This is a genomic window from Streptacidiphilus melanogenes, from assembly GCF_000787835.1.
GTDB lineage: Bacteria > Actinomycetota > Actinomycetes > Streptomycetales > Streptomycetaceae > Streptacidiphilus > Streptacidiphilus melanogenes.
In genome coordinates, this window is record NZ_BBPP01000007.1 from 26,412 (window position 1) to 79,079 (window position 52,668).

General features: G+C 71.2%; 48 protein-coding genes and 1 pseudogene. 27 read left to right on the forward strand and 22 right to left on the reverse strand.

The features are described from left to right. Positions 1-204: 204 nt before the first annotated feature. Both TR49_RS09975 and TR49_RS09980 read right to left on the reverse strand, forming a co-directional pair. Positions 205-858: a class I SAM-dependent methyltransferase gene (locus tag TR49_RS09975; protein WP_042379713.1), complete on the reverse strand. Its 654-nt coding sequence runs from the start codon at positions 856-858 to the stop codon at positions 205-207. Positions 859-932: 74 nt separating this feature from the next. Then, entirely contained in the window at positions 933-2,180 is a 1,248-nt protein-coding gene (locus TR49_RS09980) for a M48 family metallopeptidase (RefSeq protein WP_160311565.1), read from the reverse strand. 222 nt (positions 2,181-2,402) lie between these two features. Here TR49_RS09980 and TR49_RS09985 point away from each other — a divergent pair, with 222 nt between their 5' ends. The 5 genes from TR49_RS09985 to TR49_RS10005 all read left to right on the forward strand — a co-directional run bounded on the left by TR49_RS09985 (position 2,403) and on the right by TR49_RS10005 (position 9,059). After that, positions 2,403-4,583 (forward strand): acyl-CoA dehydrogenase family protein, encoded by a 2,181-nt coding sequence (locus TR49_RS09985; protein WP_042379716.1) that lies wholly within the window; start codon positions 2,403-2,405, stop codon positions 4,581-4,583. A 19-nt stretch (positions 4,584-4,602) separates the two neighbouring features. Next, positions 4,603-5,796 (forward strand): lipid-transfer protein, encoded by a 1,194-nt coding sequence (locus TR49_RS09990; RefSeq protein ID WP_042379719.1) that lies wholly within the window; start codon positions 4,603-4,605, stop codon positions 5,794-5,796. A gap of 286 nt (positions 5,797-6,082) precedes the next feature. After that, positions 6,083-6,949 (forward strand): enoyl-CoA hydratase ChsH3, encoded by an 867-nt coding sequence (gene chsH3, locus TR49_RS09995; protein ID WP_042379722.1) that lies wholly within the window; start codon positions 6,083-6,085, stop codon positions 6,947-6,949. 80 nt (positions 6,950-7,029) lie between these two features. Next, positions 7,030-8,118: a Zn-dependent alcohol dehydrogenase gene (locus TR49_RS10000; protein WP_042379726.1), complete on the forward strand. Its 1,089-nt coding sequence runs from the start codon at positions 7,030-7,032 to the stop codon at positions 8,116-8,118. Beyond that, on the forward strand, positions 8,115-9,059 hold the full coding sequence (locus tag TR49_RS10005; RefSeq protein WP_042379729.1) for a 3-oxoacyl-ACP reductase: 945 nt from the start codon (positions 8,115-8,117) through the stop codon (positions 9,057-9,059). Before TR49_RS10000 ends, TR49_RS10005 begins: the two co-directional genes overlap by 4 nt. A 42-nt stretch (positions 9,060-9,101) precedes the next feature. Here the strand turns inward: TR49_RS10005 and TR49_RS46355 are convergent, their stop codons facing one another. Together TR49_RS46355 and TR49_RS39805 are read right to left on the reverse strand one after the other, a co-directional pair. Beyond that, positions 9,102-9,236, reverse strand: coding sequence for a hypothetical protein (locus tag TR49_RS46355; RefSeq protein ID WP_268874063.1), 135 nt, complete (start codon positions 9,234-9,236; stop codon positions 9,102-9,104). Positions 9,237-9,324: 88 nt separating this feature from the next. Beyond that, positions 9,325-11,328 (reverse strand): alpha/beta hydrolase family protein, encoded by a 2,004-nt coding sequence (locus TR49_RS39805; RefSeq protein WP_052434160.1) that lies wholly within the window; start codon positions 11,326-11,328, stop codon positions 9,325-9,327. Positions 11,329-11,679: 351 nt separating this feature from the next. On the opposite strand from TR49_RS39805, the gene TR49_RS10020 reads away from it, so the two are divergent. From TR49_RS10020 to TR49_RS10035, 4 genes are all read left to right on the forward strand, one after another. Beyond that, positions 11,680-12,540 (forward strand): Nif3-like dinuclear metal center hexameric protein, encoded by an 861-nt coding sequence (locus TR49_RS10020; protein ID WP_042380136.1) that lies wholly within the window; start codon positions 11,680-11,682, stop codon positions 12,538-12,540. Next, positions 12,537-13,280 (forward strand): zinc ribbon domain-containing protein, encoded by a 744-nt coding sequence (locus TR49_RS44950; protein WP_201776173.1) that lies wholly within the window; start codon positions 12,537-12,539, stop codon positions 13,278-13,280. Before TR49_RS10020 ends, TR49_RS44950 begins: the two co-directional genes overlap by 4 nt. Next, positions 13,277-14,494, forward strand: coding sequence for a bifunctional RNase H/acid phosphatase (locus tag TR49_RS10030; protein WP_042379733.1), 1,218 nt, complete (start codon positions 13,277-13,279; stop codon positions 14,492-14,494). Before TR49_RS44950 ends, TR49_RS10030 begins: the two co-directional genes overlap by 4 nt. 194 nt (positions 14,495-14,688) lie before the next feature. Next, positions 14,689-15,681, forward strand: a complete 993-nt coding sequence (locus TR49_RS10035) for a phospholipase D-like domain-containing protein (RefSeq protein WP_042379737.1) — start codon at positions 14,689-14,691, stop codon at positions 15,679-15,681. A gap of 31 nt (positions 15,682-15,712) precedes the next feature. Here the strand turns inward: TR49_RS10035 and yaaA are convergent, their stop codons facing one another. After that, positions 15,713-16,507 carry a peroxide stress protein YaaA gene (gene yaaA / locus TR49_RS10040; protein WP_042379740.1) on the reverse strand — a complete coding sequence of 265 codons (795 nt, stop codon included), beginning with the start codon at positions 16,505-16,507 and terminating at the stop codon, positions 15,713-15,715. A 220-nt stretch (positions 16,508-16,727) separates the two neighbouring features. Between yaaA and serB the strand changes: the two genes are divergently transcribed. Both serB and TR49_RS10050 read left to right on the forward strand, forming a co-directional pair. Then, positions 16,728-17,978, forward strand: coding sequence for a phosphoserine phosphatase SerB (gene serB / locus TR49_RS10045; protein ID WP_042379743.1), 1,251 nt, complete (start codon positions 16,728-16,730; stop codon positions 17,976-17,978). 36 nt (positions 17,979-18,014) lie between these two features. Next, complete coding sequence (locus tag TR49_RS10050) at positions 18,015-18,716, forward strand: hypothetical protein (protein WP_042379745.1); 702 nt, start codon at positions 18,015-18,017, stop codon at positions 18,714-18,716. 43 nt (positions 18,717-18,759) lie between these two features. On the opposite strand, the gene TR49_RS10055 is transcribed toward TR49_RS10050, so the two are convergent. Then, a complete protein-coding gene (locus tag TR49_RS10055) occupies positions 18,760-20,397 on the reverse strand; it encodes a GMC oxidoreductase (RefSeq protein ID WP_042379747.1) in 1,638 nt (545 codons plus the stop codon). Positions 20,398-20,578: 181 nt separating this feature from the next. Beyond that, complete coding sequence (locus tag TR49_RS10060; protein ID WP_042379749.1) at positions 20,579-21,439, reverse strand: SCO6745 family protein; 861 nt, start codon at positions 21,437-21,439, stop codon at positions 20,579-20,581. A 51-nt stretch (positions 21,440-21,490) separates the two neighbouring features. Here TR49_RS10060 and TR49_RS10065 point away from each other — a divergent pair, with 51 nt between their 5' ends. The 6 genes from TR49_RS10065 (at position 21,491) to TR49_RS10090 (ending at position 25,974) form a co-directional block, all read left to right on the forward strand. Beyond that, positions 21,491-22,054, forward strand: coding sequence for a GNAT family N-acetyltransferase (locus TR49_RS10065; RefSeq protein WP_042379750.1), 564 nt, complete (start codon positions 21,491-21,493; stop codon positions 22,052-22,054). Positions 22,055-22,161: 107 nt separating this feature from the next. Further along, positions 22,162-22,659: a hypothetical protein gene (locus TR49_RS10070; protein WP_042379753.1), complete on the forward strand. Its 498-nt coding sequence runs from the start codon at positions 22,162-22,164 to the stop codon at positions 22,657-22,659. 136 nt (positions 22,660-22,795) lie between these two features. Beyond that, the gene (locus TR49_RS10075; RefSeq protein ID WP_052434161.1) at positions 22,796-23,503 is read left to right on the forward strand and encodes a WXG100-like domain-containing protein; all 708 of its coding nucleotides are present in this window, start codon (positions 22,796-22,798) and stop codon (positions 23,501-23,503) included. After that, complete coding sequence (locus TR49_RS10080; protein ID WP_042379759.1) at positions 23,503-24,597, forward strand: hypothetical protein; 1,095 nt, start codon at positions 23,503-23,505, stop codon at positions 24,595-24,597. Before TR49_RS10075 ends, TR49_RS10080 begins: the two co-directional genes overlap by 1 nt. Continuing rightward, the gene (locus tag TR49_RS10085) at positions 24,590-25,024 is read left to right on the forward strand and encodes a hypothetical protein (RefSeq protein WP_042379762.1); all 435 of its coding nucleotides are present in this window, start codon (positions 24,590-24,592) and stop codon (positions 25,022-25,024) included. Before TR49_RS10080 ends, TR49_RS10085 begins: the two co-directional genes overlap by 8 nt. After that, positions 25,021-25,974, forward strand: a complete 954-nt coding sequence (locus TR49_RS10090; RefSeq protein ID WP_042379765.1) for a hypothetical protein — start codon at positions 25,021-25,023, stop codon at positions 25,972-25,974. Before TR49_RS10085 ends, TR49_RS10090 begins: the two co-directional genes overlap by 4 nt. 78 nt (positions 25,975-26,052) lie before the next feature. On the opposite strand, the gene TR49_RS10095 is transcribed toward TR49_RS10090, so the two are convergent. After that, on the reverse strand, positions 26,053-27,294 hold the full coding sequence (locus TR49_RS10095; protein ID WP_052434162.1) for a glycosyltransferase 87 family protein: 1,242 nt from the start codon (positions 27,292-27,294) through the stop codon (positions 26,053-26,055). A 230-nt stretch (positions 27,295-27,524) separates the two neighbouring features. Between TR49_RS10095 and TR49_RS42600 the strand changes: the two genes are divergently transcribed. Next, the gene (locus TR49_RS42600) at positions 27,525-27,776 is read left to right on the forward strand and encodes a hypothetical protein (protein WP_152627168.1); all 252 of its coding nucleotides are present in this window, start codon (positions 27,525-27,527) and stop codon (positions 27,774-27,776) included. A gap of 499 nt (positions 27,777-28,275) precedes the next feature. Here the strand turns inward: TR49_RS42600 and thpR are convergent, their stop codons facing one another. After that, positions 28,276-28,863 (reverse strand): RNA 2',3'-cyclic phosphodiesterase, encoded by a 588-nt coding sequence (gene thpR, locus TR49_RS10100; RefSeq protein WP_042379768.1) that lies wholly within the window; start codon positions 28,861-28,863, stop codon positions 28,276-28,278. A 369-nt stretch (positions 28,864-29,232) separates the two neighbouring features. Between thpR and TR49_RS46360 the strand changes: the two genes are divergently transcribed. The 5 genes from TR49_RS46360 to TR49_RS10120 all read left to right on the forward strand — a co-directional run bounded on the left by TR49_RS46360 (position 29,233) and on the right by TR49_RS10120 (position 33,732). Then, entirely contained in the window at positions 29,233-29,367 is a 135-nt protein-coding gene (locus tag TR49_RS46360; RefSeq protein ID WP_268874064.1) for a hypothetical protein, read from the forward strand. 550 nt (positions 29,368-29,917) lie between these two features. Next, positions 29,918-31,357 carry a helix-turn-helix domain-containing protein gene (locus tag TR49_RS10105; RefSeq protein WP_236653297.1) on the forward strand — a complete coding sequence of 480 codons (1,440 nt, stop codon included), beginning with the start codon at positions 29,918-29,920 and terminating at the stop codon, positions 31,355-31,357. Next, positions 31,354-31,920 (forward strand): helix-turn-helix domain-containing protein, encoded by a 567-nt coding sequence (locus TR49_RS10110; protein ID WP_236653298.1) that lies wholly within the window; start codon positions 31,354-31,356, stop codon positions 31,918-31,920. Before TR49_RS10105 ends, TR49_RS10110 begins: the two co-directional genes overlap by 4 nt. Before the next feature lie 79 nt (positions 31,921-31,999). Further along, positions 32,000-32,644 carry a P-loop NTPase family protein gene (locus TR49_RS10115; protein ID WP_042379772.1) on the forward strand — a complete coding sequence of 215 codons (645 nt, stop codon included), beginning with the start codon at positions 32,000-32,002 and terminating at the stop codon, positions 32,642-32,644. Between the two features lie 170 nt (positions 32,645-32,814). After that, positions 32,815-33,732, forward strand: coding sequence for a hypothetical protein (locus TR49_RS10120; protein ID WP_160311566.1), 918 nt, complete (start codon positions 32,815-32,817; stop codon positions 33,730-33,732). 762 nt (positions 33,733-34,494) lie between these two features. Here TR49_RS10120 and TR49_RS10130 read toward each other — a convergent pair. The 4 genes and pseudogenes from TR49_RS10130 to TR49_RS47000 all read right to left on the reverse strand — a co-directional run. Further along, positions 34,495-36,171: a hypothetical protein gene (locus TR49_RS10130; protein ID WP_042380150.1), complete on the reverse strand. Its 1,677-nt coding sequence runs from the start codon at positions 36,169-36,171 to the stop codon at positions 34,495-34,497. A gap of 345 nt (positions 36,172-36,516) precedes the next feature. Beyond that, entirely contained in the window at positions 36,517-38,040 is a 1,524-nt protein-coding gene (locus tag TR49_RS10135) for a hypothetical protein (RefSeq protein WP_042379779.1), read from the reverse strand. Further along, positions 38,040-39,806, reverse strand: coding sequence for a DEAD/DEAH box helicase family protein (locus TR49_RS10140; RefSeq protein WP_152627170.1), 1,767 nt, complete (start codon positions 39,804-39,806; stop codon positions 38,040-38,042). Before TR49_RS10140 ends, TR49_RS10135 begins: the two co-directional genes overlap by 1 nt. Before the next feature lie 206 nt (positions 39,807-40,012). Beyond that, a pseudogene (locus TR49_RS47000) lies at positions 40,013-40,182 on the reverse strand (IS982 family transposase); the annotation flags it as partial. 71 nt (positions 40,183-40,253) lie between these two features. Here TR49_RS47000 and TR49_RS42610 point away from each other — a divergent pair. Further along, positions 40,254-40,826 carry a GIY-YIG nuclease family protein gene (locus TR49_RS42610; RefSeq protein WP_152627171.1) on the forward strand — a complete coding sequence of 191 codons (573 nt, stop codon included), beginning with the start codon at positions 40,254-40,256 and terminating at the stop codon, positions 40,824-40,826. A 207-nt stretch (positions 40,827-41,033) separates the two neighbouring features. Here the strand turns inward: TR49_RS42610 and TR49_RS10145 are convergent, their stop codons facing one another. Continuing rightward, complete coding sequence (locus TR49_RS10145; protein WP_268874065.1) at positions 41,034-41,612, reverse strand: TerD family protein; 579 nt, start codon at positions 41,610-41,612, stop codon at positions 41,034-41,036. Positions 41,613-42,357: 745 nt separating this feature from the next. Here TR49_RS10145 and TR49_RS10150 point away from each other — a divergent pair. Then, positions 42,358-43,737, forward strand: a complete 1,380-nt coding sequence (locus TR49_RS10150; RefSeq protein WP_439654094.1) for an MFS transporter — start codon at positions 42,358-42,360, stop codon at positions 43,735-43,737. 227 nt (positions 43,738-43,964) lie between these two features. On the opposite strand, the gene TR49_RS10155 is transcribed toward TR49_RS10150, so the two are convergent. The 6 genes from TR49_RS10155 to TR49_RS39810 form a co-directional block, all read right to left on the reverse strand. Further along, positions 43,965-44,261 (reverse strand): hypothetical protein, encoded by a 297-nt coding sequence (locus TR49_RS10155; protein ID WP_152627172.1) that lies wholly within the window; start codon positions 44,259-44,261, stop codon positions 43,965-43,967. Positions 44,262-44,322: 61 nt separating this feature from the next. Beyond that, the gene (locus TR49_RS10160) at positions 44,323-45,306 is read right to left on the reverse strand and encodes a cytochrome c oxidase assembly protein (RefSeq protein ID WP_042380154.1); all 984 of its coding nucleotides are present in this window, start codon (positions 45,304-45,306) and stop codon (positions 44,323-44,325) included. Between the two features lie 411 nt (positions 45,307-45,717). Beyond that, positions 45,718-46,392 carry a vitamin K epoxide reductase family protein gene (locus TR49_RS10165; RefSeq protein ID WP_042379794.1) on the reverse strand — a complete coding sequence of 225 codons (675 nt, stop codon included), beginning with the start codon at positions 46,390-46,392 and terminating at the stop codon, positions 45,718-45,720. A gap of 11 nt (positions 46,393-46,403) precedes the next feature. Beyond that, positions 46,404-47,252 (reverse strand): DsbA family protein, encoded by an 849-nt coding sequence (locus tag TR49_RS10170; protein WP_052434164.1) that lies wholly within the window; start codon positions 47,250-47,252, stop codon positions 46,404-46,406. Positions 47,253-47,385: 133 nt separating this feature from the next. Continuing rightward, complete coding sequence (locus TR49_RS10175; RefSeq protein WP_052434165.1) at positions 47,386-48,054, reverse strand: hypothetical protein; 669 nt, start codon at positions 48,052-48,054, stop codon at positions 47,386-47,388. 77 nt (positions 48,055-48,131) lie between these two features. After that, complete coding sequence (locus tag TR49_RS39810) at positions 48,132-48,761, reverse strand: class I SAM-dependent methyltransferase (RefSeq protein WP_052434166.1); 630 nt, start codon at positions 48,759-48,761, stop codon at positions 48,132-48,134. 238 nt (positions 48,762-48,999) lie between these two features. Between TR49_RS39810 and TR49_RS10185 the strand changes: the two genes are divergently transcribed. Then, on the forward strand, positions 49,000-49,497 hold the full coding sequence (locus TR49_RS10185; RefSeq protein ID WP_042379797.1) for a nitroreductase family deazaflavin-dependent oxidoreductase: 498 nt from the start codon (positions 49,000-49,002) through the stop codon (positions 49,495-49,497). A gap of 449 nt (positions 49,498-49,946) precedes the next feature. Next, entirely contained in the window at positions 49,947-51,212 is a 1,266-nt protein-coding gene (locus TR49_RS10190) for a polysaccharide deacetylase family protein (protein ID WP_042379800.1), read from the forward strand. Positions 51,213-51,236: 24 nt separating this feature from the next. On the opposite strand, the gene TR49_RS10195 is transcribed toward TR49_RS10190, so the two are convergent. Together TR49_RS10195 and TR49_RS10200 are read right to left on the reverse strand one after the other, a co-directional pair. After that, positions 51,237-51,749, reverse strand: a complete 513-nt coding sequence (locus TR49_RS10195) for a MarR family winged helix-turn-helix transcriptional regulator (RefSeq protein WP_042379803.1) — start codon at positions 51,747-51,749, stop codon at positions 51,237-51,239. Between the two features lie 36 nt (positions 51,750-51,785). Then, positions 51,786-52,668, reverse strand: an 883-nt coding sequence (locus TR49_RS10200; RefSeq protein WP_236653299.1) for a universal stress protein, incomplete at its 5' end; no start/stop codon positions are given.

The following is a 52,668-nucleotide window of genomic DNA, read 5'->3' on the forward strand; positions in this document are numbered from 1 at the left end:
CCTGCGGACCCAGCCGCCGGCGCCGCCGTTGGCCGTCGGATCCCACACTGCGGGGCTCGTGCCGTCCCGATCGCTCATCGCCCACCTCGCCGCGTACCGCAGGTACCCCGAAACCGATGGGCGCCACCGTATCGAACCCCTGCAGCCCGCAGGCGGCTTTGTACGATCAAGAACGCCCGCGTTCAGCCCCGACCGAACAGAGCACTACTGGCGGCGCAGCACCCGCAGCGAGCCGGTGACCGAGACCTCGCGGAAGCCCTCGTCGAGCGCGCGCAGGTAGACCCGGTACGGCGCCTGGCCGCCGTCCGCCGGGTCGGGGAAGACGTCGTGCACGACCAGCAGGCCCTCCGGTGCGAGGTGCGGAACCCAGCCCTCGTAGTCGCCGGTGGCGTGCTCGTCGGTGTGGCCGCCGTCGACGAAGACGAGGCCGACCTGCGTACCCCACAGCGACGCGAGCTGCGGGGAGCGCCCGACGAGTGCGACGACGTGCGGCTCCAGCCCGGCGGCGTGCAGCGTGCGGCGGAAGCGGGGGAGGGTGTCCATCAGGCCGACCTCAGGGTCGACCAGGCTGGTGTCGTGGTACTCCCAGCCGGGCTGCTGCTCCTCCGAGCCCCGGTGGTGGTCGACGGTGATCGCGACGGTGCCGGCCAGCCGGGCCGCCTCGGCGAGCAGGATCGTGGAGCGGCCGCAGTACGTGCCGATCTCCAGCACCGGCAGGCCCGTCCGGGCGGCCGCCTCGGCCGCCGCCGCGTAGAGGGCCAGGCCCTCGTCCACCGGCATGAACCCCGTCGCCGCCTCGAAGGCGGCCAGCACCCGCGCCTGCGGCCGGGCGGGGGTGGTCTCTCGCGTCGCGTCCATAGCGCGTCACCCTACCGGCCGGTCACATGCGCACCGAGGCCGCATGCGTCCGGCCGGTCAGCCGGGCGTGGAGGTCACACCCCGAGCAGGTCGTCGGCGATCGGGCGGGCGAGGAGCCGCAGCTCGGCGTCGATCGCGGCGGAGGCCTCCGGGCTCAGCAGCACCGCCGGCTCTGCCGCCTCGTCGCGGCGGCGCACGAAGGCCAGGCGCAGGTGGGACGGCGGGTGGGTGCCGTCGAAGTCGCTGTGGGTCAGCTCGGCCGCGAGGATGCGCCGGGTGCGCTCGGCGGCCGGGATGCTCCGCACGTACTCCTGGATCTGCGTCCACAGGTCCGTCTTCGGCGCCTCCGCCACCGTTGCGGGCTCGTCGGCCGCCCCGGCTCCCCGCCGCCACCGGCCGGGCACCCGCTGGCCCGCGACCTTGCGCTGGTGGACGACGCTCTCGTAAGCCGTCCCCAGGCGCAGCGCCTCGACCAGCCCGACCGCGCCCTCGGTCCCGGCGAGCCGGGTGGTGAAGGAGTCGGCCAGGTACTCGGCGCGACGGCTGCCCATCCGGGTGAGCCAGTGCAGCAGCCGCGCGTAGAGCAGGACAAGCTGGGCGATGCCGGCGGTCAGCCAGCTGACGACCAGGGCGACGACGGCCTCCATGCCGCGGCGCCGACTGCGCATGCTGGAGTTGGCCCGCAGGCCCTGCACCCACTCCACCAGCGCCTCCAGCGCGGCCCCGAGCCAGATCCCGCGCCGCGCGTCGCCGTTGGCGCCGTGGCCGAACTCGTGGGCCAGCAGCGCCACGCGCTCCTGCTCGCGCAGGGACGCCCACATCGGCATGCCGATGCGCAGCACGACCCGGCGCCGCAGACCGACGCGCGTGTAGCCCGCGTTGTAGCGGCCGTCGATGAGAATGGCGTCGGCACGACGGGTGCCGATCCCGTCGGCGACGGAGTCCGCCAGGTCCCACAGTGCCGGGGCGTTCTGGCGGGTGACCGCGGTGCTGCGCTTGAGGAAACGCCGGTAGGAGCCGAGGCGCGGCCGGCCGGCGTAGGCGACGGCGAAGAGGGCCAGGGCCCCGATCCAGGCGGGCCAGGCCCCGTAGGCGATCAGCAGGCAGCCGGAGACGAGGGCGGCCAGGGTGACGAGGTGCACCGGCAGGGCCAGCGCGACGGCCGCGTAGTGGGCCGCGTCCCGGCGCGGGCCGAGGTCCTTGCCGGAGACGGCCTCGTCGAAGAGCCGCTCCTCCAGGGCCCGGTCCAGTCGCTGGCGCAGGCCGTTCCCCTCTTTCTTCCCCTTCTTCTCCGCAGCCTTGAGCTGCGATTCCGGCAACACGTTCCAATGGCATGAAGGGCACCAGACGGCGAATCTCGGGTCGCTGGTGAGCGAACCGGAGCATTCCGGGCAAACGGCGTTCAGGCTCGTCAGGGAGGTGGTCACGGCCGGAGATCATGCCCGATCCGATTCTCCCGACGGAAGCCGACCGCGGCGCCGGGCTTCCCAATTTCTGTAACGGGTTCTAGTCTGACGCCACGTCAGCTTCAGAAGGGGGCGTCCATGGCGGTCGGCATCAGCGAGGAGCACCGGGAGTTGCGGGGCTCGGTGCGGCGCCTGCTGGAGCGGGAGGTCCCCGGACCGGTGGTCCGGGCGGCGCTGGCGGAGGAGCCGGGTGTCGTGGGGACCGCCCGGCCCTCGTGGTGGAAGGGGCTGGCCGAGCAGGGGCTGCTCGGCCTGCACCTGCCCGAGCGGGCGGGCGGGGGCGGCGGCGGACTGCTGGATCTGGGCGTGGTGGTCGAGGAGACCGGCCGGGCGCTGCTGCCCGGCGGCTACCTGCCGACGGTCCTGGCCGCCGCACTGCTCGCCCGTTCCGACCCCGACGACCCGCGGCTCGCCGCTCTCGCCGACGGCGCACTGACCGCCGCCGTGGCCTGGTGCGGAGCGGTGACGGCGACGCCGGACGGACACCTGGACGGGGTGGCCGGCGTCGTGCCCGGTGCGGCGGAGGCGGAACTGCTCGTGGTCCGGGCCGTCGGTGGGGGCGGCCCGGTCTGGTACGCGGTCCCCGCCTCCGCCGCGCGGATCACCGCGCTGACGGCGCTCGACCCGACCCGTGGCCTCGGCTGTGTCGCGTTCGACGACGCCCCTGCCGAACAACTCGCGGGCCCCGCCTCCGATGCCGCGTCCGATGCCGCGTCCGACGCCGCGTCCGACGCCGACGCCGCCTACGACGCGATCGTGCGGACCCTGCTCGCCGCCGAGGCGTCCGGCATCGCCCGCTGGGCGCTGGAGACCGCCGCCGAACACGCCAGGGTCCGTGAGCAGTTCGGGCGGCCCATCGGCCAGTTCCAGGCCGTCAAGCACCTCTGCGCCGGGCTGCTGGTCCGCGCCGAGAAGGCCGCCGCCGCGACCTGGGCCGCCGCACGTGAGACCACGCCGCTGACCGCCGCCGTCGCCGCGGCCCTCGCCGTCGACGCCGCCTGCGCCAACGCCGAGGACTGCATCCAGATTCTCGGCGGCATCGGCTTCACCTGGGAGCACGACGCCCACCTGCGTCTGCGCCGGGCTCTCTCGCTGCGCCAACTCCTCGGCGGCGAAGGAGCGCTGTGGCGCGCGGTCGCCGAGGCGGCCGCAGTCGCCGAGCCGTGGCGCCCGCAGCTGGAACTGCCGCCCGAGGCCGCGGAGTTCCGCGCCGACGCCCGAGCGGCGGCGGCCTCCGTCGCCGGGCTCGACCCGGCCGAGCAGCGCCGCCGCCTCGCGCCCGACGGCTGGGCCGCGCCGCACCTCCCGCCCCCCTACGGGCTCGGCGCCGGACCGCTGCGTCAGCTCGTCGTCGAGCAGGAGCTGCGCGCTGCAGGGGTGCGGCTGCCGGACCTGACCATCGGCAACTGGGTCGTCCCCTCCCTCGTCGCCCACGGCACCGACGCCCAGCGCGAGAGGTTGCTGATGCCGACCCTGCGCGGCGAACTGACCTGGTGCCAGCTCTTCTCCGAGCCGGAGGCCGGCTCCGACCTCGCCTCGCTGCGCACCCGCGCGGTCCGGCAGGAGGACGGCAGCTGGCGTGTCGACGGCCAGAAGGTGTGGACCTCCAGCGCCCGGACCGCCGACTTCGGCATCCTGCTCGCCCGCACCTCGCCCGAGAAGCCCAAGCACCAGGGCCTCACCTACTTCGTCGTCGACATGCACGGCACCCCCGGCATCGACATCCGCCCGCTGCGCGAACTGACCGGCGACGCGGTCTTCAACGAGGTCTTCCTCGACGACGTGCGGCTGCCCGCCGACGCCGTGGTGGGCGCCGTCGACGACGGCTGGCGGGTGGCCCGGCACACGCTCGGCAACGAGCGCGTCCACATGGCCGACGCCAGCCCCACCGGTCCCGCCGTCCAGCGCCTGCTGCACGCCCCCGGCGGCGACCCGGCCGTCCTAGGCCGCCTCGTCGCCGACGAGCACGTGCTCGCCTGCATCGACCTGCGCACCACGCTCAGCGCCCTCGACGGCCTGGACCCCGGCGCGGGCGGCAGCGTCCGCAAGCTCGTCTCCGCCCCGCACGCGCAGCGCGTCGCCGCGTACGCGCTGGAGCTGTGCGGGGAGACGGGCGCGGTGTACGAGGGCCTCGGCCGCGAGATCGGGCACGCGGTGCTGATGTCGCGCTGCCTGACCATCGCCGGCGGCACCACGCAGGTCCAGCTCAACGTCGTCGCCGAGCGCATCCTCGGCCTCCCGCGCGATCCGCAGCCGTAGCAGCAGAGTCGGAGTAGAGATGACCGAGAAGGTGTTCCTCGTCGGCGTCGGCATGACGAGGTTCGAGAAGCCGGAGACGCGCGACTGGCAGTACTGGGACATGGCGAAGGAGGCGGGCGAGGCCGCCCTCGCCGACGCCGGGATCGCCTACGGCCTCGTCGAGCAGGCCGCCGTCGGCTACTGCCACCAGCAGTCGACCGCCGGGCAGCGCGCCCTCTACACCGTCGGCCTGACCGGCGTCCCGGTCTACAACGTCAACAACAACTGCGCCACCGGCTCGACCGCGCTGATGATGGCACGTCAGTTCGTCGCGGGCGGTCTGAACGACTGCGTGCTGGCGTTGGGCTTCGAGCAGATGAGCAGGGGCGCGCTCGGCGGCGGCGCGGGCGCGGGAGGCTTCGCGGCCAGCCCCGTCGCCCGCCACTACGGCGTGATGGCCGCCCGGCACGGTTTCGAGGCCACCCCGCCGACCGCGCAGATCTTCGGCAACGCCGCCCGCGAGCACATGGAGCGGTACGGCACCACCGCCGAGCAGCTCGCCCTCGTCGGCGTGAAGAACCACCGGCACTCGGCGGCCAACCCGCGCGCCCAGTTCCGCGACGAGTACTCCCTTCAGGAGGTGCTGGCGGCGCGGACCATCCACGCGCCGCTGACCAAGCTCCAGTGCTCGCCCACCTCCGACGGGGCCGCCGCGGCCGTCGTGGCGAGCGAGCGCTTCGTGCGCGAGCACGCGCTGCAGGACCGCGCGGTCGAGATCGTCGCCCAGGCGATGACGACGGACACCGAGGAAAGCTTCGCCTCCGGCTCCTGCATCGACGTCGTCGGCAAGCCGATGTCGCGCGAGGCCGGGCGGGCCGTGTTCGAGCAGTCCGGCCTCGGCATCGAGGACGTCGACGTCGTCGAGCTCCACGACTGCTTCTCCGTCAACGAGCTGCTCACCTACGAGGCGCTCGGGATGTGCCCGGACGGCGCGGGCGGCAAGCTCGTCGCCGAGGGCGCGACCACCTACGGCGGCCGCTGGGTGGTCAACCCCTCCGGCGGGCTGATCTCCAAGGGGCACCCGCTGGGCGCCACCGGCCTCGCGCAGTGCGCCGAGCTCGTCTGGCAGCTGCGCGGCGAGGCGGAGGGCCGCCAGGTGCCGAACGCCCGCGTCGGTCTCGCCCACAACATCGGCCTCGGTGGCGCGGCGGTGGTGACCATGCTGCGCAGGTGACCGCGGGCTCGGACCGCGGACGCCGACCGGGCCCTCAAGCGCCCTGTGCGGCTCTCCGTGACTGACCCGTGTCAGGGCGTTCTCAACTGAAGCGCTTTGCGCTAGAACTTGTTCTAGCTCAGCCCTCAGCCCGCGGGACCGGCCGGACCAGGAGCAGTCGGCACCCGCGTCGAAGCGACCCCGGCGCGGCCGACGGTGCGGACGGCCGCGTCGGGGTCCACCAATGCTGAGACCAGGCCCCCGAGAATCCTGAGTGAGCGAACCCGAAAGACGAGAGAGGCTCTCCATGCCCATCAACCCCGCCGAAGCCCTCGCCGCCCCCGCCCGCATCACCGAACTCGCCTGGGACCACAAGGACGTGATCCTCTACCACCTGGGCATCGGCGCGGGCGCGCAGCGACCGGCCACCGACCCCGACGAACTGCGCTGGACCTACGAGAAGGACCTCCAGGTGCTGCCCAGCTTCGTCACCGTCGCGGGCGGCGGCCTGGCCAAGGCAGGAGCCTTCAACCTGCCCGGCCTCGAGATCAACCTCGCCCAGGTGCTGCACGGAGGCCAGCGCATCGAGCTGCACCGCCCGATCCCCGCCGCCGGCCGCGCCCAGCTGACCAGCTCCCTCGCCGCCGTCCACGACAAGGGCAAGGCCGCCGTCCTCGTCATGCGCAGCGAGGCCGCCGACGCCGACGGCCCCCTCTACACCTGCGACACCGAGATCTTCGTCCGCGGCGAGGGCGGCTTCGGCGGCGAGCGCGGCGAGAGCGTCCGCATCGAAGTGCCCGACCGCGAGCCGGACGCCGTGCGCGAGATCCCGGTCCGTCACGACCAGGCGCTGCTCTATCGCCTCTCCGGGGACTGGAACCCGCTCCACGCCGACCCCGACTTCGCCAAGCTGGCCGGCTTCGACCGCCCGATCCTGCACGGCCTGTGCTCCTACGGCGTCACCCTCAAGGCCGTCGTGGACGCCGTCCTCGGCGGCGACGCCTCCCGGGTGCGCGAGTACCGCACCCGCTTCGCCGGGATCTTCTTCCCCGGCGAGACGCTGCGCGTCCGGATCTGGCGCGACGGCGGGCAGCGGCTGCTCGTCACCGCGACCAGCGTGGAGCGCGACGACGCGCCCGTCCTCGCCGACACCGTCGTCACCCACCAGCCCTGACCCGCCCCCTTCGATCCGCACCCCCCGCACCCCACGTCCGCAACCCACATCCGCACCGCCACGACCGAGGAGCGAAGAAGATGCGCGCAGCGGTTCTGCACGAGACCGGCCAGGAGAAACTGGAGGTCCACGACGGCGTCGAGACCCCGGCGACCGGGCCCGGCCAGGTCCGGATCAGGATGAAGGCCGCCAGCCTCTGCCACTCCGACCTGTCCGCCATGAGCGGTGTGCTGCCGCAGCCCGCCCCGTTCGTCCCCGGCCACGAGGGCGCGGGCGAGGTCGTCGAGGTGGGCGCGGGCGTGACGAGCCTGGCCGTCGGCGACCGCGTCATCGTCTGCTGGATGCCGCCCTGCGGCGCCTGCCCCTCCTGCCTGCGCGGCGAGGGCAACCTGTGCCTGGCCGCGTTCGCCAACATGGGCACGCCCAACTACCGGCACGACGGCAAGGACATCTTCGGCTTCTCCGCCACCGGCACCTTCGCCGAGGAGAGCGTCGTCGCGGCCGGCTGTGCGGTGAAGATCCCCGACGACGTCCCCTACGAGGTCGCCGCCCTGATCGGCTGCGGCGTCACCACCGGCGTCGGCGCGGCCGTCAACACCGCCAAGGTGCTGCCCGGTTCGAAGGTCGCCGTGATCGGCTGCGGCGGCGTCGGCATCGCCGCCATCCAGGGCGCGAAGGTCTGCGGCGCGGCCCAGATCCTCGCGGTCGACCCCGTCGCCGCCCGCCGCGAGTGGGCGCTGCGCTTCGGCGCGACCGAGGCGGTCCACCCCGACGAGCTGAACGACGCCAAGGCCCGGATCACCGGCGGCGAGGGCTTCGACTACGCCTTCGAGGTCGTCGGCCGCTCGGCGACCGTGCGCACCGCCTACGACGCGGTCCGGCGCGGCGGCGCCCTCGTCGTGGTCGGCGCGGGCGCGATGGACGACAACGCGCAGTTCAACATGTTCGAGCTGTTCTTCAACGAGAAGCGCGTCCTGCCCTCCCTCTACGGCGGCGCGGACGTGCCCGCGACCTACCGCAAGGTCATCGAGCTGTGGCGGGCCGGCCGCCTCGACCTCGAGGGCATGGTCACCCACCACGTGCCGCTCGGCCACGTCAACGACGCCATCGAGCAGATGCGCACCGGCGAGGCGCTGCGCACCGTCATCACCATGGGGACGGACGCGTGACCACCACGTCGCTGGCGGGCCTCACCGCGATCGTCACCGGTGCGGGCCGCGGCCTGGGCCGCGCCGAGGCGCTGGAACTCGCCCGCGCGGGCGCGAACGTCGTCGTCAACGACTTCGGTGCGCCGGGCCGCGACGGCAGCGGCGCCGCGTCGGCGGCGCCCGCCGACGAAACGGTCGCCGAGATCGCAGCGGCGGGCGGCCACGCCGTCGCGCACTACGGCGACATCGCCGACATCGGCACCGCCCAGGAACTGGTCGACCTCGCGGTCGCGACCTACGGGCAGCTGGACATCCTGGTCAACAACGCCGGCATCCTGCGCGACCGGATGGTCTTCTCCATGACGGAGGAGGAGTGGGACTCCGTCGTCCGCGTCCACCTGCGCGGCCACTTCGCCACGACCCGTGCGGCCGCCGCGTACTGGCGTGACCGGAGCAAGGCGGCCGGGGCGCCGGTGTACGGGCGGATCGTCAACACCTCGTCCGAGGCGTTCGTCGCGGGCTCCGCCGGACAGCCCAACTACGCGGCCGCGAAGGGCGGCATCGTCGGCCTCACCACCAGCAGCGCGAACGCGCTGGCCCGCTACGGCGTCACCGCCAACGTCATCTGCCCGCGTGCCCGGACGCGCATGACCGAGGACGTCTTCGTCGGATCCATGAGCGCACCGGAGACAGGCATCGACCCGCTCGCCCCCGAGCACGTCTCCCCGCTCGTCGCCTACCTGGCCTCTCCGGCGGCGGCCTCGGTGAACGGCCAGTGCTTCGTCGTCCACGGCGGTATGGTCGCGATCCTCGGCGCCCCGCCGGTCCTGGCCAAGTTCGACACGGCGAAGGAGGTCTTCACGCCGGGTGAGCTGGACGAGCTGATGACCCCGTTCTACGCCGAACGCAAGCCGGGCGACGGCTTCGCCAACATGTCGGTTCTCGGCCTGAAGCACGGATGAGCTGCCACACCTGGGGGCGCGGTTCCCCGCGCCCCCAGGGTGCTACTCCGCGCGGCGGTGGCGACCGTGGGGGTTCGCCTCCTGCGCCTCCTCCTCGGCGATGTGGCCGCGGTGGCGGCCGTGCGGGTCCTCCTCCGCGGCGTTCTCAGTGGTGATGTCGGTGAGGGCATCAGACATGAGAGTCGTCTTCTCCGTGTTTGTTCTGTCTTCCGGCATTCGTGCTGGTGGTCCACCCTAGTGGCCTCGTAGGGACCTTCCCACCCGTTCACACCGTTCGCACACTTCTCAAAAAGCTCGCCAACAACTCCTGCAGAAGAGGCGCACCCTCCTCCGCGAGCACCTCGTGGCCCGCACGCGCGGCCTCCACGTACTGGAAGTCGACCCCCTCGACCCGGCCGATCCGCAGCAACTCCTGGCGCAGCAGCCGGGATTGCGTGACGGGCACGATCTCGTCCCGATCGCCGTGGACGACCAGCACCTCCGCCGTCAGCCGGTGGCACAGCAGCAGGACGTCCCGCGGGCCGTCCGGCAGGTCCGTCGCCGCGCCCATCCGCTCCGTGAGACCCCGAACGGCCGGACCCGCCTCGGCGGCCAGGCGCGCGCCGGAGAGGAACGGGGAGACCGCCGCCACCCGGGCGACCAGATCAGGGGCGGTGCCCGCCGCCAGCAGCGCGAGGAACGCGCCGTAGCTGACGCCGAACAGGGCCACCCGGCCCAGGCCCAGCGACTCGCGCTGGCCGCCGATGCTGTGCAGCAGCGCCAGCACGTCCTCCAGATCCGGGCCGCCCCAGGCGTGCTGGACGGCCTGTGCGTGCTCGACGCCGTAGCCCGTGCTGCCGCGCTGGTTCGGGGCGACGACGGCCATGCCCTCCGCCGCCAGGCGCTGCAGGGTCGGCTCGAACTCCAGATGCCAGGCGTCGGCGGGCCCGCCGTGCAGGGCCATCACCAGGTGCTCGGCGCTGAGCCACGCGTCGCCCCCGTAGACGACGCCCTCCACCGGACCCGTGGCTCCCGGCAGGGTGACCGTCTGCGCGCTCTCCCAGGGGCGGCCGTCGCCGCGCCGGGTGCTGCCGTCCAGCCGCCAGCCGGTCTCCACGGGCTGGGGTATCACCTGCACCACGCTCGCCAGGCCCGCGCGCCCGCCCTGGACCGGCGCCAGCCGGGGCCGCTCCGGCTGCGGCAGCGGCCGCGTCTCGCCGCTCAACAGCAGGTCGACGTCGATCGAGGCCATCGCTGCCGGGTGGTCCGGCGCCGAGTAGGGCATCCGCAGGCCTGCCGCCGACCAGTGCGCCACCCCGCCGAACCGGCCGGGCGGGATGGGCAGCGGGTCCAGCCGCGTGGCGCCCGGCTCCCACAGCGCCAGCGTCGTACCGGCGCCCCAGTCCGCCTGGACGGCCACCCGGCCGCGGCCCGGCTCGATCGCGACGGGGCGCAGGAAGTGCTGCCCGCCGCGCAGGCACTCAGGGAAGTGCAGCGGCTCGCCGGAGCCGAGGCGGCCCCAGCCGAGACGGTCCTCGCCCGGCGCGTCGCTGCGCACCAGGATCAGACCGCTGCCCGGATCACAGGCCGCGAGGCGGTCGTTGCTGTGCTCGGTGAGCTCCAGCAGCGGCGAGAGCCTGACGGAGACGAGGTCCAGCACGACCGTCTTGACCCGGCCCGTGCCGTCGGCCAGGCGCTGCAACCGGTCCAGGCCGAGCATCCGCCCGCCCCGGTCCAGCCAGACGCCGCCGCCGTACAGACCGGGCAGCTCGGCGACCTGCTGCGGGGCGGAGACGCCGTCCGCGCTGACCAGCCAGACCGAGGTGGACGTCTCGCCGTCCGTGCCCAGCGCCAGCGCGACCGGCGCGCCCGCCGCCGGGGCGGGCAGCGGCAGCAGCCGCAGGCCGGCCTGATGGAGCCGGCCCGCGGCCAGGTCCGCCTGCCCGTCCGTGCCGCGCACGATCAGCTGCTGCTGCGTGCCCTCGTGACGGCAGATCAGCACACGGCCGTCGGTCAGCGCGACGAGCTGCGCGTGCACGTCCTCCGAGCGCCGCTCGCGTGCGCCCGCGCCGGGGCGCAGCGGCTGCGGCGCGCAGACCTCGCCCGGCTCCGCGCCCAGCAGCCAGCTCTCGACGAACCAGCGGCCGTCGGCCTCCGCCGCCAGGCAGGCGGCGTGCGAGCCGTCGGAGGCGAAGCTGAAGCTGACCCGCCGCAGCGCGGCGGAGACCGGCGCCCCCGGCCCAGAGGCGGAGCCGGAGCGCGGAGGGACGGTGAGGGGGATCGTGGTCATGGAGGCACCACCGCAGCTCGGTCGGGACGACACACGTCGCCGGAACGGAAGGGAGAGGAAGCAATGATGTGCAAGAAAGACGTGCAAGAAAGACGTGCGAGAAGGTGCGCAGCGTTCGGAAGAGCTCACGAGAGCCGCTCGCGTCGTTCGGGCTCGCCTTGTTCTTCGAGCTCACCGTGTTCAGGGCGGGCCCTCCGCGGTGGGGCCCGTCCGCACCACCGAAGCTACTGACGGACGTGCGCCGCTCGCACGGGATCGCGGACACATCACTCGTAAGGGTGGAGCTCCTTCCTGGCCCGTAACCTTGCGCGCTGTCCGACGCGGCCACCGCGCCGCGATACCCTCGGACACGTGCCGAAACTCTCCGACGTCCGCCGCGCGCTCGACGAGCTCTACCCGCCCGCGTGGGCCGAGTCCTGGGACGCCGTCGGTCTGGTCTGCGGCGACCCGGAGGACGAGGTCAGCCGGGTGCTGTTCGCCGTCGACCCGCTGCAGGCCGTCGTCGACGAGGCCGTCGCCTTCGGCGCGCAGCTCGTCGTCACGCACCACCCGCTCTACCTGCGCGGCACCACGACCGTCGCGGCCGACACCTTCAAGGGCAAGGTCGTGCACACCCTGGTCCGCCACGGCATCGGGCTGATGGTCGCGCACACCAACGCCGACGTCGCCGACCCCGGCGTCTCCGACGCCCTCGCCGAGGCCGTCGGCCTGCGCGTGACCGGACCGTTGGTCCCGGACCCGACCGACCCGACGGGACGCCGCGGCACCGGCCGCATCGGCGAGCTCCCGGCGCCCGAGCCGCTGGCCGCCTTCGCCGCCCGCGTCGCCGCCGGACTGCCGGCCACCGCCCAGGGCGTGCGCGCCGCGGGCGACCCGGACCGTCCTGTCCGCCGTGTCGCCGTCTGCGGCGGCTCCGGCGACAGCTTCTTCGCGGAGGTCCGCGCGGCCGGCGTCGACGCCTACGTCACGGCCGACCTGCGCCACCACCCGGCCTCGGAGGCCCGCGAGAACGCGGACATCGCCCTGGTCGACGCCGCCCACTGGGCCACCGAGTGGCCCTGGCTGCGCAGCGCGGAGAGCGCGCTGCTCGCCGTCTCCGAAAAGCACGGCTGGGGCCTCGGGACGCGGGTGTCCACCCACGTCACCGACCCCTGGACCGCGCACGCCCCGATGACTTTCGCACCGACCACCGCCTCAAGGAGCTCCAACTGAACGCCGCGCCCGCCGACCAGATCCGCCTGCTGGACCTGCAGGCACTCGACTCCCGCCTCGACCAGCTCGCCCACCGTCGGCGCACGCTGCCCGAGCACGCCGAGATCGAGCAGCGTTCCACCGACCTCGCCCAGCTGCGCTCGCTCACCGTCGCCGCCGAGACCCAGCTGAGCGACACCCAGCGTGAGCTCACCAAGGCCGAGCAGGACGTCGACCAGGTGCGCCAGCGCGCCGCCCGCAACCAGAAGCTGCTCGACTCCGGTTCGGTCGGCTCCGCCAAGGACCTCACCAACCTCCAGCACGAGGTCGGCTCGCTGGCCAAGCGCCAGAGCGACCTGGAGGACGTGGTCCTGGAGATCATGGAGCGGCTCGAGTCGGGTCAGACCCGCGTCAGCGAGATGACGGCCCGCCGCGACGAGGCCGAGCGCTCCGTCAAGGAGGCCGAGGAGCGCCGCGACACCTCCTACGGCTCGATCGACGCCGAGGTGGAGAAGGTCACCCGCGACCGCGAGACCCTGTCCGCCGCCATCCCGGCCGACCTGATGAAGCTCTACACCCGCCTGCGCACCCAGAACGCCGGCATCGGCGCGGCGCGCCTCTTCCAGCGCCGCTGCGAGGGCTGCCGGGTGGAGCTGTCCATCACCGACCTCGGCGCCGTGCGCGCCGCCGCCGCGGACGAGGTCGTGCGCTGCGAGAACTGCGGACGGATTCTGGTCCGCACCTCGGAGTCCGGTCTGTGACGGAAGGCGGGCAAGCTCGCCGGTTCGTCGTCGAGGCCGACGGCGGGTCGCGGGGCAACCCCGGGCCCGCCGGATACGGCGCGGTCGTGCGCGACGGCGACACCGGCGAGGTGCTGGCGGAGGCGGCCGAGTACCTCGGCCGCGTCACCAACAACGTGGCCGAGTACCGGGGTCTGATCGCGGGCCTGCGCGCCGCCGCCGCGATCGACCCGGCCGCCGCGGTCGAGGTGCGGATGGACTCCAAGCTCGTCGTGGAGCAGATGTCCGGCCGCTGGCAGGTCAAGCACCCGGACATGAAGCCGCTCGCGGCCGAGGCCCGTACGGCCTTCCCGGCCGGGCGGGTCCAGTACCGCTGGGTGCCGCGCAAGGAGAACAAGAACGCGGACCGGCTCGCCAACGAGGCGATGGACGCGGGCCAGGCGGGCCGTGCGTGGGAGCCGAAGCTGCCGCCGCAGCCGACGCCGGTCACCGCCGCGCCGGTCTCCGACGCCACCGCCGAACCGATCGCCCGGCGGATCGCCCAGCCCGTCGCCGATCAGGGCGGCGAGCCGAAGGTCACCGCCCCGGCGGGCTGGGCCGCGCCCGCGGACATGGGCAAGCCCACCACCTTCGTGATGCTGCGCCACGGCGAGACCGCGCTGACGCCGCAGAAGCGGTTCTCCGGCAGCGGCGGCGGCGACCCGGCGCTCTCCGAGCGAGGCCGCTGGCAGGCCGAGCGCGCCGCCGCGGCCTTCGCCGCGCGCGGCACCATCGAGGCGATCGTCAGCTCGCCGCTGCGGCGCTGCCGGGAGACCGCACAGGCCGTCGCCGACGTGCTGGGCCTGGACGTCCGCGTCGAGGAGGCCCTGCGCGAGGCTGACTTCGGCTCCTTCGAGGGGCTCACCTTCGCCGAGGTGAAGGAGCGTCAGCCGGAGGCGCTGGACGCCTGGTTGGCCTCGCCGAGGACGGCCCCGCCGGACGGCGAGAGCTTCGTCGCCGTCGGCCGCCGGGTGGCCGCCGCCCGGGACCGCCTGCTGGCCCGCTATGCCGGGCGCACCGTCCTGGTCGTCTCGCACGTGACGCCGATCAAGACGCTCGTCCGGCTCGCCCTGGGTGCTCCGACGGAGGCGCTGTACCGCATGGAACTGAGTGCGGCGGCCGTCTCCGCCGTCCAGTTCTACGCGGACGGCAACGCGTCGCTCAGGCTTTTCAACGACACCTCACATCTACGCTGACCAGCGGGGTTTCTGAAGCGTGCGGACAGGGAGGCCCTGCACAGGGCCTCCCTGTCCGCGTTGGATGCTGGTCATGCACATTTAACCGCGGACAGCTTTCTGTCCTGTCTACGCGCGTGGTGTCCTGATGGACGGTCGGCCGACCACTCCGGGCAAGGTCACTGGCTCTCCGTCAACTCCCCCTAGGAGCACGCATGTCCCGCAAGGGCAGAAGCCGCGCCACCGCCACCGCCACCGTCGCGCTCGCCGCCGGTGCCGCGCTGTTCGCCACCGCCCTCCCGGCCCACGCCGCGAGCTACACGGCGTTCACCTTCACCCTCGGCAGCAGCGAGCCGACCATCTACAACTTCATCAACTCGGCCACCAAGACGCTCGACATGACGATGTACGAGCTCAGCGACACCACGGCCGTGAACGACCTGATCGCCCGCAAGAAGGCCGGCGTCACCGTCCGGGTCATCCTCGACGAGAAGGAGACCTCGACCAACAGCTCGGCCTACAGCGCCCTCAAGAACGCCGGCGTGGGCGTCGTGTACTCGTCCACCTCCTATGTGTACACGCACCAGAAGACCATCACGGTCGACGGCGCCACCTCGCTGGTCCTCACCGGCAACCTCACCTCGAAGTACTACTCGACCAGCCGCGACTACGGCGTCTTCGACAACGACGCCAACGACGTCGCCGCGATCGAGAAGGTCTTCAACGCGGACTACGCCCACACCTCGGTCACCCCCGGCGACGGCGACAACCTGCTCTGGTCGCCCACCGACGCGCAGACCCGGCTGCTGAGCGTCATCAACGGCGCGACCAAAACCCTGGACGTCGAGGAGGAGGAGTTCAGCGACTCGGCCGTCGTGAACGCCATCGCCGCCCGCGCCAAGGCGGGCGTGAAGGTGCGGGTGGTCCTGGAGACCCCCGGCAGCTACTCCAGCGAGGTCTCCCAGATCAAGAGCGCGGGCGGCACGGTGGTGGGCTACTCCTCCAGCACCGGCTTCTACATCCACGCCAAGGCGATCGTCGCCGACTACGGCCTGTCGACCCAGAAGGTCGAGGCCGGGTCGATGAACATCACGTCCAACTCCCTGGGCAACAACCGCGAGCTGGGCATCATCCTGACCGACAGCGGTGTGGCGGGCACGATCGAGACCGCCTTCAACAGCGACTACGCGGGCGGCACCCCCGCGTAGTCCCCCGCGCGGCCCCCGCGTGGACCGGGGTTCAGAGCTCGGCGACGACCACGTCCAGCGCCCACGGCCTGCCGGCCGTGGGCGGCTGCGCCTCCACGGTGAACTTCGCCTCGCGCAGTGCGTCCACCAGCTCCGCCGGGGTGGCCGGCTCCGCACCCGACTCCAGCAGCTGCCGCAGCAGGCGGCCCTTGGTCGCCTTGTTGAAGTGGCTGACGACGGAGCGCCTGGTGACGCCGCCCACGACCCGCTCGTGCAGCACGCGCACCGTGGCCGTGCGCGCGGCGACCTCGCCGGTCGGCTTCCACAGCGCGGCGTAGGCGGACGAGCGCAGGTCCAGCACCAGCCCGTCCCCGGCGAGCTCCGGCATCGCGGCGGCCATCGGCTTGCGCCAGTGCGCGCCGAGACCGCCGAGCGGCGGCAGCTTCGTCCCCCCGGAGCAGCGGTACGGCGGGATCCGGTCGGTGATCCGCACGACGCCCCACAGGCCCGAGAACACCACGAGGCCCTCCTCGGCACGGGCACGCGCCTCGGGCGCGAGGTCGGCCAGGCCGAGGTTGTCGTAGAGCACGCCGGTGTACAGCTCACCCGCGGGCAGCGCGGCCGCCGTGCGGAGGTCGGCGTTACGGGCGAGCTCGCCGCGCAGGCCCTCGCCGATGCCGAGCACCTCCAGGGCGGTCCCCTCGTCCCCCCGGCAGATCGCGACCAGCGCGTCCAGCACGGCCTCCCGCGTCCCGGTCAGACCGGGCAGCACGAGCGACCCGAGCTCGAGCGGCGCCCCCTCCCCGGTCGCGGCCTTGCCCTCCGACGGCGGCAACAGCACCAGCACTGCACGACTCCTCAAGACACGGTCTTCCCGCCGACCACTCTAGGGGGTCCGCGACGGCCGCCCTGCGGCCCCGGCCTGCGGTGGGCGCACGGGGGCGGAGCGCCGACCCGGCGGCGCTCCGCGCTCCTGGAGGGTGCGTCGAGAGACGGTGCAGTCACCTGTCCGGGTGGCGGGACGGGCGTTCGGGTGCGAGGGCGCACTGGGTAGCCTTGGAGGCACCATGAACGCTAAGACTGCCGCCACCGCAGCCAGCCTCGATCCGGACACGCCGACCCTTCTCGTCAAGGTGTTCGGTAAGGACCGCCCCGGCCTGACGTCCGGGCTCTTCGCCACGCTCGCCGACTACGGCGTCGACGTCGTCGACTTCGAGCAGGTCGTGACCCGGGGGCGGATAGTCCTCTGCGCGCTCGTGACGGCACCGCCCAACGACGGCGAGCTGCGGGCCCAGGTCCACCAGTGGGCCGAGGGCAGCCACCTCGACGCCGAGGTGATCTCCGGCCGGGGCGACAACCGGCCCCGCGGCGAGGGGCGTTCCCACGTCACGATCCTCGGCAACCCGCTTCCGGCGAGCGCCATCGCCGCGCTCAGCACGCACATCACCGAGACCGGCGGCAACATCGACCGCGTGTTCCGTCTCGCGAAGTACCCGGTGACCGCCGTCGAGCTGGCCGTGTCCGGCGTGCCGACGGAGATCCTGCGGGCGGCGCTCGCGCCGGAGGCGGCCGCACAGCGCGTGGACGTGGCCGTGGTGGCGTCCGGGCTGCAGCGCAAGGCCAAGCGGCTGGTGGTCATGGACGTCGACTCGACGCTGATCCAGGACGAGGTGATCGAGCTCTTCGCCGCACACGCCGGCTGCGAGGAGAAGGTCGCCGAGGTCACCGCCGCCGCGATGCGCGGCGAGCTGGACTTCGCCGAGTCGCTGCGCGCCCGCGTGGCCCTGCTCGCCGGGCTGGACGCGAACGTCGTGGACAAGGTCCGCTCCGAGGTCCGGCTGACGCCGGGGGCGCGCACGCTGATCCGGACGCTGAAGCGCCTCGGTTACCAGGTCGGCATCGTGTCCGGCGGGTTCACCCAGGTCACTGACGACCTGGCCGACCGCCTCGGGTTGGACTTCGCTGCCGCGAACACCCTCGAGGTCGAGGACGGCTGCTTCACCGGCCGCGTCGTCGGCGACATCGTGGACCGGGCCGGCAAGGCCGCCATGCTGCGCCGCTTCGCCGCCGAGGCGGGCGTGCCGCTGGAGCAGACCGTCGCGATCGGCGACGGCGCCAACGATCTCGACATGCTGAACACGGCCGGGCTCGGGGTCGCGTTCAACGCCAAGCCGGTCGTCCGCGAGGCCGCGCACACCGCGGTGAACGTCCCGTTCCTCGACACCGTGCTCTACCTGCTCGGCATCTCCCGCGAGGAGGTCGAGGAGGTGGCGGAGAACGCCGAGGAGACCGAGTTCGACGAGGTCGGCGCGCCGTAGCCGACCCGGCCGGGGGCGTCCGGTCACCATCGAGGGATGCAACTGCCGCTGCATTTCGGAACCGGACGCACCGCCCTGCTCTTCATGCTGGTGGCCTTCGTCGCCACCTTCACGCTCACCCGCCTGATCGTGCGCATGATCCGCTCCGGTCGCGGACCCTTCGGGAACGTCGCGGTCGGCGAGGTCCACGTCCATCACCTGGTGCCTGGGATCTTCCTGCTGCTGCTCTCCGGGGTGGTGGTGTTCCTCGCCGTCCCGCACGGCCTCTTCCGCGACTGCGTGGCGGCCGCCTTCGGCGTGGGCGCGGCACTGACCCTGGACGAGTACGCGCTGTGGCTGCACCTGTCCGACGTCTACTGGGCAGACGAGGGCCGCAAGTCCGTCGACACCGTCGTCGGCGTCGCCGCCCTCGGCGGGATCGGGCTGCTGGTCTCCAACCCGTTCTCGCGGCAGCCGGGGGAGGGGACCTGGTTCTTCGTCACCTTCATCCTGATCAACTGCGCTCTGTCGGTGATCTCCGTCCTCAAGGGGCGGTTCTTCCTGGGCGTCGCTGGTGTGCTGTTCCCCTTCCTCGCGCTGTGGGGGGCGCTGCGGCTCGGCTACCCGGGCTCGCCGTGGGGCCGGCGCTTCTACCGCGAGGGCGGGAACAAGCGCGCCCGCGCCGAGCGCCGCGCCTCCAAGCGGCGGCTCTCGGAACGGCTGAAGGCCTTGGTCAGCGGCCTGCCCGAGCGTCGCTGAGCCGTACCCGTGCTCCGGCCCGCACCTGTGCCTGTGCCCGTTCTCAGCCGAAGTCGTTGCCGATCACGTTCTCGATGTTCCGCTCCGCCAGTGCGGTGATCGTCACGAACGGGTTCACGCCGGTGCTGCCGGGGATCAGCGAACCGTCGGTGACGTAGAGGCCGGGGTAGCCGTGCAGCCGCCCGTACAGGTCGGTGGCCTGGCCCAGGACGCAGCCGCCGAGCGGGTGGTAGACGAAGTCGTCGCCCCAGGTCTTGTAGACGCCGAAGAGATCGGTGCGGTAGATCGTCCCCTCGGCCCTGTTGATCCGGTCGAAGACGTTCGCGGCGGCCGTGATCGACGGCTGCGTCCACGAGGCCTGCCAGCTCAGGTCCACGCCGCCGGTCCCGGGGTTGTAGGTGAACGTGGCCCGGTTCGGGTTCTTGGTGATCGCCAGGTAGAGGCTGATCCACAGCTCGGTGCCGGCCGGGAACGGGGAGATCTCCGCGAAGCAGGGGTAGGTCGGGTCGTCCCAGTTGTCGATGCCGCGCACCGGCATGCACGCCTGCAGCGAACCGGTCGGCGCCCACAGGTAGTTGGCGCGGCCCACCATCACGTTTCCGTTGTTGCCCCAGCCCTGGCCGACCGCGGCGGGCAGGTCCGGCAGCAGACCGGTGTCGCGCAGGGCGACCAGCAGCTTGCTGGTGCCCACACTGCCGGCGCCGAAGAAGACCTTGTCGGCGGTGACCGTCTTGACCGCCACCACGTTGCCGCCGGTGTCCAGCTGCTGCATCGACACCGTGTAGCCGGAGCCCACGGCGGCGGGGGAGACCGAGGTGACCTTGTGCAGCGGACTGATCGACAGCCGCCCGGTCGCGGCGGCCGCCGCGAGGTAGGTCTTGTCGAGCGACTGCTTGCCGTAGTTGTTCCCGTAGATGACCTCGCTCGCCAGCGCCGAGCGCGGCGCGCTCCCGGCCAGCTCCCGCTGCATGTAGGGGAAGCTGTAGACGTTCGGGACGAACACGGTGCTGAAGCCGGCGTCGCCCGCCTGGCTGGAGCCGACGCGCGCGTACTGGTAGCAGCTCGCCGAGGAGTACCAGGACGGGTCGACGCTGTTGGCCCCCAACCCGGCGTTCGCGCGCGGGTAGTAGACGTCGTACATCGCGTCCGGGTCGACCTGCGGCAGGATCTCCTCGAAGTACCAGCGCTTGGGCACCACGGCCATGCCGCCGTTGACCAGCGACCCGCCGCCCACCCCGCGGCCCTGGTACACACGGGTGTTGGCGAAGTGCTCGGAGTCGAGCACGCCGGTGTAGCTGGGGATGGACTTGTTGTACGGCGCCCCGAGGAAGTAGCTCACCGGCTGGTCCGTCTGGGTGCGCAGCCAGTACGCGCGTCCGTCCGGGTTGAGCATGTTGCAGAAGATCTTCCCGTCGCTGCCGGGGGTGGTCCAGCTCCGGCCCATCTCCACCATCGCGACGGGGATCCCGGCCTGGGTCAGCCGCAGCGCGGTGACGGACCCGCCGTACCCCGTGCCGATCACCAGCACCGGTACGTGGTCCCCGTTGCCCAGCGCCCTGGCGGGCGTGGCCGCGGCGGCCGTGAGCAGGGCCGGCGCCGCCAGCGTCCCGGCCGTCACCGCCGCTCGGGACAGGAACTGACGTCTCGACAGGTCTCTTCTGCTGTGAACCCTTTCAGGCATGACTCGACCACCACCGATCGTCGACGGAACCCGGCTGAGCTGACCCATGGCGCGGACACGCCGCCCGGATCAACGGAGGTGGTGCTCGGTCCGGTCACGCAGCGGCGGGATCTGGAATCTCGCCCCGGGAGGTGGAGAAGTCAAGAGCGAACGCCGGTTCGGCGCCGTCGGCCCGGGTGGGTCAGTCCTGCCGGGGCGGCAGCCCGATCGGGTTCGCCCGCGGCGGGACCCCGGCGGCGCGCAACCGCGCCACCGGCTCGGCGAGCCCGTCGAGCAGTCGGTCCGTCGCCTCGGCGGTCACCGGACGAAGCAGCCGTGCGGCCAGGCGGTCCGTCGCGTCCTCTACGGCCTGTCGCAGCTCACGCCCACCGACCGTGGCCTGGGCGTCGGCGTCCACCAGGCCGCGTGCGCGCAGCCGTTCGGCGGCCGCGGCCCACTCGTCCTCGGTCCAGCCACGGTCCGTGCGCATCGTCTCGGCCGGCACCCGACCCGTCGCGGCGGCGAGCACCAGTGACTCCAGACCGTCCAGCTCCCGGTCGGCGAGCGCGGCAAGGTGCGCGTCGCCGCGGAACTCCCGCAGACCGGTGGTCAGTTGCCACAGCCGCTCGACCGGGTCCGCGATCCGCTCGGCGAGCGGCTGGTTGGCGGCGAACAGCGGCCGGGCCAAGGTGGGCGCGTCCGCGACCATGGCCGCCATCGGCGCCGCCAACTCCCCGGCCAGCGCGTCGATCCCCGGCACCGCACGGCGGAGCGCCGCGGCGGCTCCCCGGGCCCGCTCCGCCAGAGCCCGTTCCGGTGTCACCGCCTCCCAGGCCGCCGGCAGCGACCGTTCGACGCTGCGTGGCGCGAACGCCCCGAGCACCGATCCGGCGATCGCCGCGCCGACCGGACCCAACGGGCCGACCCGCATCGCGAAGTAGCCCATCCAGAAGCCCTTGAGGCCCATCGCCCGGCCGAGGCCCCGGCACTCGGGGTCGAAGTAGACGACGGCGTGCAGGGGTTCGGTCCGCAGCCACAGTGCGCGTGCGAGGGTCGAGGTCATGCGCACGACGCTACCCGGCCCGAACCCCGCCGGGTGGGCGAAGATCGACGCATGACCGAGCTCACACCTGCCTACCGGGTCCGCCGCATCGAGCCGGGGGAGTGGCGCGAGCTGCGCGCCCTGCGCCTGGAGGCGCTCCGGGACGCGCCGACGGCGTTCAGCATCACCTACGCCGCCAGTGAGGCGCTGCCGGACGACGCCTGGCGCGCCCAGGCCGCCGAGGCGGCCACCGGCGCGTCCACGGCCCTCTTCGTCGCGGTCGGCCCCGACGGCTCCTGGCTCGGCACGGCCGGAGCCGCGCCCATCCCGGACGTCCCGGACCACGCGCACGTCCACGGCGTCTACGTCACCCCCGCCCACCGGGGCCGCTCCGGACCGGCGGCCGACCTGGTGGCGGCAGCCGTCGCGTTCGCCCGCACCCACATCGACGTCGGCCACCTCACGCTGGGCGTCCACGAGTCCAACGCCCGCGCGCAGGCCTTCTACCTCCGCGTCGGGTTCGTCCCGACCGGTCTGGAGGTCCCCTACCCGCTCGACCCGGCCGAGCGCCTGCGCATCCTCGGCTATCCGGGCTTCCGTGACCGGGCGGCGGCTAGGCCCACCGACACTAGTTGACAGAGGACTAGTCTCAATGCAACTATAGAGCCATCGAAAGGAACGGCCCCGCACCGACGGAGCACCGAACAACCACAGTCCTCGCACGCACGGAAGGGTCCACTGACATGGCCGAGTACACGTTCACCCCGACCAGGCACGTCGAGCGCTTCAACGTCGACCACACGGTCGTCAAGCGGCTGGGCCACTGGACCACCGCCGACTCCTTCGAGATCCGCGCCCGCGGCGGCGCCGTGGTCCTCGACCTCCGCTCGCCCGAGCTGCCCGCCGACCTCGAGATCCACGTCGACCTGCGCCGCGCCTCGGTCAAGCTGCTGCTGCCGGAGGAGACCGAGGTGGACCACTGGGACGTGCAGTGGACCGGCCGCGGCAAGGTGAAGGACGCCGAGAAGGGCACCGCACTCCCCGCCACCCGCCGGGTCCGCCTCGTCGGCGCCGCCGACAACAGCGAGATCCGCGTGCTGCGGGCCGGCGTCGCCGCCGTCGCCGCGATCTTCACCCGGGAGTGGCTCGACGATGCCCGCCGCGCCCGCAAGGAGGGCCGCCTCCCCACCCTCGACGACCCGACCCGCAACCCCTACGGTGACCCGCACCGCGCGGCCTGAGACCCGCGACCGATCGAAGCCCGAGCGGGGCGACCGGACACCGGCCGCCCCGCTCGGGCTTTCTGCCTTCCCTCGGACCTCTCGATAGGATGCGTGCCGCCACGTTCCGTGACCAGCATGGGGGATTGCCTTGGCGGTGGACGACCTGCCGGGTCCGGTGGTGACCTTCCTCAACGTGATCGGCGTCCCCTGGCCTTACCTCAACGAGGACGACGTCCGTCAGTTCGCGACGATGGTCCGCGAGTTCGGACAGGCCGTCGAGCAGACCCACCAGGACGCGACCGCGGCGATCGCCGGCTTCGCCCAGGCCTACCAGGGCGCGGCCACCCAGCGGATGCAGTCGGGCTGGGCACAGCTCTCCGAGCGGCACGTCCACGAGCTGGTCGAGGGCTGCGGCATCCTTGCGGACGCGTTGGACCTCGGCGCGGAGGTGATCGTCGCGCAGAAGGTCGAGGCGATCGCTGAACTGGTCGCCATGGCGGCCGCGTTCGTCGCCGACCAGGCGGCCGCCGTGGCCACCGCAGGGCTCGCCGAGGCGGCGGTCCCGGTGATCGTCGAGGCGGGCAGGAAGCTGCTGGAGACCCTCAAGCAGCAGATCATCCAGTACGTCACCGGCGAGATCGTCGAGGCCGCGGCCAAGCCGCTGTTCGCGAGGATCGAGGCCGCCGTGTCCGGTCTCGACTGGTCGCAGACCTCCACCGCCACCGACGGCGGCGCCGTCGAGGGCTTCTCGATCGACCACGAGGCCGCCCGCGCCCACCTGGACGTCCTGCGCGGACACGCGGAGACCTTCCGCGGCCACGCGCAAAGGCTGCACGGCGGTCTCGAGGGGCTGGCCTTCTGATGGCCGCGGGCGGCGAGGAGAAGGCTGTCTTCCACGCACTGAGGCGCGACGCCCAGGACGCACTGCCGAAGATCGCCGAGAGGAACGCGCACGTCGTCGACTCGGCGGTGGAGAAGGGCTCGAAGAACCTCGCCGACCACGCGGAGAACGAGGCGCGGACCGCGGAGGACTTCCGGTCCAGGCTGCCGAAGGACAAGCCGCCGCTGCCGTCCCCGCGGACGACTTCCTCCGGGGCCTCGGCGGACGCCCCGGGACCGGTCCCCGAAGTCCCGGTCCACGCCAACAGGATCGAGCAGGCCCTCGTCCAGGACGACGGCACGGCCGCCGCCGACCTCTCCCGGCCGCGGTTCGGCAACGACGCACTGCGCGACTCGCCGAACTTCGACGACGAGATCGACAAGGCCCTGGAGGGCACCGGCCTCGGCCGCGAGGAGTACGACCGGCTGCGCCTGCGCCCCACAAGCGACCTGACGCCGGAACAGATCCGCCAGGTGGGCGAGGTCCGCAACCGGATCCGGATCGGCGACGGGCAGATCGTCACCAAGGTCGTCAACAGGAGGCTGGTCGACGGCTACCTGGACAACGACCACGACCTGTTCGGCCCCGACACGTTCGACCCGACCACCTTCGGGAACTCCATCGCCCGCGGCACCGACACGGCCGACCTGACCACCCCGGCCCACCTGCGCGACGGCCTCGCCCTGGACGACAAGGGCCAGGGCTGGACACCTGTCCCGGAGGGCGCCCCCGAGGCCTACCAACTGCGATTCCCGGCCCCCAAGGGCCTCGGCGACCGCGCCGCGCCCAGCTACGGCGCGGTCGGCGACCCGAAGACCGACCCCAAAACCGACCCCTCGCCACAGCAACGGGCGAATGCGGTCGCCACGATCGCCTCCGGGCACGACGCGACCGGCTCGGTGATGGAGGATCCCTTCACCGGCACCGGCTACACCGCGGGCGGCGTTCCGGAGTGGCTGGCCCCGAGAGGGACGAACTTCGGTGCGCGCGCGGAGATCTGGAGGATGACCCCGGACGGCGGGGAGTCGATGGTGGGCTACTACTACAAGGGCGTCTGGAACAGGGTCGATGGCTGAGAGACGGCGGTACCGGGCCGGGGAGTTCGCGGTCCACCAGGGGAACCTCTACGCCGTCTTCGGCGACGGCGACTCCTCCCGGGTCTCCCTCGCACTCATCGAGGAGGGCGATCCCGTCCCGGCGGATCTCACGCCGGATCCGAACGCCCCCACCCGGGTCTTCTTCGCCGCGCCCGAGCAGCTCGAGGCCTGGTATCGCACCCGGTGGACCTTCCGGTGGCACGGCCAGCCGTTCGACGCCGTGGGCTCCGCGGGGGGACAGATCACGGGCTGGTACGCGGGGCAGGAACTGTGGCGGGTCGCGGACCACCTGCGCCGTATCGAAGCCGACGCGTACCTGGGTACCTTCCCCCTCGACGAGATCAGAGGCCTCACCGAGCACCGGACGGACCTGCTGGCGGAATGGAAGGAAGAGCACCACCGATGACCACCACCCCGGGCCTCACCCCGCGGACGATCATGCAGCTGCCGATCACCCGCGCCCTCGCGCGGCAGTACGTCGGCAACGCGGTCGTACCGGGGCTGTTCGAGCCCTTCCGGATGTGGGGGCTGTGCTCCCGGATGGTCGACGTGGCGCGCGTCGACTCCGGCGCGCAGGCGCGCGCGGTCCACGGCCTGACCGAGGCGGGTGCCGACTTCCCGGCGGGCGACGGGCTGTTCGTGATCCGGTTCCTGGCGGGCTGGCCCGGCCTCTTCCGCGCGTCCTTCGGCGGGCGGACGACCGAGAGTGCGGCCCGGCTGGGCTCCACCCTCGTCCTCCCGGACCCGTTCCTCGGCACGGGGTACACCAGGTACGCCCCGGCGGCCGTGCCCGAGTACTGGATGGAACTCGCGGAGGCGCCGATCGGCGCCGAGATCTGGCACATGGCCGAGGAGGGCGGCGAGGGTTACGAGGTCGGCCTGGCCGCCTACGCGGGCCGCTACGCCGGCTGGCGCTCCTACCCCGCCGCCGAGCGGCGCGGCCTCACCCCCGGCGGCGCCGCACAGGTGCCCGCCGGCAGCGTGGACCGCGGCCTGACCGCTGTCCACCAGGGCGCCCCGTACCCGTCCGACTTCGGGCCGGACGCGGGCGAGCTGACCTCCTACCGCACCGCGGACGACGGCTCGGTGATGTCCCGCCGCCTCGCCGAGGGCCAGTGCGACGAGGTCCTCTACCGGCGCCTGCTCACCATCTGGCGCGAGGCCCCCTTCGAGGTCCTGGCCCTCGACGCGGACACCGCCACGCTCGCGCTCACCACCGGCAACGCGGAACAGGCCGCCGACCTGGGCCTCACCCCGGCAGGCCGCCACGCCTGGCGAACCCGGGCCCCGAGGTCGGAACTGGGCGAGCTGACCGAGGAAACCCGCCGGATCGGCGTCCAGCCACAGCTCGGCTGAGCCGGAGACGTCAGCGCAGAGCCGTCAGCGCAAAGCCGTCCGGTCGGCCGTCTGGCGTCTTCCGTCACCGGTCACCGGTCAGCCGGCGGCTTCGGCCGGGACGCCGATCGCCGGGGAGCTGAGCTTCCGTGCTCGACGCTGCCGCAGCGCGTGGAGGGCGAGCACGCCGAGGAAGGCGACGCCGACGAGGGTGTACAGCTCCCCCTGCAGGATCTGCGACCCGTGCCAGCCGAACTCGGCGTGGTTGTCGTAGGGGACCCACCAGATGATGCCCGAGGGCAGGGTGCCCGCCTGGGCGCCCTGGTAGCGGGGCCAGGCCGCGAAGAGCAGCAGCGCCGTGAGCGGCACGAGCCACCGAGGGTTCAGGACGCCACGGGCGCTCCGCGCGGCCCAGTCGGCGGCGACGATCAGCGCGGGCAGGATCCACACCCAGTGGTGGGACCAGGAGATGGGCGAGGCCAGCAGCCCGACGACGCCGGTGACCAGGATCGCGGGCATCTCCTCGCCGCGCCGGTGCAGGCGTGCGGCGAGCAGGAGCCCGACCACGGCGACCGTGCCGGCGACCACGAACCACACCGCCTGGACGGCCGCGCCGCCGTGCAGAGCCCGGTCGATCATGCCGTGGAGCGACTGGTTGCCGACGTACTCGACCCCACCCATCCGCGCGGAGTCGAAGAACAGCCCGCCCCAGTACTGCCGCGCCTCCGTGGGGAACAGCGCGAACGAACCGACGACGGTCAGCACGAACGTCCCGGTCGCGACCGCGGCGGCCCGCCAGCGGCGGGTGAGCAACAGGTAGGGGATGAAGACCGCCGGGACGAGCTTGAAGCCCGCCGCCAGACCGACGCCGACGCCCTTGCCGCGGAACCGGTCGGGCAGGCACAGGTCGGCGACCACGACCACCATGAGCCAGGCGTTGACCTGCCCGAAGGACAGCGTCTGCTGCACCGGCTCGGTCCCCAGCGCGATCCCACCCGCCAGCAGCGTCGCGCCGACGCGCCCCAGTGAGGCCCGGTGGCCCAGGCGCCCCAGGCACAGCCAGGCCGTCGTGAACAGCGCGAGGACCGTGCCGGCGGCCATCAGGACCTGGACGTGGACGAACTTGAGGAAGGAGGCGGCGGCGAACACCATCGCCGAGAACGGGGGATAGGTGAAGGGCAGCCGCACCCACGTGTAGCTGCCGGTGTACAGGTGGTCGCTGCTGCGCAGCGCCTTGCCGCCGTCGTAGTACACCTGCAGGTCCAGCGTGGACCCCATGCCGCTCCGGTGGCTGTCCATCCACGCCAGCCAGGCCCACAGCGCCGCGGTGGCGACGACCACACCGGGGACGATCAGCCAGGAGGGCAGGCCCCTCCGCCCGCTCTGTACACGAACGCGTTCCCGACTGACTGGCGGCTCTATGCCGGCCTCGGCGGCCATGGTCCATCCTCCTGCGTAACCGGCACCGCGCGGGGCCGTCGGCGTTCACCGGGCACTGCCGCGCCCTTGGCAGCCGCTACTGCGGGCATGTCGAAAACCGGTAGGGCTTCGGGAGGCTACCACGCCCAGTTGTGACCACCGGGTGGTTCGAATGCAACCCGGAACGGGCGAATTGCGATAAGACCGAGCGGGTTGCACACCTGGACCTTTGTCGTCCGCTTCCGCGCCGACTACTGGCATGGATCAGCGACCAGGTGCCGGTCGCGGCCCGACGGTCGGTGTTCGGGTTCGGCGACGTCATGGGAGCGATGCTCCTGCGCGGCGGCCAGGGCGACCCACCGGCGCCCACCATCGACGTTCCGCTGTTCGACCTCGACGGTTAGCCGCATCGAAGCCCGGCCCCGGCGGTCCGGGACCGGCGTCGCCGACGCGTAGTGGGCGACTTTCGGAACACTCGACCGGATCTCCGCTCAACGTCGAGGTTGGCTCGCTTGGCAGTTTGTCGTCGGCCGGTACGGCGAAGAGCACGGCCCCAGATCGACGGGGCAGTCCTGAGGGGAAACTCGCGCTTGCACCAGTCGCAGGAGAGTTGGGCTCGCACGCCGACAGCGTTGAGGCGCCTTGCTGCGGCTGTTGCCCGCTCGAACCAGGTCACCTCCAGGATCGTGGTTGGCGCGGAGCCGAGCAGTTGCTTGCTCCGCCACGCGCTCAGGCCGGTCACCGCCCGAACCGCTTGAACGGCGTCCAGCTCCTGGGGTCCGTCCTCGCCGAGCCCGACGCGGAACCCGGGATCTTCCACTGCATCCTCCAAGGATGATCTCCGGAGACCGCCACCAGGCAGTCCGGGGCCAGGCCGCGCGGACCGGGGGCGGCCAGGGATGGTCAGGATTCGCCGGCGAACCGCCAGGCCTCGATGTCGCGGTAGCGAATCACACCGGGGCCGCGGCCTATGTTGCTGCCGACCAGGTGGAGGCGTGCGGCCTGCCACCTGCGGCCGGTGAAGTCGGCGAGGCCCGCGGATGCGGACAGGATGCCGGCCTCCTGGCCGCGCTTGGCCCGGGCCAACGTCAGGTGTGGGCGCAGCGGGCGCTCCTGGAAGGAGATGCCGCAGGCTCGCACCGAGTCGCGAACTTCATCAGCGAGGCTGTGGAGGCCGTCGAGCTCCCCCTCGATCCCGGCCCACAACAGCCGTTCGTCGAAGTGGCCGCCGCCGTTCAGACGCAGGGCCAGGGAGGGGCGATCGGCGGCCAGCTGAGCGAGGGCCGGTCGCAGGAGCGGGACGGTCGTGACTGAGAGCTCGCCGAGGAACGCCAGCGTGATGTGCCAGTCCTCGATCCGGTTCCACCGGAGGTGGGAGTACTTCTCGTAGGCGGGCTGCAGGGCGGCCGCCAGCTCTTCCTTGGCGTCGTCGGGCGGGGCCAGGGCAACGAACAGGCGCACGGTCGAGGACTGGTGGGGATGATCGGTCACCAGGGCTTTCTAGCATCCCTGCTGTTCCCGCCCCGCCTGCGCCTGCGGGTCGGTCCGGGGGCGGGACGACCGATCCGGCCGTCCGACCGGTGTGCGCGCGTCGCTGCCTGGCGGAGCGGATGCCGTGCAGGACACGGTCGGCCCTGTGCAGGGGCCGCAAGACCACGGCCGACACCCCGCTGCGATTGTGGGACTGGGGCGGACCGTGGCTGGTAGGCGTGCCCGGCCTGCTTTAGCCCTGATGGAACGTCGTGACCAGCCGGTAGCGGTCGCCGCTGTGCCGGACGGTCGACAGGACGCTGGGCCATCGGCCGCGTCGGCGGCGTAGCTGGATCCACGTGGCCTTCGACAGCATGCTTGAATCGGCGGGTGATCGACTGGTCGACTCTGCAGGACGTCTACGGCGTGGCGGCTGAGATTCCCGAACTGCTGGAACGGGCGGCCGATGGTGATCAGGACGGGCGTGATGTTGGGTATTCCGCCGTTTTCGTGCACCTTACGTGACGCCCGGGGCCGCTCTCAGAGATCGCTTTCAGCGCGCGATCCGTACACGGTCGCGAGGGATGTCCAGGGAAGTCGCCGCGGGAGAGACCGCAGGCCGGCGGCATGAACAGCGGACGAGTCGGCCTGTACGCCGGGTTCTTCCGCCCCACCTTTCCGACCTGCACCGACGGGGTAGCGAACCGGTCGTGACCTGCGGGAATGGCAGTCAGAGGCAGTCAGAGGGCGTCACAGGCAGTCATGCTGCTTGGCCCCCGATTGGCCCCGCTGGCCCCCGCTTGGCCCCGGGCTGATGCTGCGAGCGCAGGCCTGCCTCCGAGCAGTGCCGGACGTACGAATGCCCCCAGGAGTGGAGTCCTGGAGGCTTCGCTGGCACCGATTGGAGGTCGGTTCCGGGCACCACCCGCGGTTTTGACGGGCCTCGGTGGTGGTGTCCACGTCCTTGCGAGACACGACCAGGATGCCATCTCCTGTCTTCCCTCGGCAGCGGTCCGAGGAAGCGGTTTCGACCCAACCCGGCGCGGGACGCCCGGGTAGCTCCGCGGCACTCGGTTTGGCGGGTCTGCCGCACGCGGCAGCGGATCTAATCCTGCTGGGTGATCTCGGTGGCCGGTACGCGACCGGCGCCTACTCCCGGCTCGCTGGCGACGGGGCGGTCCGGCCGCGGGAGCGGCGGCAGGCGGAGTCCGAGCACGGCCACCGGATCACCGCGGCGATCGCCTGCCACGTGGCCCGCGCCGGCGGGACGGTCGAGCAGCTGACCCGGCTGCTGTTGCACCCGGAACACGAGGGCGGCCGCCACGCGCAGGTGATCGCGCTGCGGTCCGGGCACGCCCGCGCCCAGGGATATGTCGAGCGCGTCTGGTCCAGCGCCACCGCCCTGGTCGAGAGCACCACGGACGTCGCATCCCGCGAGGGAGTGCACGAGGACCTGGCGCGGCTGCGGGAGTGCATCGAGACCACCGCGTGGCGCGGTGAGCGGGGCCGGACCGCGCTGCGGGTGCTGCGAGCGCACCTGAACTTCGCCCAGGCCGCCGGGGGCCGCCTGCACTTCGCGAGTGAGCGGCAGGCGGCGGAGGAGGCCGGGATCTCCCGGCAGACCCTGCGGCAGGCTTACGAGCTGGTCCTCAAGCCGGGCGGCTGGCTGCGTCGGCTTCGCGTCGGCTACGGCACCGAGGGCTCGACCTGGTACCTCGCCGACGGCCCCGCCGACCCTCAACCCGCCGCTGTGTCTCATGATCAGCCCAGTCAGTGCCCCCCCGACGGGGAGCTTGGGGAGTGGACCACCCCTGAGACGGACACCGGGGCTGACGTCGATTCCCGGGTCATCGGCCTGCTCATGGGGCACGACGCGTTCGCCCACAACGCGCTGGGTTCCTCTGCGTTGATGGTCATCGGCGCTCTGCATGCTCGCCCCGGCCAGACTCCCGGCGAGCTCACGGTCTCCGCGTCGCTGTCGCGGGCGACCGCCTACCGCACCATCGCCCGCTTGGAAGGCCACGGCCTGGTCCAGCGGTCCGGCGAGGGCTGGTCACTCACCACCCAGGCGCTGCGGGGGATCGGTAACAGCGTCCCCGAGGCTGTTACCGCCCTTGCGGTCGAGCCCGAGCCCGCCGTTGTCGGGTGGGACGTCCTCGCGGCCGCCTGCGGCACCGCCGGCATCGGGGCTGCCCGGCACGCTCTGCACGCGGCGGAACGTGCTGCCTACCGCGCCACCCTCGCGGCCCTGGAGGAGCGGCGCAGCCCCGCACGGACGGCCGTGGTCGACGGCCGAACCGTGTTGGTGCCCGGTCCTCGCGCTGACGAGATCCCCACCGGCTGGCGTGGCCCCGGCGGCACCGTTTTGGACCCGATCACCGGGCGGCCCGTGTCGGGCTGGCAGGTCGCCACCGACGGACGCCTGATCCTCCTCAGCCCTGGCGACGACCGCAGCTACGACGAACTCGTCGCCGCCCACACCACCGCCCTGCACGAATGGGAGACCGCAGCATGACCACACCCGCCCGCCCCTCCGGCTGGGGTCCTGCCCGCCAGCGACAGGCACTCGACATGGCCGCCCGCTACCGCCACGGGGCAACTGTGCGCGAGCTCGCCACCGCCACCGGCCTGTCCCCGTCCACAGTCCTGAACCGGTTGCGGATGGTCGACACCCCCATGCGCACCCAGCAGCAGACCCTAGCACTTCGCCAGGGCCCCGACCGCGCCCGCCTAGCCAACCGGCTGCGCACCACCTACCAGGGCGGCGCCACGGTCACGGCCCTCGCCGAACGGCACGGCCTGTCGGCGCGGACGGTGCGCCGGCTGCTTCGCGAGGCCGGAACCGTCCTGCGCTCCAGCGCCGAGACCCGAACACTGAACCGCGCAGGGCACGAGGCCGAGCGCCAGCAGCAGATGGATGAGCTGCGGCGCTGGTACGAGGCGGGGGTCAGCGTGCCCGCGCTGGCCGCCGTGCACGAGTGCTCACCGTCGACCGTCTACCGGCTGCTGCACCGCGCAGGCACCGTCCTGCGCCCCCACGGCCGAACCATCACCGGCCCCGCCACAGCACCACCGTGACGGGGAGTCCGATGCGGCCAATGAGCGCCGCACGCCGAACCCGCCGACAACTTCTCGCACTCAACGGAAGGACCACACCATGATCATTGCTCACATCAGCCCGCGCACCGGCGGGAAGACCACCTCCGTCGGCTGGCACAGCCACGCGCTGCAGGAGCGCGGCTACCCGGTGGCGGCGTTCGAGGCCGACTACAGCCGTCAGCTCGCCGAGTGGGATGCCTGCGCTGGCGGGTTCCCCTTCCCGGTGCTGCAGCTGGCCTCACCGCTGTTCTACAAGAACGCTCCGCAGGCCCTGCGCCCTGGTCAGATCGGCGTCGTGGACTGCGGCCACGCCGAGGACCACCGGACCATCGTCCAGTCCGTCCTGCGCATCGCCGACCTGGCCATCCTCAACACCGCGCCCACCATCGCCGACATCGACCGCATCGAGCGCTTGCCGATGGACCAACTCATCGACGACGTCGCCGTCCTACGGCCCGACGGGAAGCCGCCCGCGACGTGGGTGCTGCTCAACCGCACCGTCGCCGGGGCCAAGGCCACCAACGACCACCGCACCTACCTTCGCGACCGCGGCTGGAACGTGTTCACCACCACCATCCCCAACGCCCAGCTCTACGCCCAGTCCATGCTGCGGCCCGTCACCGCGCGCGGCTCCGCCTACGACGAACTCGTCACCGAGATGACCACCCTCGGCCTGCTGCCCCCGATCGGAGACCAGTTGTGACCCCCACCGACCGCAGCGCACCCCTGCGCGCCCGCACTACCGACGCGGCCGTCGCCGGCCAGAGCACGGCGCTGCCGATGGCGGCCACGGCCCGGCCGGCGGACCTGGTGATCACCGGCGAACTGATCCCCGCACCGGGTGACGGGCAGGGGAGCGGACCGCTCAGCGAGGTGGAACTCCACGACCTGGGCACGTGCGAGCGGGCCGTGGAGAACCTGGCCACCGCGACCTGGCTGGCGGGTAAGGCCCTGCAGACCATCCGCGATGGCAAGCTCTACCGGCAGACCCACCGCACGTTTGAGGAGTACGTCACCGAGCGCTGGGAGATCGGCGAGCGCACTGCGTACCAGATGATCGAGGAATGGCCCCTGGCCGAACGCCTCAACCAGGCCTACGGCAAGCCCGTCACTGCCTCCCACATCCGCGCCCTGCTCCCCGTCACCACCCGCTTCGGCCTGGACGACGCCGTCGAGCTCTACCAGCAACTCCGAGCCCGCGCCCAAGCGGACGGCGTGCGGCTGACAGCACAGATCACCGGCCAGATCGCCAAGGCGGTCCTCAAGCGCGCCGGCCAGCAAGCCGGAGGGATCGAATTCACACATGCAGCCCGGCAGCTGATCACCGCTCAGCCATCGCTGGCCGAAGCGGGAGCGGCGCGATCGCGGTCAGCCGTGCCGCGTGATCGGCCGGTCGTGGCACCCGCCGAACCGGACCTGCGAAATTTCGCAGGAAATCACGGGGAGGTAACGGCACTGGCGAAGGGAGGGCAGCCGGGGCCCTTGACCGTGGACGGGATCGCGACCGTTCCAGTCAGGGCGGAGACGGGGAGCCCGGTGGCGATGGATGTCGGCATGTGGACCGCAGAGCTCGGTGAAGCGCAAGGAGGGGTGCTGAGCTCGGGGATGGCCAGGACTGCGGTCGGGCTCTACCGGGACATCGTCAGCCACATCCAGGCCATCGAGCGGCTTGCAAGCTCGCCGTGTCTCGTGCCGAACGGACCGGACGAGGAGGCCGAGTTCGACCACCTCCACGTGCAGATCACCAACCGGCTCACCCAGATCCTGGACTCGCTCACCGCCGAGGGCTGAGCTCACGTTGCCGTGGTCCGCCAATCTGCGGACCACGGCGACCTTCGTTCACCAGCCTGCATCTACTCGGAGCAAGGTCATGTCGAACAAGCCCGCACTGCCAACGTCGCCCCCGGTCGGCACGAGGGCTGAGCAGTTGTCTCTGCTCTGCCCCAGGGACCCCGGCCCCGGGGCAGTTGGCGCTGTCCAACTCTCGTTGCTGGGGCAGCCAGCCGCTGTCCGGCTGCCTGCGGAGCTCTGGCGGTCCTGGCTCGACAGTCCCATCGTGGTCGCACGCTTTGAGGCCAAGCGCTACGTCCGTCGGGACAGCCGCTGCTGGCCGTGGCTCGGCGCGGTCAGCGACACCGGACACGGAAGCTTCAGAGCGGCGAGTCTCCCGGGAGTGTCCCGGCGTGGAACCGTCCCGGCGCACCTCTTCGCCTACCAACTGATCCATGGCGTCATACCGCGACTGGGCTGGTCGGAATCGGAGGACCCGGTCGTGTGCCACCGCTGCGACTCCCACGGCTGCGTCAACCCGCACCACCTACGCCTCGGCACCGCCGCCGAGAACCGAGCCGAGTGGGCACGCCGCCACCGCGACCCGTCCGGGCCACTGGCGGACGTGCGCGGCCCAGTTGGCCGAACTCGCGCCATCGCCCAAGTGGTGAGGACCGGTCTCTCGCTCGGGGAGAGCCCGGCGCTCATCGACGCGCGAATCCTGACCGTCGAACGTGAAGGTCTCCCACTCACGTTGTGGTGACCATGCGTCCATTCGGTTCCTTACGTGGAACCGGGCGAGCTGTTTCCTTCGGGCTGTCCCTGGCTCTCGGCAAGTTCCGCCAGCCCGTTTAGGGCAGCCGCGGTGAGGTCGAGAATCTGGATGAACTGCTGGTCCGGCCGGAGGTTTTCGAGGCCGGCACGGACCAGGGTGGCGTTCCAGTTCTTGCCACGCGCGTGAGCCGATCCGGTTGACCGCAGTCCTTGGAGGAGCCGCAGCGGTCCGATGAGGTTCTCGTTGTCCGAGCTGCTGGCGGTCACCCAGGCGTCCAGGCAGTTGATGCTCGCAGCCTTGGGATCCGACACGCCGGGTAGTTGCCGCAGGGCCTTGACATCGAGGTAGTCGACCACGCCCTTCGTAAGGCGCAGGATGAGGTTGTCGGCCTCACCTTGTTCGCTGGTGGTGGGCACGTGCAGGCCCTCGAAGGCGATCTGGTCCTCGGGGTTCCAGGAGTTATAGACGGGTTTGCCCAGCAGGCTGGTCATGGATGTACTGAAGCGCTCTCGGGCGGCGAAGAGTTCACGCAGCGGGTCGGGTGGGCCGTCGAACCACTCGCCGAGAATGTCGCGGCGGTACCGGACATCGTCGCGTCCTCCGCCGGGCGGGGCGTTGAAGCTGACCCAGTGGTCACGCTCTTCCGTCGGCAGGTCACGGCCGAGGTCTCCGAGATACACCTCGACCATCCCTTCAGGGTTGGTGCCGATCGCGATGCTCCAGAACCCGAGGCAGGAGAGCCGATCGTCGCTGATGCGGTACCGGGACGGCTGGGAGGTGTAGCGGTTCAGGACGGTGCGTCGGAAGTACACCCGAGTCAGGTAGTGCGGGGTTCCGCGATCAGTGAAATAGTCGCTCAGCTGGTCGGGGTCGCAGGTCGACGTGATCGGCTGACCGGAGCCCGGGTCGACTCCGATCGTGAACTCAGGGAACCGTTGCACTGACGGATGCGGGCGCGTGAGGGTCTCGGGCGCCGCGTCCAGGGGGAGGACGACTTGCTTGCCGAGAAGTCTGACGAAGCCGGGCCGGTCGGCTGAGTGGATGTCTCCGCTGTGGAAGGAGAAGTGTCGCAAGTCGGTGTGCTCGGTGGCCTCGATCTTAGGGGAGGGGACCCGGTCGAGCCGGGTGATGCGGTTCAGCTGCACCACGAGCAGCCGCTGCCGGGCGGCAAGGTAGCGGCGCAGGGGAAGAGACGCGATGTCGATCCGCAGCTCTCCGGCAGTCCGGCGTACTCGTACGAGCTCGTGATCCCGGCCAGCATCGTCGAGGTAGTACCAGGACCCGTCGCTGCGGGGGATCGCGTCGAAGTACCACAGGAACGACGGTCGGAATTCCGTCGTGGGCTCCGCCCGGCCGTGGTGATGGCGACGCTGAACGAAGAACTCCGCCCGGCTGTCGGAGTCTTCCAGTCCTTCTTCGAAGATTGCCCGCTGCTCGGGATAGGTGATGCTGATTCCGGCACTGCCGCCTGCACCGAATACGCCGGAGTAGTCCGCAAGTGCGCGCTGCCTCGCTGCGGGGGGAATCAGATAGCTGGCGATTCCCCAGTCGAGCCCCTCGGCGAGGGCTGCACCCAAGACGGTGACCCACTCGGTGGGCGTCGGGATGAGCGTCGCCAGCTCGGAGTCAGGCTTTGCTTCGTCAGGCAGTCCATCGCTGCTGCCACTGCTGTAGTTCAGCGCCACGTCCAAAGTGTAGGGAATCAAGGAAGTTCCACTTCGGCCTGTTCGGGATCACCACGTGCGCACCGCTGTGATTCCACGGGTGCGTCGACCCCGACCACCGACGTCTCGGCACCGGCGAGACCGAGCAGATCGGTCCCGCTGCCGCCGCGACGGTACTGGCCCCTTGGAGGCGCGAGCCCGCGCGAACTTCGGTGCCGACGGGACCGGCACGGGGTTCGGCGCATCGTCACTCACCTACACCGATCGAGTCTGGCCGTGCGGCCCAACTCGAAGGCCTGGCAACCACGTTGCGCGGAGTCCCATCCGGGTGAGGGCATATGGCTGTCGGCCGAAGGGCGGCCTCGGTCACGCAGGCGACCCGCCGAACATCGTGCCGCGCCGCTTCGCGAGGACCTGCTCACACTGGCTGCAGAGATCTTGAAGGGCGTTGCGCCAGAGAATCGTCCTGGTTACGAGGGAGCTGGCCCGTTGCTGCCAGTCCCCGTCGTCTGCCCACCCTCCAGGTGCACGCCAGAGGACCGGTCGTACATCCCTTTCCAACTGGCAGCCGTCCGGTGAGGCGATCTCCTCAAAGGTCACGCGCCGGGCCGTGACGTAGTCGGTGACGTCAACCTGGTTGTACATGGAAGTGAAGGCACGCACCGTTGACTGGCGTTTGACGATCTCGAACTCCAGTCGCACGAGCGGGAAGGGGTCACTGTCCGGCCAGAGGCGGTACTCGGCGGTCAGGGGCAGGACCATGGTGCTGCCCGTGTGCTCGTTGGGCTTCCAACCCAGAGCCTCCAAGGGCTCAAGTTGATCGGCGATTCTGCGAAGGGCGAGTTCCTGGTCAGCCTTCTGCGACATCTTCGCGGCGACGCGCTTCTGCGCGCGTTGTGCCGAGCCAGCGGGGACGGGCGCCGAATGCGTCGGGCCCGGTTCGTGAGGCGTCGATGCGAGGAGTGCCCGTCGAAGGGTTGGATTCCCGACGAGATCCCAGATGCCGATCTTGAGGTCGTAGCGTGCCTGGAGAAGGGAGCGGGCGGCTTCCAGGTCGGACGGGTCGCTCCATTGGCCGTCCCGGATGAGACCGGTGACGCCGAACCGTGCCTCGATCGGTACTGGACACGTGTAGCGGATCGGGTCAGGAGGTGCGGCGGGATCCCAGGGCAGTGCAGGTGTGGGCATTTCCGTGGTGTCAGGGCGGCCGGCGCGCAGCCATGCCAGATAGCCGCGGAGCAGGGATTCCGTGTGGTGGGTGTGCGGCATCACGAGGACGGTGTCTGGGGAGTAGAGGCGTCGCTCCTCGAAGGCCGTGAACACGGCGGAGGAGAGGCGGTCGCTGCCGGTGACGGTCTCGCTCGTGTCGATGACGACCGAGGCACCGATGACCTTCCCCGCTGCGGAGAGGTAGAACTCGTTGCCCTTCAGGAAGCGCCATCGGCTGCCCGGGTCACCGGGCTTGAAGCCGATAGTGCCCATGACCTCGTTGTTCCAGTTCTGGAGCCTGTGGGCGAAGGTGTACCCGTCCGGTAGAGCCTCATCCATGGAGGTGCGGATCAGCTCCAGTTCGGATGAGCCGCCTTGCAGCACCGAACGAAGCCCCGTCCTGCGCAGCGTGTCATCGGGTTGGAGCTCAACCACAGTGCGGTTGCCGAGCAGAAGGGCGAAGGCGTTGTCCCCGGCGGAGTCGAGGAGGCGACCGACTAGCGAGGACGCCGTGAGCCACCACAGTTGGGAGGTCGCGAGACTGGAGTGGGTCACGTGGGAGGCGGGATCCCCGGTCACGGGCTGGCGGGAGTCCAGAGAGGATCCGTCGTCGACGGTCATCGGGCCGCCGACCAAGATGATCGTCGGGGTGATTACGGCCGACGCCTGGTGATCGTTCATCAGCCCTCCTCGCGAAGCGAGAGGAGAGCTTCGAGCAACTCCGGTGCGTCGCCCGCCGCCAGTGCCAGGGATTCAGGGTCAGTGCCCGTCAAGCCCTCGCGTTCGATGAAGAGGCGGGCACAGGCGATCAGGACGGCGTGCGCTTCACGGCCCTGGGTGTCGAACGCGCCGCCCTGCTTGCCGACGGTACCGAGTGTTTCGAAGGAGCCCCTCGCTTCCCCGCTCCCGTCCTCGCCGCCGATCCGCAGGGCGCGTTCGCCGTCGGTGATGATGACCATCGGAGGTGGAAGCAGGTCTGCGTTCTCGGTGATGCGCCGGGCCATGTCGAGCAGGCTGGGGTCCGCCGGGATGTAGACGCGTCCGTGGTCGTCGACGTTGGCGGGGTCGGTGCGGACCACGCGGCCGACGATCTGGCGGAACGAGAGCAGGGTCAGGCGGTTGGTCAGGTAGATGACGGCGCGCAGCCGGGGGATGTCCACGCCTTCGGAGACCATGTTCACCGCCACGATCCACGGATCGTGCGCGGCGCGAAAGAGCCGGATCGCGTTCGCCGGGTCGGGGTCGTTCTCGTCGAAGAGCCTGGAGCAGGCGACGACCGGCCGGAACCCCAAGACGCGGGAGGCCATGTGGTCGGCGACGCGGGCAGCGTGGTCGCAGTCGATGCAAACGACCAGTCCGGCCGCGTCCGTGTCACCGCGGGCGCGCAGGCCGAGAAGGTACTGGTTCGCATCCTGCAGCATCTGTTCAGCGATGGATCCCTCGCCGATCCACTCGATCGCTGCGCGCAGCCGCCCCCGCTCTCGGGTCTGGGGGACCTCGGTGTCGTCGAACGTGACCGAGTGGACCTCGTTGTCGGCGGTCCGGAATGTCGTCTCGCCGCGGGCTTCAACGAACTGGACCGGTCGGCAGGCGCTGTCGGTGATGGCCCGGTCGTAGGAGTAGCGGTAGTGCGGGCGGGCGTTCCCGTGCTCGGAGGGGACGAAGGCGATGGGGTCACGGCCGGTCCGAAAGGGCGTTCCCGAGAGCGACAGGATTCCCCACGCGCCGGCAGCGAAGGCCTCCTGCGCGGATATGCCCCAGGCTGCGTTGGCTCCGGCGTGGTGGACCTCGTCGAAGATGACGAGCGTGCGGTGGCCGGGATCGGTCGCATGGGCCAGGAACATCTCCGTCACTGCGAACAGCGACTGGTAGGTGATGATTGCGCCCAGCCAGTCGTCTCCAATGGGATCCACGGGCCGCCACTCGCGCTGGGTTCGCAGAGGCAGGGTCGGCGAACTCGGCGTCGCCGACGACGCGGACCGCGACCAGCCGTCCGCAATCGCCAGCGACGGGACGACCACCAAGACGCGTGACACCTCGCCGCGGGCCACCAACTGGTAGGCCACCTCCAGGCCGAACCGCGTCTTACCCGCACCGGGACACGCTTCGACCAGGACCGGCTCGTGCCCCAGGTGGGACATCACGATCGGCATGGCCTCCGCCTGCCAAGGCCGCAACCCCGCGATCGTCGGATGGATCCGGTCAATGGCGAAGCGTGCGCTGGTGACCTGCTGCGGCGTGCTGCCCTTCCGTAGATTGCATGACCCACAGATCGCCTGAAGGTTCTCAACGCTCGTGCGCCCGCCCCGGCTCCACGGAATGATGTGGTCGCCCTGCATCAGGTCGAACGGAATCGCGCGCCGACAGATATTGCAGACGTATCCCTGCAACTGCCATGTACGCCAAGTCTCTTGACGTGTGAACGTCCTGCGCAGGTCGAGAGTCACGAACGAAGGGTAACGGGAATTTCAGCGGCGCTCGCACAGCTCCGGCCCAGACTTGTCTCGGCTCCCCGTGAACAGCCAACAGATGAACTCGGGCGCACAACGGGACCAGCCGCCCGGCTCCTCACGCCGTGGATGACCCGAAGCATCCCAGCACACACTGCTGACCAAGATCAGGGCTTCGGGGATGCCGGCCCGGAACTCCCGGACTTTAGCCAGCGGGCCTCGGAGTGGTGGCCGAGGAGTGCCTGCGCGACCGCGAGGCAGACGAGTCCGGACTCGCTGAGCAGGGGCGGGCAGCCCATCCATCGCGTCCCCCGATCTCGTCGTGGATCTTCACGTAGAGTGCGATCAAGAGGGTGTTCAGGTCGGTCGTCACAAACTGATCTTGGACACCCTCGACCCTTTCCCAGGGCGTAACTTCGGATCTACTCGTCTAGGCTCCTCACCATGGACAAGGCCGTGGTGTGTGCCGCTCTCGCTGCCTTGGCCGACGGCCCACGTCACACAGCGAAGGAAGCCCTTGAGGTGGTGCCGAACGAGGCAGGCCTCTATGCGGTCTATGGTGACCTGCTGGCGGTCGGGGAACTCGCAGCAGGAACGGTTGGCCATCCCCTCTACGTGGGTAAGGCAGAGCGCAGCTTGGTAGGACGCGACCTGCACACGCACTTTGCAACGGGCAAGACGGGCTCCTCTACCCTTCGTCGGACGCTCGCGGCGCTCCTGCGGGAGCCGCTCGAACTACGAGCAGTACCCCGCAACCTTGCTCTGCCTGACGGCAGCGCCAACTATTCCCTGGAGAACAGCGGCGACGAGCGGCTGACGGATTGGATGCACGCGAGGTTGCGGCTCGCGGTGTGGGTAAGGCCTGGGGGTATGGCCCTCGATGAGGTTGAGACTGCCGTGCTCAATGCGCTACGGCCACCCCTCAACTTGGCGAAGATGGGTGGCCTGGGTGACCGCCGAGTCAAGGCGGCTCGCGCAACGATGGCAGCGGAAGCACGGGCCTGGCGAGAGGCGTGACGGGCTGATTGGCCGGACCCGAGTTCGGCGTGGATGGTATCGAGGGATGCAGTGATCATGGGCTGGAAGACACCAGATGGCATGGATCACTCCCCGGCACAGTCTTGGAGTGCGTGGAGGCCACCGATAGCCATTCGAGCTCTGGCGCGTTCTCCGGGCACATGGCGCGGAACGTGCCGGGAGCAAGCACGGGCTGGTGGTCGGGGGTCAGGGCTGCCCGATACCGCCCATCTCCGCCGCGAATGCCACGGGATTGCTGTCGAACCCCCGGATCATCTCGTGCAGCTCCCACCCGCCGGAATCATCCCGGGTGAACTCCGCCACTGTCGCGGCGGTGGATCCAGCGACTGTCGTGAAATCGTCCGTCAGCAACTCCCTGGACTTCTCAGCGATCACCACGCCGGTATTGGGGATGTCACGGAAGACGAGAGGGCCGTCAGCTTGATGGATGGCCACTCCCACGACCACTCGCGCGTAGGAGGGGGCCAGGCGGTCGAGCTCCAGGACCATCACCTCGTCGAAGCCGAGCCCCTGGCCGGTCTTGCTGTGCCGGTTCATGTTGATGGTGCCGTCTGGCGACCGACTGTCGTAGTGAGCGACGTACACCGGCCGACCGTGGGAGGCAGTCACCGAGTAGGTCGCGGCGATGATGTCCAGATGGTGGGGAGGCTCACCCCAGGGTGCAGGGTCCCAACGGAGCTTTACTTCGACCTTCGTGAGTTCCTTGTGGACACTGCTCATCGAACCCTGTCTCCCCGAATCAGGCGAGTGCGGGAATCTCCGCATGCTCAAGTATGGTCGCTTAACAGCCTGTTGATCCCTTCATAGCGTGCTTGATCACTGTGGTGCAAGCCATGGGGTAGGCGGCCCCAGCGGCGGTCATCGCAGGTCAGCTGCTCGGCTCGGGCGGTCTCGGCCAGGTTGGAGCCCTTCCGATCTCGACAGCGGTCATGTGGGATGTGTCGCGCGGCGACGCCTTCCGCGAACGCCGACGACGGTTCGCCCGTACACGGCAACTCGTCCGCACTACTGAGGCGTCCCTGCGGCCGCGCCGGAGCCCGGCTGGGCTGGACACAAGGGAGGTGCAGCATGCCCTTCCCCTGCACTGGGCAACGTCAGGTGCCGCCGGCCAGGTTGATGGCGTGCCGGGAGTGCGACAGCACCAGCGTGACGAGGGTCGTCAGCACGAACCCGGCGACCAGGCCGGTGATCGGGCGCCCGGTCGGATTCAGGCGCCCCTCCCAGGTGGTGTCCGCGCCGGAACGGGCGCGACAACGACGAGGTGTACGTGCTGCCGGGCGACAATAGCCAGATCGCCGGCCCGGAGCTCTCCTTGGCCCGTCCGCGTGCCGACGGGTCGCGTTGGTCCATGGGCAATCGTCACCTTCACAGAGCTCTGTTCGTGGCGTCAGGAGCTGGTTACAGGAACGGGCCGCGACTTCGTCGTCCGGGGTAACACGTCCTCCCTAGCTTGCGGTCACCGGTCGGCGTCGGGCTGCCGGGTGGAGGGAGGACCCCCATGGCGACAGAGATCACCGCGGCCACGCCGGGACCGGCGGCGCTACAGGCATCCGAGGACGAGCTTCTGCAGCGTCGGCCGCACCGGTGGATCGACCGGTGGCAGCCGGAGGACGAGCAGTTCTGGGAGACCGTCGGCGCCCGGACCGCGCGCCGCAACCTGGTCTTCTCGATCCTGTCCGAGCACATCGGATTCTCGGTGTGGACCATCTGGTCGGTCCTGGTGCTCTTCATGCCCGCAACCAAGTACGGATTCAGCGTCAGCGACAAGTTCCTGCTCACCACCACGCCGGCGGCGCTGGGCTCGCTGGTGCGCGTGCCCTACACCTTCGCAATCGCGAAGTTCGGGGGCCGCAACTGGACTGTGATCTCGGCGCTGCTCCTGCTGATCCCCTCCGTGCTGGCGCTGGTCGTGCTGAAGCCCGGGGTGTCGCTGAGCACCCTGCTCGTGGTCACCGGGCTCGCGGGCGTCGGCGGCGGCAACTTCGCCTCCTCGATGGCCAACATCAACAACTTCTACCCGCAGCGACTCAAGGGGCGCGCCCTGGGGTTGAACGCGGGAGGCGGCAACATCGGCGTCGCCACCGTGCAGATCGTGGGCGCGGTGATCATCGCGGCCTTCGGCGCGGCGACCGATCCGCGCGTGCTGCTGGCCATCTACATCCCGCTGGTCGTCGTGGTCGCGGCGACGGCCTGGACCCGCATGGACAACCTCACCGAGGCGACCAACGACTCCGGCGCGCTGCGCGAGGTCGCCCGCTACCGGCACACCTGGATCATCTCCTTCCTCTACATCGGTACCTTCGGGTCGTTCATCGGGTTCGGGTTCGCGTTCGGCCAGGTGCTGGCGGCCTCCCATGTCGCGCACCCGGTCTACGTGGTGTGGTTGGGCGCCTTCGTGGGCTCGCTGATCCGCCCGCTCGGCGGCATGCTGGCCGACCGCTTCCGCGGCTCGACGGTGAGCCTGTGGAACTTCGTCGCCATGACGCTGACGTCCGGCGTCGTGCTGGCGGCCTCGCACTCGGGTTCGGTGGCTCTGTACGTGGCCGCGTTCACCGTTCTGTTCGCGCTGACGGGTGTGGGGAACGGGTCGGTGTACAAGATGATCCCGGCGATCTTCCACGCCCGCAGTGCCGTACGGATCGCGGCGGGCGCGGATCTGGAGCAGGAGGCCTTCCAGGCCCGCAGGCTCTCCAGCGCCCTGGTCGGCCTCGCCGGAGCCGTCGGCGCGTTCGGCGGCGTGCTGGTGCAGATCGCGTTCCGCCAGTCGTTCCTGACCCTGGGCAATGGCGACGCTGCCTACCTGGCCTTCATCGCCTTCTACGCCCTGTGCGCCGCGGTGACCTGGGCCGTGTACGTCCGCCCGTCTCGGCGTGGTCTTGACGGAGTCTGAGCAGCAGCCGAGAGGCCGCGGCCGATCGGTGAGGTCAGCATTGCCGGGCTCGACGGGCAGAGAGGTGCGAGCGGGATTCGCTCGCAGGTCCACGAATTGACGGCGGCGCGTTCGGCGGCCCGTGGTGCGCTGCACCGCGTGCCGCCTCACGTCGTACCCCCGGTGGATGCCTGGGATGGGAGTGGGCCTTCCGCCCGCCGCGGGAACCCCGGCACCCGGGCCGCGGCTCAGGCTGTGGCCGCCGACGGGGTTGCCGCGCCGGGCGGCGGAGCCGACGGGGACTCGGCAAAGCGCCTGCGGGCGAGCCGGCCCGCGGTCCGCGTGCCGCATTGTGGGCACTCGACCGCGCCTTCGGCGCTGAACGGTGGCAGGGCTGGCAGGTCGTTCCACCAGTAGTAGTCGCGGGTGTCCCCGTCGGGTTCCTCGCAGTACCTCACCCCATACTCGCGGAACCAGCGGGCGGAGCAGCTTGGGCAGATGAATTCCACCAGGTCAGAGCCGGTTTTGATGTTCATCACCGTCACGCCTTTCTCCACCCCTTCCACCATTATTGCACTGGGCAAAGGTTTCGGTCGATGGTGGATTTCAACCGCCGCCCCGGTGGGCGAGGCGCGCGAGGTAGGCGTTGTAGGCGGTGAGTTCGGCGTCGTTGTCCCGGTCGGCCTGGCGGTCTTTGCGGGCCGCGGTGCGCCGGTCGGAGGCGGACCACTGCGCGAGCAGGGCGAGGAGCACGAGCACGGTGGGGATCTCGCTGAAGCCCCAAGCGATGCTGCCCGCCGTGCTCTGGTCGCCGAGCGCGGTCAGGTGCCAGTTGGCGGGCGGGTCGGCGAAGTAGCGGACGATGAGGCCGTGGGACATCATCACGGCGATGCCGAAGAAGGCGTGGAAAGGCATGCCGATGAAGAGCTCCAGCATCCGCAGGACGTGGGAGGGGCGGCGCGGGGCGGGGTCGACGCCCATGATGGGCCAGAAGAAGAGCAGGCCGACGCCGAGGAAGTGCGCGAGCATCCATTCGTGGCCGAGCCAGGAGCCCATGGCGAGGTCGAACAGGGGGGTGAAGTAGAGCGCGTAAAGGCTCGCGATGAACAGCGGGAGTGTGTAGAACGGCGAGGAGACGATGCGGGTGAAGCGGCTGTGGAGCAGCCAGGTGAGCAGTTCCCGCGGTCCGGTCCTGCCGCGGGCGGCGGTGGGCAGGGCGCGGAGGGCCAGGGTGATCGGGGCGCCGAGCAGCAGCAGGATCGGCGAGAGCATGGACAGCACCATGTGCTGGACCATGTGGACGCTGAGCAGCTCCATGCCGTAGCCGCCGATGCCGGTGCAGGTGACCAGGGCAACGGTGGCGACGCCGGTGGTGAACGCGACCACGCGATGCCAGGGCCAGCCGTCGCCGCGGCGGTGCAGCCGCCACACGGCGCCCCAGTACAGTGCGAGGACGAGCAGGCAGGCGAGCGGTTCGACGGGCAGTGGCTGGGGGTGCCAGTCAAGTAGTCGGGCCAGGCTGGGCGGGTCGATGGGCGTCCACATGGGGCCGCTCATGGCGGGATGCGTGCCGTGGCCCATGCCTGGCATGCCCGGCATGGCGTTCATAGCGAGCATCGAGGGCGTCGGGATGGTGGGAGTGAGGGCGGTCAAGGTGCGGATTTCCTCTTGAGGGGGAGCGGGGTGGGTGGTCGGCTCTCCGGGCCCGTCCGGCGCGTTCCTCTTGGGCGGCTGCCAGGGAACGAGAAACCGGATGCCGGGCTCACGGGGCGGTGCTCGGGTCGGCCCCGCGGGCGTTGAGGAGCCGTCCGTTGTTCTGGCTGCCGTCGCGATCAAGGATCCGGCGGTGCCACATCGCGCTGCCTGGCGCGGGTTGGTTCCGGCGCATGCTCCGGCCTGCGCAGTCGTGGCCCGGATGGCGTGTCTTGCGTCGGGGCAGATGGCGAGGGAGAGGGCATGTCGGTGCGGGCCCTCGTTGGCCCGCACCGACATGACGGCCAGTCAGAGCAGGGTGCTCCAGTAGTACCAGAAGCGGTTGAGGACCAGGAGCGCGATGGTCAGGTAGCAGGCGAAGGGGACGAGCCAGTACCAGCCCGCCACCGCTTCCAGGCGGTCCCGCGCGTGTTCGGGGAGCGGGATGGCGCGCGTGCGCAGGTTGTGCACGGTGGTGTACCAGAACAGCAGGATCGTGGTGGCCCACACGACCATGCACCAGGGGCAGACCGCGCCTATGCGGTACAGGGTCTGGTCGATCAGCCAGGAGATCATTCCGACCCCGAACAGGGTGCCGGTGTTCAGGCCGAGCCAGAACCAGCGCGGGAGGCGCGCTCCGGTCAGGGTGATCACGCCGACCGTGACGACGACGGCGAAGGCAGCGAGTCCGATGAGCGGGTTCGGGAAGCCGAACGCGGAAGCCTGCCAACTGTGCATGACCGAGCCGCAGCTGATGACGGGGTTGATGTTGCAGCTCGGGACGTAGTTCGGGTTCTCCAGGATCTTGATCTTGTCCAGGGTGAGCTGGATCGCGGCGCCCAAGGCGATCGCGCCGGCGATCACGAGCAGCCAGGCGTAGCCCCGGCCCGCTCCCACACGGGAGTCCGGCTCGGCCGAGGGCGCCCCGGCGGCGCGGGCCTTGGCTGCGAGGTCGGTGGTCGTCGAGGGATTGGTTCCGTCCATGAGGGCGCGGCTCACTTTCCTGCGACGGTCTGCTGGACCAGGGCGGCGTACTGGGTGGGCGTGATGGCGTTGCCCTGCGCGTCGAAGACGTTCAGCTGCGTGCCGTCGAGTTTGAGTGTCGGGGTGCCCTGGATGCCGCTGGCGTTGAAGGCGTCGGAGACCTTGCCCGCCCAGGGGGCGTAGACGCGGTCCTGCACGTCCTTGGTGAACTTCGGGGTGACCAGGCCGGGCACCTTCTTCGCCAGGTCGAGCAGGGTGTTCAGGTTGCCGAAGCCGTCGGTCTGCTCGGAGGGCTGGTTGGCGTACAGGACGTCGTGGAACGCCTTGAACTTGGCCGTGCCGCCGTCTGCCAGCGCGGCGCCGGCGACCTGCAGGGCGTCCATGGAGCCGGTGCCGCCCAGGTTCCGGTCAAGGAAGGTCGCCAGGTGGTACTGGATCTTGTAGGTGCCGCTGTCGGCGAGCTGCTGGATGGTGGGGCCGTCGGCCTTCTCCAGCTTGTCGCAGATCGGGCAGCGGAAGTCCTCCCACACGTCCAGGGTGTGCTTGGCGTTCGGGTTCCCGTACACGATGACCGTGCCGTTGGTGCCGCTCGCGTTCGCCGGGACGACCAGCGGTCCGCTCGCCGCGCCCGGGGTGCTCGTGCTCGCGGTGCCGATCGCCACGGCTATGCCCGCCGTGACGGCGAGGACCGCGGCGACGGCCGCGCCGATCTTCGCTGTGCGGCGTCGCGCCTGGATCTGCTTCTGGCGGGCGCGCTGCTGGGCGAGCCGCTCACGCGCCGAGGCGCGGGCTTCCCGCTTCGTGGGCCGGGCGGACGTGCCGGCGCTGTTAGCGGCGCCCGGGATGGTGTTCTTGCTCAAGGCTGTCCTCACGGAGGTGAAAAGAGGCAGGAAGGTGAGGAGAAGAGCCCGCGAACGGCATGCCTGCACGCCTTGCGGCGCACGGGAGTACCCCGCAGCCAGGCGTGATCAGGAAGAAGGAGGGTGCTGCCGGTCAGCGGGCCCCGGCGAGAACCGGAGGGCCGCGGCGCGAAACGGCGTCCAGCAGCGCATCCTGTGGGCCGCGAAGCGGCTCGGGCGCCGCGGGCGGTGCCCACGAAGGCGCGACCGGGAGCGCGACCGGGGTCATAAGCCACACCAGCAGCACGCTCACACCCGGCCACGAGACCACGGCGGCGATGCGCAGCACCGCGAACAAGGCCGCCTCGCCGCGCCGCAGCCACCAGGCCGCGACGAGCGCCAGCGCGAGGTGCACGGCGAGGAGCAGCAGCGCCGCGCCGCCCGTCAGCGAGACCAGCGCATGCGGCGCCCGCTCGGTCAGCCCCAACAGCCCGGGGCGGATCGAGCCCCCGCCACAGGCCAGCACGCTCCACCCCGACACGGCACCCGCCCCGCCGGAGCCGGTCGGGCAACTGTTCTGGCCCACGTTGAACAACGCGTTGAGCGCCACCTGGAGCGGGACCATCACGGCCACGATCGCCCAGTACCGGCGCTCCGCAGCGAAAAGGATCAAAGCGACGCCGAGGCTGAAACCAAAGGCCAGACCCGCGATGTCCAGCGGCACCGGCTGTCCTGTCACCACCAAACGGGCGCTGGTGGACAGCAGGACGGACAGCGCGGCGAACACCGCCGCGCGCACGAGCCGTATGCCCAAGCCGTCCATCGCCCGGAGTATCGCAGGCGCGCCAGAGGGGTCGGCAGGGGCCGAAGGTCCCCGACCGGGCTGGTTCTCGGGGCGGCTCATGCGGTAGCCGTGATCAGCTCGACATCGGCGAGCAGGGAGGCCGCAGGCAGCGGTTCGACGCTGCCGACGCGCAGCCCGCAATGGCCGAGCGCCCCCAGCAATGGATCTTTGTCTGCTGATCGCCGCTGCCATCGGGCCTCGGCGATCAGCAGCACCGCGCCAGGCGCCGCGACGCGTGCGATCTCGGTCGCCGCGCGCGCAGGGTCGCTCCAGTGGTGGGCCGACAGCGTGCTGAGGACGAGGTCGAAGGCCCCGTTGTGGAAGGGCAGTTGCTCCGCACAGCTCACCGCGACGAAGGCGGGCGCCGCAGATCCGCGCGGCGTCGGCAGTGCTTCGCGGGTCCACACCGCCATGGAGAAGGAGGGATCGACGCCGACAAGGCCCGCATGGGGCAAGACCGTGGCGATCTGGCGGAGCAACAGCCCGGTTCCGCAGCCGATGTCGAGGACCCAGCGGGCGTGCGGGGCCACACGGCGGGCCTGCCGCACCACCGCGGCGTGCGCCGGACGGTAGAGCACGTCCTGGAGCTGGCTGCGGTCGTAGAACGCGGCCCAGCGATCGAACACGCCCCTTGCGGCATCGGACGGCGCCGGCTGCCAGGCGAGGTGGTGCCGGTGGGAAGCCACGGGTTCCTCCTCCTTCCGGCAGCTGGGCCTGTTCAGGACTTCGGGCGCGGCAGGCCCGTCCGCGAAGCGTTGCGCACGGCAGTGCCACGACACCAAGGTATTGCACCATGCAAAGATTGCATAGTCTCGATAGTGCGGGCTGCTGATGACCGCCGGTGGAGCTGGTGGTTTACAGTCTGGATTGCATCCTGCAAAGATTGCACTGTCTCAAGAGTTCGACGATGCGTGCGGAGGGTGGATGGCCAGCAGGGTCCGTCCGTCGGCGGGGCCGACGGGGTGGCGGCGTGCGCTGTTCCGGGCACCGGTGAAGCTGTACCGGTGGCACCTGGGCTGGCTGCTCGGGTCCCGGTTCTGCCTGCTCACGCACACCGGCCGCAGCAGCGGGCTGCCACGACAGACGGTGCTGGAGGTGGCCGGGCGCGATCCGGAGACGGGGGCGATCCTCGTCGCCTCGGGATTCGGGCAGGCGTCACAGTGGTACCGCAACATCTGCCACGACGCCCGCGTCCACGTGCGGGTCGGCCGCCGCAGCAGTGAGGCCCTGGCCCGGCCGTTCACGCCGGACGAGTCGGGGCGGGCGATGGCCCTGTACGCGTCGCGCCACCCGCGCGCCGCGCTGCAGCTGCTGCGCTTGTGCGGCCTGGAGGCACAGGCGACCGCGGAGGAGTTCTATCAGGTCGGCCACGACTTCATCCCCTTCGTGGCGCTGACGCCGACTGGATCGTCGCTGGTATGAGACGGCGGCGGCCTGCGGGCCGCCGCGCAAGTGAGCCGCCTGCGGCGGTGCGGCGGCTCGCGGCCGCGCGTGGTTCGGCCGTCCACCCGAAAGGCGGCCGGCCACCCGCGGCCCGGGGCCGCGCGGGCCATCCCGACCTGCGCGGCCCCGCGCTGTTCCCGGGACGCTCTGGCCCCATCGCTCGGGCACGGGAATCGTCCAGGGTGATCGCGACCCCGCATGCGAAGACCGCCCTCGGCGTGAAGTGGCGCCGTCGCGACACGCCGCCCGCTCGGCGGTTCGCCACCATGCGGGGCCGGGAGCTGGGGTGATGCCCAGTCGGCGGAATTCACCCTGCCAAATTCATTGCACCGTGCAAACCTTGCATGAGGATGGCGTTGTGTGGCAGCGCGGGCGGACCGGCCGACGGCGTGTCATGCCCGAACGCCGGTATCGAAGTCAGGAGCATCATGGCCCATTTCTCCCGCCGGGGCGTGGTGGCCGCAGCTGCTGCCGCAGCCTCGGCCCTGGTCTCCGGATGTGGTGGCACGACTGTGACGCCCCCTCCGGTGCGGCGCGGTACCCCCGGCGTCGACGCTCAAGGCAGGAGGCCCGCCCGACCGCTGACGTTGATCGGTGACGGTTCGATGGCGGACACGGGTCCCCAGCCGTTCCAGCCGGTGCCGCAGAGGCTGGAGCCGGGCCGGCGGCCGCCGCAGTTCGTGGTCTTCTCCTGGGACGGGGCCGGCGAGGACAGCAAGAAGCTGTTCTCGCACTTCCGCGCCGTCGCACAGGAGGTCAAGGCGACGATGTCGTTCTTCCTCTCCGGCATCTACGTCCTGCCCGAGGGCAAGAAGGACCTCTATCTGCCGCCGGGCCACCGACCGGGCGCCTCGGACATCGGCTACCTCGCCGACGACCATGTGCGGGCGACGCTGGAGCAGGTGCGCCTGGCCTGGCTGGAGGGCCACGAGATCGGCACGCACTTCAACGGCCACTTCTGCAGCCCCAGCACCGGGGTGGGGACCTGGACGTCCGCGCAGTGGCGTAGCGAACTGGAGCAGGCGATCGGCTTCGTGGAGAAGTGGAAGACCAACACCGGCTACACCGATCTCGCCCCGGTGCCGTTCGACTACCGCAAGGAGCTGATCGGCGGCCGCACGCCCTGCCTGCTCGGCCAGGACCAACTGCTGCCGACCGCGGCTGCAATGGGGTGGAAGTACGACGCCAGCTCCCCGGGCGGCCTGCAGATGTGGCCGGGCAAGAAGCTCGGCCTGTGGGACTTCCCCCTGCAGTCCATCCCCTTCCCCGGACACAGCTTCCAGGTGCTCTCGATGGACTACAACATGCTCGCCAACCAGACCGGCGGCACCCCGCACGGCGACCCGGCCAAGCGCCCCTACTGGCAGCAGCAGTCCTACCTGTCCTACATGGCGGGCTTCAACCGCGCCTACACCACCAACCGGGCCCCGTTCTTCATCGGCAACCACTTCGAGTCCTGGAACGGCGGCATCTACATGAAGTCCGTCGAACAAGCCCTACGCGACATCGCCGCCAAGCCCGACGTCCGCCTGGTCTCCTTCCGCCAGCTCGTCGCCTGGCTGGAGGCCCAGGACCCAGCCGTCCTCGCGAAGCTGCGCACGCTGGCCCCCGGCCAGGCGCCGGGAGACTGGCGGGACTACACCGGCGGCGCGCCGACGACTCCCACCTCCGCCGTGGCGCCCGCGCGAACGTGAACTTCCGGCCCGTCGCCGCCAGTCCTACCAGCCGAGCAGATCGAGCTGGCGCTGGACCGCGTCCGGCTCCTGGCTCGCCTCGGTGAAGGCGCGCAGGGCGTAGACCAGGCCGGTTCGCTGCTCGGCCGGCATCTGGCCGATGATCGCTGCGATGTCGGCGCGACGGCGCTCGGTGGCCTCGATCACGGTGTCGGCGCCCTTGTCGGTCAGCTCGATGGCGACTTCGCGCCGGTCCTGCGCGTTGGTCTCGCGCACGATCATGCCGGCGGCGATGAGGCGGTCGATCATCCGCATGGCGGTGGACGGGTTGACCGCGAGCTGCTCCGCGAGCCGGGACAGGTTCATCGCGCCGCGGGAGTGGAGCAGCACGAGCATGCGGAACTGAGGCAGGGTCAGCGTCTCGGCGACCGTCCCCAGGGAGCGTGCGGAGATCGACACCAGGACCCGGGAGGCGGTCAGGACGGCGGTCACCAGGTCCTCCTCCTCGATGGTGGGAGCGGGGACCTTGGCGCGTGGGGAGCGGCGATCGTCGGGCATACGTCCTTTCTACCTTCTTCGCGCTCGTTCGTGGGGTCAGGGGGTGGGGATGACGGCGACCGGGCAGCGGGCGTTCAGGATGACGCCCTGGCTGACCGAGCCGAGCCGGCCCAGCGGACCGGTGGGATGACCGTGCCGTCCGACCACGACGAGGCGGGCCTGCCGCGACAGGCGCACCAGGGCTCGGATGGCGCCCGAGTGGACGGTCTCGGGGTGCAGGTCCACCTCTGGGTAGCGGGCCTTCCAGGAAGCGAGGATCCGGTACAGGCGCATGTCCTGCTCGGCCGTGACGCGGCCCTCGTCCGGGAGCCTGAAGGCGCCGTCGGAGCCGCCGGTCGGCGACTGGTGCCAGGCGTGCACGACCCCCAGCGGGGCGTCCTCGCGCACGGCCGACTCGAATGCGAAGGCCACCAGGTCACGGGCTGGCTCGCGGCCGTCGATGCCGAGTACTACCGGCCCGTCCCCGCGCACCGAGAGGCCCGCGTAGGGGTCCTCGGGGACCACCACGACCGGGCAGCCGGCCGTCGCGGCCACGTGCAGGCTGGCCGAGCCGAGCACGCGCTCCGGGAAACGGTGCGCGCGCGTAGCGCCGACGACAAGAAGCTGCACGCCGTCCCACGGCCGCTCCAAGGCCTGGCGGGCGTCGGCGTCCACCACCTCGCAGGTCACCGCCAGGCCGGGGTGTGACAACTCGGTGAGCTGCGCGGCCTCCTCCAGCAGCTTGCGGGCACTCGCCTTCAGGAAACCGTCCCGCAGCAGGTCGGGATCGTGGTGCGCGGCCCCCGTCCAGCCAGTGACCAGCCGCAGGGGCGCGCTGCGCGCCAATGCCTCCTGGGCTGCCCAGTCCAGGGCTCGGCTCGGCCCGGCCGGGTAGTCGACGCCGACCGCAACGGCGGGAACGGCAATGGTCATGGCGAGC

Excerpts from the sequence above, each read along its gene's own strand:
- TR49_RS09975 (WP_042379713.1), bottom strand. The coding sequence starts at position 858 with ATGGACGCGACGCGAGAGACCACCCCCGCCCGGCCGCAGGCGCGGGTG.
- TR49_RS09985 (WP_042379716.1), top strand. The coding sequence starts at position 2,403 with ATGGCGGTCGGCATCAGCGAGGAGCACCGGGAGTTGCGGGGCTCGGTG.
- TR49_RS09990 (WP_042379719.1), top strand. The coding sequence starts at position 4,603 with ATGACCGAGAAGGTGTTCCTCGTCGGCGTCGGCATGACGAGGTTCGAG.
- chsH3 (WP_042379722.1), top strand. The coding sequence starts at position 6,083 with ATGCCCATCAACCCCGCCGAAGCCCTCGCCGCCCCCGCCCGCATCACC.
- TR49_RS10000 (WP_042379726.1), top strand. The coding sequence starts at position 7,030 with ATGCGCGCAGCGGTTCTGCACGAGACCGGCCAGGAGAAACTGGAGGTC.
- TR49_RS46355 (WP_268874063.1), bottom strand. The coding sequence starts at position 9,236 with ATGTCTGATGCCCTCACCGACATCACCACTGAGAACGCCGCGGAGGAG.
- TR49_RS39805 (WP_052434160.1), bottom strand. The coding sequence starts at position 11,328 with ATGACCACGATCCCCCTCACCGTCCCTCCGCGCTCCGGCTCCGCCTCT.
- TR49_RS10035 (WP_042379737.1), top strand. The coding sequence starts at position 14,689 with ATGTCCCGCAAGGGCAGAAGCCGCGCCACCGCCACCGCCACCGTCGCG.
- serB (WP_042379743.1), top strand. The coding sequence starts at position 16,728 with ATGAACGCTAAGACTGCCGCCACCGCAGCCAGCCTCGATCCGGACACG.
- TR49_RS10050 (WP_042379745.1), top strand. The coding sequence starts at position 18,015 with ATGCAACTGCCGCTGCATTTCGGAACCGGACGCACCGCCCTGCTCTTC.
- TR49_RS10055 (WP_042379747.1), bottom strand. The coding sequence starts at position 20,397 with ATGCCTGAAAGGGTTCACAGCAGAAGAGACCTGTCGAGACGTCAGTTC.
- TR49_RS10060 (WP_042379749.1), bottom strand. The coding sequence starts at position 21,439 with ATGACCTCGACCCTCGCACGCGCACTGTGGCTGCGGACCGAACCCCTG.
- TR49_RS10065 (WP_042379750.1), top strand. The coding sequence starts at position 21,491 with ATGACCGAGCTCACACCTGCCTACCGGGTCCGCCGCATCGAGCCGGGG.
- TR49_RS10070 (WP_042379753.1), top strand. The coding sequence starts at position 22,162 with ATGGCCGAGTACACGTTCACCCCGACCAGGCACGTCGAGCGCTTCAAC.
- TR49_RS10080 (WP_042379759.1), top strand. The coding sequence starts at position 23,503 with ATGGCCGCGGGCGGCGAGGAGAAGGCTGTCTTCCACGCACTGAGGCGC.
- TR49_RS10085 (WP_042379762.1), top strand. The coding sequence starts at position 24,590 with ATGGCTGAGAGACGGCGGTACCGGGCCGGGGAGTTCGCGGTCCACCAG.
- TR49_RS10090 (WP_042379765.1), top strand. The coding sequence starts at position 25,021 with ATGACCACCACCCCGGGCCTCACCCCGCGGACGATCATGCAGCTGCCG.
- TR49_RS10110 (WP_236653298.1), top strand. The coding sequence starts at position 31,354 with ATGACCACACCCGCCCGCCCCTCCGGCTGGGGTCCTGCCCGCCAGCGA.
- TR49_RS10115 (WP_042379772.1), top strand. The coding sequence starts at position 32,000 with ATGATCATTGCTCACATCAGCCCGCGCACCGGCGGGAAGACCACCTCC.
- TR49_RS10135 (WP_042379779.1), bottom strand. The coding sequence starts at position 38,040 with ATGAACGATCACCAGGCGTCGGCCGTAATCACCCCGACGATCATCTTG.
- TR49_RS42610 (WP_152627171.1), top strand. The coding sequence starts at position 40,254 with ATGGACAAGGCCGTGGTGTGTGCCGCTCTCGCTGCCTTGGCCGACGGC.
- TR49_RS10145 (WP_268874065.1), bottom strand. The coding sequence starts at position 41,612 with ATGCGGAGATTCCCGCACTCGCCTGATTCGGGGAGACAGGGTTCGATG.
- TR49_RS10160 (WP_042380154.1), bottom strand. The coding sequence starts at position 45,306 with ATGCCAGGCATGGGCCACGGCACGCATCCCGCCATGAGCGGCCCCATG.
- TR49_RS10165 (WP_042379794.1), bottom strand. The coding sequence starts at position 46,392 with ATGGACGGAACCAATCCCTCGACGACCACCGACCTCGCAGCCAAGGCC.
- TR49_RS10175 (WP_052434165.1), bottom strand. The coding sequence starts at position 48,054 with ATGGACGGCTTGGGCATACGGCTCGTGCGCGCGGCGGTGTTCGCCGCG.
- TR49_RS10185 (WP_042379797.1), top strand. The coding sequence starts at position 49,000 with ATGGCCAGCAGGGTCCGTCCGTCGGCGGGGCCGACGGGGTGGCGGCGT.
- TR49_RS10190 (WP_042379800.1), top strand. The coding sequence starts at position 49,947 with ATGGCCCATTTCTCCCGCCGGGGCGTGGTGGCCGCAGCTGCTGCCGCA.
- TR49_RS10195 (WP_042379803.1), bottom strand. The coding sequence starts at position 51,749 with ATGCCCGACGATCGCCGCTCCCCACGCGCCAAGGTCCCCGCTCCCACC.